The sequence below is a fragment of the Pseudomonas sp. S44 genome, from assembly GCF_016624805.1.
In the GTDB taxonomy this organism is placed as follows: domain Bacteria; phylum Pseudomonadota; class Gammaproteobacteria; order Pseudomonadales; family Pseudomonadaceae; genus Aquipseudomonas; species Aquipseudomonas machongensis.
On record NZ_JACVTY010000009.1, the window covers coordinates 1 to 56,818 of the forward strand.

General features: G+C 63.6%; 52 protein-coding genes, 2 tRNA genes and 2 pseudogenes (1 of these 56 cut by a window edge). 45 read left to right on the top strand and 11 right to left on the bottom strand.

All coding sequences use genetic code 11. From position 1 onward, the window contains the following. The first annotated feature begins 127 nt into the window (after nt 1-127). Entirely contained in the window at nt 128-1,411 is a 1,284-nt protein-coding gene (gene cytX / locus IAE40_RS09255; protein WP_197891962.1) for a putative hydroxymethylpyrimidine transporter CytX, read from the top strand. On the opposite strand, the gene IAE40_RS09260 is transcribed toward cytX, so the two are convergent. After that, nucleotides 1,380-2,126, bottom strand: coding sequence for an RsiV family protein (locus IAE40_RS09260; protein WP_153774219.1), 747 nt, complete (start codon nt 2,124-2,126; stop codon nt 1,380-1,382). The two genes, cytX and IAE40_RS09260, sit on opposite strands and share 32 nt — an antisense overlap. 172 nt (nt 2,127-2,298) lie before the next feature. On the opposite strand from IAE40_RS09260, the gene IAE40_RS09265 reads away from it, so the two are divergent. The 9 genes from IAE40_RS09265 (at nt 2,299) to IAE40_RS09305 (ending at nt 11,605) form a co-directional block, all read left to right on the top strand. After that, nucleotides 2,299-2,916: an NUDIX domain-containing protein gene (locus IAE40_RS09265; RefSeq protein WP_054893161.1), complete on the top strand. Its 618-nt coding sequence runs from the start codon at nt 2,299-2,301 to the stop codon at nt 2,914-2,916. Then, the gene (locus tag IAE40_RS09270; RefSeq protein WP_054893162.1) at nt 2,907-3,359 is read left to right on the top strand and encodes a DUF1249 domain-containing protein; all 453 of its coding nucleotides are present in this window, start codon (nt 2,907-2,909) and stop codon (nt 3,357-3,359) included. Before IAE40_RS09265 ends, IAE40_RS09270 begins: the two co-directional genes overlap by 10 nt. 84 nt (nt 3,360-3,443) lie before the next feature. Further along, on the top strand, nt 3,444-4,253 hold the full coding sequence (gene cpdA, locus IAE40_RS09275) for a 3',5'-cyclic-AMP phosphodiesterase (protein WP_232233510.1): 810 nt from the start codon (nt 3,444-3,446) through the stop codon (nt 4,251-4,253). 155 nt (nt 4,254-4,408) lie between these two features. Then, nucleotides 4,409-5,017, top strand: coding sequence for a YqiA/YcfP family alpha/beta fold hydrolase (locus IAE40_RS09280; RefSeq protein ID WP_153774218.1), 609 nt, complete (start codon nt 4,409-4,411; stop codon nt 5,015-5,017). A gap of 35 nt (nt 5,018-5,052) precedes the next feature. Continuing rightward, nucleotides 5,053-6,957 carry a DNA topoisomerase IV subunit B gene (parE, locus tag IAE40_RS09285; RefSeq protein ID WP_054893165.1) on the top strand — a complete coding sequence of 635 codons (1,905 nt, stop codon included), beginning with the start codon at nt 5,053-5,055 and terminating at the stop codon, nt 6,955-6,957. Then, a complete protein-coding gene (locus IAE40_RS09290) occupies nt 6,954-7,940 on the top strand; it encodes an esterase-like activity of phytase family protein (RefSeq protein ID WP_200603076.1) in 987 nt (328 codons plus the stop codon). Before parE ends, IAE40_RS09290 begins: the two co-directional genes overlap by 4 nt. Beyond that, entirely contained in the window at nt 7,937-8,455 is a 519-nt protein-coding gene (locus IAE40_RS09295; RefSeq protein ID WP_197891958.1) for a retropepsin-like aspartic protease family protein, read from the top strand. The genes IAE40_RS09290 and IAE40_RS09295 overlap by 4 nt, the downstream gene beginning before the upstream one ends. Nucleotides 8,456-8,465: 10 nt before the next feature. After that, on the top strand, nt 8,466-10,721 hold the full coding sequence (parC, locus tag IAE40_RS09300; protein WP_065863794.1) for a DNA topoisomerase IV subunit A: 2,256 nt from the start codon (nt 8,466-8,468) through the stop codon (nt 10,719-10,721). 173 nt (nt 10,722-10,894) lie between these two features. Beyond that, nucleotides 10,895-11,605, top strand: coding sequence for a PqiC family protein (locus IAE40_RS09305; RefSeq protein ID WP_065863793.1), 711 nt, complete (start codon nt 10,895-10,897; stop codon nt 11,603-11,605). A gap of 105 nt (nt 11,606-11,710) precedes the next feature. Here the strand turns inward: IAE40_RS09305 and IAE40_RS09310 are convergent, their stop codons facing one another. After that, a complete protein-coding gene (locus IAE40_RS09310; protein ID WP_200603077.1) occupies nt 11,711-13,183 on the bottom strand; it encodes a histidine kinase in 1,473 nt (490 codons plus the stop codon). Between the two features lie 135 nt (nt 13,184-13,318). On the opposite strand from IAE40_RS09310, the gene serB reads away from it, so the two are divergent. Then, the gene (gene serB / locus IAE40_RS09315) at nt 13,319-14,533 is read left to right on the top strand and encodes a phosphoserine phosphatase SerB (protein ID WP_054893171.1); all 1,215 of its coding nucleotides are present in this window, start codon (nt 13,319-13,321) and stop codon (nt 14,531-14,533) included. Nucleotides 14,534-14,578: 45 nt separating this feature from the next. On the opposite strand, the gene asd is transcribed toward serB, so the two are convergent. Genes asd through IAE40_RS09330 form a run of 3 tightly spaced genes read right to left on the bottom strand, consistent with a single transcriptional unit; the run spans nt 14,579 to nt 17,842 of the window. Then, the gene (gene asd, locus IAE40_RS09320) at nt 14,579-15,442 is read right to left on the bottom strand and encodes an archaetidylserine decarboxylase (protein ID WP_054893172.1); all 864 of its coding nucleotides are present in this window, start codon (nt 15,440-15,442) and stop codon (nt 14,579-14,581) included. A 9-nt stretch (nt 15,443-15,451) separates the two neighbouring features. After that, nucleotides 15,452-16,261: a rhodanese-like domain-containing protein gene (locus IAE40_RS09325; RefSeq protein WP_063546419.1), complete on the bottom strand. Its 810-nt coding sequence runs from the start codon at nt 16,259-16,261 to the stop codon at nt 15,452-15,454. A gap of 45 nt (nt 16,262-16,306) precedes the next feature. Next, a complete protein-coding gene (locus IAE40_RS09330) occupies nt 16,307-17,842 on the bottom strand; it encodes an HDOD domain-containing protein (RefSeq protein WP_054893174.1) in 1,536 nt (511 codons plus the stop codon). 130 nt (nt 17,843-17,972) lie between these two features. Here IAE40_RS09330 and motA point away from each other — a divergent pair, with 130 nt between their 5' ends. Together motA and motB are read left to right on the top strand one after the other, a co-directional pair. Beyond that, nucleotides 17,973-18,824 (top strand): flagellar motor stator protein MotA, encoded by an 852-nt coding sequence (gene motA, locus IAE40_RS09335; protein ID WP_054893175.1) that lies wholly within the window; start codon nt 17,973-17,975, stop codon nt 18,822-18,824. A 3-nt stretch (nt 18,825-18,827) separates the two neighbouring features. After that, nucleotides 18,828-19,853: a flagellar motor protein MotB gene (gene motB, locus IAE40_RS09340; RefSeq protein WP_153774214.1), complete on the top strand. Its 1,026-nt coding sequence runs from the start codon at nt 18,828-18,830 to the stop codon at nt 19,851-19,853. A 42-nt stretch (nt 19,854-19,895) separates the two neighbouring features. Here the strand turns inward: motB and rsgA are convergent, their stop codons facing one another. After that, the gene (gene rsgA / locus IAE40_RS09345; RefSeq protein ID WP_153774213.1) at nt 19,896-20,927 is read right to left on the bottom strand and encodes a small ribosomal subunit biogenesis GTPase RsgA; all 1,032 of its coding nucleotides are present in this window, start codon (nt 20,925-20,927) and stop codon (nt 19,896-19,898) included. 92 nt (nt 20,928-21,019) lie between these two features. Here rsgA and orn point away from each other — a divergent pair, with 92 nt between their 5' ends. Further along, complete coding sequence (gene orn / locus IAE40_RS09350; protein WP_054893178.1) at nt 21,020-21,562, top strand: oligoribonuclease; 543 nt, start codon at nt 21,020-21,022, stop codon at nt 21,560-21,562. An 86-nt stretch (nt 21,563-21,648) separates the two neighbouring features. Next, nucleotides 21,649-22,260, top strand: a complete 612-nt coding sequence (locus tag IAE40_RS09355) for a trimeric intracellular cation channel family protein (protein ID WP_054893179.1) — start codon at nt 21,649-21,651, stop codon at nt 22,258-22,260. A gap of 66 nt (nt 22,261-22,326) precedes the next feature. Here the strand turns inward: IAE40_RS09355 and queG are convergent, their stop codons facing one another. Beyond that, the gene (gene queG, locus IAE40_RS09360; RefSeq protein ID WP_200603078.1) at nt 22,327-23,394 is read right to left on the bottom strand and encodes a tRNA epoxyqueuosine(34) reductase QueG; all 1,068 of its coding nucleotides are present in this window, start codon (nt 23,392-23,394) and stop codon (nt 22,327-22,329) included. Between the two features lie 65 nt (nt 23,395-23,459). Between queG and IAE40_RS09365 the strand changes: the two genes are divergently transcribed. The 22 genes and pseudogenes from IAE40_RS09365 (at nt 23,460) to IAE40_RS09465 (ending at nt 45,096) form a co-directional block, all read left to right on the top strand. Next, nucleotides 23,460-24,320: an NAD(P)H-hydrate dehydratase gene (locus IAE40_RS09365; protein ID WP_200603079.1), complete on the top strand. Its 861-nt coding sequence runs from the start codon at nt 23,460-23,462 to the stop codon at nt 24,318-24,320. Continuing rightward, the gene (tsaE, locus tag IAE40_RS09370) at nt 24,317-24,781 is read left to right on the top strand and encodes a tRNA (adenosine(37)-N6)-threonylcarbamoyltransferase complex ATPase subunit type 1 TsaE (RefSeq protein WP_371926320.1); all 465 of its coding nucleotides are present in this window, start codon (nt 24,317-24,319) and stop codon (nt 24,779-24,781) included. The genes IAE40_RS09365 and tsaE overlap by 4 nt, the downstream gene beginning before the upstream one ends. Continuing rightward, entirely contained in the window at nt 24,782-26,227 is a 1,446-nt protein-coding gene (locus IAE40_RS09375; protein WP_196759876.1) for an N-acetylmuramoyl-L-alanine amidase, read from the top strand. Then, nucleotides 26,224-28,125 carry a DNA mismatch repair endonuclease MutL gene (gene mutL, locus IAE40_RS09380; protein WP_200603080.1) on the top strand — a complete coding sequence of 634 codons (1,902 nt, stop codon included), beginning with the start codon at nt 26,224-26,226 and terminating at the stop codon, nt 28,123-28,125. The genes IAE40_RS09375 and mutL overlap by 4 nt, the downstream gene beginning before the upstream one ends. A gap of 1 nt (nt 28,126) precedes the next feature. Next, on the top strand, nt 28,127-29,098 hold the full coding sequence (miaA, locus tag IAE40_RS09385) for a tRNA (adenosine(37)-N6)-dimethylallyltransferase MiaA (protein ID WP_125931287.1): 972 nt from the start codon (nt 28,127-28,129) through the stop codon (nt 29,096-29,098). 93 nt (nt 29,099-29,191) lie between these two features. Then, the gene (gene hfq, locus IAE40_RS09390) at nt 29,192-29,452 is read left to right on the top strand and encodes an RNA chaperone Hfq (RefSeq protein WP_029612777.1); all 261 of its coding nucleotides are present in this window, start codon (nt 29,192-29,194) and stop codon (nt 29,450-29,452) included. Nucleotides 29,453-29,464: 12 nt separating this feature from the next. Beyond that, nucleotides 29,465-30,766, top strand: a complete 1,302-nt coding sequence (gene hflX, locus IAE40_RS09395) for a ribosome rescue GTPase HflX (RefSeq protein WP_054893184.1) — start codon at nt 29,465-29,467, stop codon at nt 30,764-30,766. Between the two features lie 96 nt (nt 30,767-30,862). Next, nucleotides 30,863-32,044: an FtsH protease activity modulator HflK gene (gene hflK / locus IAE40_RS09400; RefSeq protein ID WP_063546405.1), complete on the top strand. Its 1,182-nt coding sequence runs from the start codon at nt 30,863-30,865 to the stop codon at nt 32,042-32,044. Next, nucleotides 32,044-32,913, top strand: coding sequence for a protease modulator HflC (hflC, locus tag IAE40_RS09405; protein WP_054893186.1), 870 nt, complete (start codon nt 32,044-32,046; stop codon nt 32,911-32,913). Before hflK ends, hflC begins: the two co-directional genes overlap by 1 nt. Nucleotides 32,914-33,193: 280 nt before the next feature. Next, nucleotides 33,194-34,381, top strand: coding sequence for an ATP phosphoribosyltransferase regulatory subunit (locus IAE40_RS09410; protein ID WP_063546403.1), 1,188 nt, complete (start codon nt 33,194-33,196; stop codon nt 34,379-34,381). A 55-nt stretch (nt 34,382-34,436) separates the two neighbouring features. Next, a complete protein-coding gene (locus tag IAE40_RS09415; protein WP_054893188.1) occupies nt 34,437-35,729 on the top strand; it encodes an adenylosuccinate synthase in 1,293 nt (430 codons plus the stop codon). Between the two features lie 1,032 nt (nt 35,730-36,761). Then, a pseudogene (locus IAE40_RS26065) lies at nt 36,762-36,974 on the top strand (methyl-accepting chemotaxis protein); the annotation flags it as partial. 390 nt (nt 36,975-37,364) lie between these two features. Continuing rightward, nucleotides 37,365-37,880, top strand: a pseudogene (locus IAE40_RS26070) (methyl-accepting chemotaxis protein); the annotation flags it as partial. 257 nt (nt 37,881-38,137) lie between these two features. Beyond that, nucleotides 38,138-38,848, top strand: a complete 711-nt coding sequence (locus IAE40_RS09425; RefSeq protein ID WP_200603081.1) for an autoinducer binding domain-containing protein — start codon at nt 38,138-38,140, stop codon at nt 38,846-38,848. A 112-nt stretch (nt 38,849-38,960) separates the two neighbouring features. Beyond that, nucleotides 38,961-39,581: an acyl-homoserine-lactone synthase gene (locus IAE40_RS09430; protein ID WP_153774207.1), complete on the top strand. Its 621-nt coding sequence runs from the start codon at nt 38,961-38,963 to the stop codon at nt 39,579-39,581. 47 nt (nt 39,582-39,628) lie between these two features. Further along, entirely contained in the window at nt 39,629-40,225 is a 597-nt protein-coding gene (locus tag IAE40_RS09435) for an NAD(P)H-dependent oxidoreductase (protein WP_054893190.1), read from the top strand. A 16-nt stretch (nt 40,226-40,241) separates the two neighbouring features. Further along, nucleotides 40,242-40,763 (top strand): DUF2867 domain-containing protein, encoded by a 522-nt coding sequence (locus IAE40_RS09440; protein WP_065864015.1) that lies wholly within the window; start codon nt 40,242-40,244, stop codon nt 40,761-40,763. Between the two features lie 9 nt (nt 40,764-40,772). After that, on the top strand, nt 40,773-41,987 hold the full coding sequence (locus IAE40_RS09445; protein ID WP_153774206.1) for an AfsA-related hotdog domain-containing protein: 1,215 nt from the start codon (nt 40,773-40,775) through the stop codon (nt 41,985-41,987). 5 nt (nt 41,988-41,992) lie between these two features. Next, entirely contained in the window at nt 41,993-43,132 is a 1,140-nt protein-coding gene (locus IAE40_RS09450; RefSeq protein WP_063546395.1) for an NADH:flavin oxidoreductase, read from the top strand. An 11-nt stretch (nt 43,133-43,143) separates the two neighbouring features. Then, a complete protein-coding gene (locus IAE40_RS09455; protein WP_153774204.1) occupies nt 43,144-43,917 on the top strand; it encodes an SDR family NAD(P)-dependent oxidoreductase in 774 nt (257 codons plus the stop codon). A 7-nt stretch (nt 43,918-43,924) separates the two neighbouring features. Then, entirely contained in the window at nt 43,925-44,668 is a 744-nt protein-coding gene (locus IAE40_RS09460) for an SDR family NAD(P)-dependent oxidoreductase (RefSeq protein WP_178117561.1), read from the top strand. Next, entirely contained in the window at nt 44,665-45,096 is a 432-nt protein-coding gene (locus tag IAE40_RS09465) for a hypothetical protein (protein WP_065863774.1), read from the top strand. Before IAE40_RS09460 ends, IAE40_RS09465 begins: the two co-directional genes overlap by 4 nt. Nucleotides 45,097-45,134: 38 nt before the next feature. Here the strand turns inward: IAE40_RS09465 and IAE40_RS09470 are convergent, their stop codons facing one another. The 4 genes from IAE40_RS09470 to IAE40_RS09485 form a co-directional block, all read right to left on the bottom strand. After that, complete coding sequence (locus IAE40_RS09470; protein ID WP_054893196.1) at nt 45,135-46,700, bottom strand: ABC transporter permease; 1,566 nt, start codon at nt 46,698-46,700, stop codon at nt 45,135-45,137. Then, entirely contained in the window at nt 46,700-47,713 is a 1,014-nt protein-coding gene (locus IAE40_RS09475) for an extracellular solute-binding protein (protein ID WP_197891934.1), read from the bottom strand. Before IAE40_RS09475 ends, IAE40_RS09470 begins: the two co-directional genes overlap by 1 nt. Nucleotides 47,714-47,881: 168 nt before the next feature. Beyond that, nucleotides 47,882-47,968: transfer RNA gene (locus IAE40_RS09480), tRNA-Leu, on the bottom strand. Nucleotides 47,969-48,049: 81 nt separating this feature from the next. Further along, nucleotides 48,050-48,136 (bottom strand) — tRNA-Leu (locus IAE40_RS09485). 273 nt (nt 48,137-48,409) lie between these two features. On the opposite strand from IAE40_RS09485, the gene rnr reads away from it, so the two are divergent. The 8 genes from rnr to IAE40_RS09525 all read left to right on the top strand — a co-directional run. Beyond that, a complete protein-coding gene (gene rnr, locus IAE40_RS09490; protein ID WP_054893198.1) occupies nt 48,410-51,010 on the top strand; it encodes a ribonuclease R in 2,601 nt (866 codons plus the stop codon). Continuing rightward, entirely contained in the window at nt 51,007-51,753 is a 747-nt protein-coding gene (rlmB, locus tag IAE40_RS09495) for a 23S rRNA (guanosine(2251)-2'-O)-methyltransferase RlmB (protein WP_063546384.1), read from the top strand. Before rnr ends, rlmB begins: the two co-directional genes overlap by 4 nt. A 317-nt stretch (nt 51,754-52,070) precedes the next feature. Further along, nucleotides 52,071-52,496, top strand: a complete 426-nt coding sequence (gene rpsF / locus IAE40_RS09500; protein ID WP_029612766.1) for a 30S ribosomal protein S6 — start codon at nt 52,071-52,073, stop codon at nt 52,494-52,496. 28 nt (nt 52,497-52,524) lie between these two features. Then, entirely contained in the window at nt 52,525-52,755 is a 231-nt protein-coding gene (rpsR, locus tag IAE40_RS09505; protein ID WP_003249563.1) for a 30S ribosomal protein S18, read from the top strand. Nucleotides 52,756-52,788: 33 nt separating this feature from the next. Then, on the top strand, nt 52,789-53,679 hold the full coding sequence (locus IAE40_RS09510) for a hypothetical protein (RefSeq protein WP_054894539.1): 891 nt from the start codon (nt 52,789-52,791) through the stop codon (nt 53,677-53,679). Nucleotides 53,680-53,699: 20 nt separating this feature from the next. Then, entirely contained in the window at nt 53,700-54,146 is a 447-nt protein-coding gene (gene rplI / locus IAE40_RS09515; protein WP_003249568.1) for a 50S ribosomal protein L9, read from the top strand. Nucleotides 54,147-54,258: 112 nt separating this feature from the next. Beyond that, nucleotides 54,259-55,656, top strand: a complete 1,398-nt coding sequence (gene dnaB / locus IAE40_RS09520; RefSeq protein WP_054894540.1) for a replicative DNA helicase — start codon at nt 54,259-54,261, stop codon at nt 55,654-55,656. 214 nt (nt 55,657-55,870) lie between these two features. After that, nucleotides 55,871-56,818, top strand: partial view of a YgiQ family radical SAM protein gene (locus IAE40_RS09525; RefSeq protein ID WP_200603082.1) — the beginning only. Its footprint extends 1,353 nt past the window's final position; 948 of the gene's 2,301 nt are visible here — the first part of the coding sequence; its start codon is at nt 55,871-55,873; its stop codon lies off the right edge, out of view.

Below are 56,818 nucleotides of genomic sequence, written 5' to 3' on the forward strand. Positions count from 1 at the left end.
CCCCCCCCCCCCCCCCCCCCCCCCCCCCCCCCCCCCCCCCCCCCCCCCCCCGGGGGGGGGGGGGGCCCCCCCCGCGAAAGTGCCGGAGGCTTCACCACACATCCCAACCCCTTTGGCGCCCCTTCCAATGACCACCCCCAGCCATTTCTCCCCCGATCACCCTGTCCCCTCCAGCCAGCGCCTGTTCGGCGCCCGCGACCTGTTCTCGTTGTGGTTCTCCCTCGGCATCGGCCTGATGGTCCTGCAGGTCGGTGCCTTGCTCGCACCGGGCCTGGGCCTGGCGGGCTCGGTGCTGGCGATCGTGCTCGGTACGGCGGTCGGGGTGCTGTTGCTGGCGGCAGTGGGGGTGACCGGCAGCGATACCGGCCTCTCTGCGATGGCCGGTCTTCGCCTGTCGCTGGGGCGCCATGGCGCGCGTCTGCCGGCGCTGCTCAACCTGCTGCAACTGGTCGGCTGGGGATCTTTCGAGATCATTGTCATGCGTGACGCCGCCAGCCTGCTGGGCGCACGCACCTTCGGCGAAGGCAGTGCCTGGAACAGCCCGCTGCTCTGGACCCTGTGCTTCGGCGCGCTGGCAACCCTGCTGGCCGTCAGCGGCCCGTTGGCCTTCGTGCGCAAGGTGTTGCGCAAGTGGGGGATCTGGCTGCTGCTCGGCGCCTGCCTGTGGCTGACATGGAATCTGTTCGCCAAGGCCGATCTTGCCGACCTCTGGCGGCGCCCGGGCGATGGCTCGCTGTCGCTGGCGGTGGGGTTAGATATCGTCATCGCCATGCCGCTATCGTGGCTGCCACTGATCGCCGACTACTCGCGCTTCGGCAAGCGTGCCAGCCGAGTCTTCGGCGGCACCGCGCTGGGCTTTTTCATCGGCAACGCCTGGCTGATGAGCCTGGGCGTGGCCTACACCCTGGCGTTCGCTCCGAGCGGTGAGGTGAATGCCTTGCTGCTGGCGCTGGCTGGTGCAGGGCTGGGTATCCCGTTGTTGCTGATCCTGCTGGACGAGTCGGAAAACGCCTTTGCCGACATCCATTCGGCGGCAGTGTCCACGGGGCTGCTGGTGAAGCTGAAGGTCGAGCACCTGGCGCTGGCGATCGGTCTGCTGTGCACCCTGATTGCACTGTTGGCACCGCTGGCCCAGTACCAGAACTTCCTGCTGTTGATCGGTTCGGTGTTCGCGCCGCTGTTCGGTGTGGTGCTGGTGGATCACTTCGTGATCCGCCGTCGCCGCCTGCCGCAGCAGGTGCCGGGGCTGCATTGGCCGGCGCTGCTGGCCTGGCTGGCGGGGGTGGTGGTCTACCACCTGCTGGCGAACGAGGCGCCGGAGCTTGGGGCGACCCTGCCAGCCTTGCTGCTGGCAGGTGGCCTATATGGGGTACTGGGTGCTATCCGCGGCCGGGAAACAGTTCGGGCTTGATGACGCCGTTCAGGCGCGGATAAGGGATCTTCAGTTCGACGTGGCCCATGGAATAGGGCGCGATCGCGTAGACCTCATACTTCACCACCACCGCGCCGTACGTCAGGGCGATGTGCGGCGAACGCTTGAATGGCCAGGTCTTCACGAACTCGGCGTCCTTGTCCATGCCGGTGCTGATCAGCCAGGCGCGGTGCGACTCCTCGACGGTCTTCCAGAACGTCTCTTCCTGGCCAGGCACCAGCATGTCCTGGAGCGTGAGCACCTTGTCCTGCTTGCGTGAATAGTTGATGAAGGCCCGCCCCGGCATGCCGTGGGCACCGCCGCTGTCCAGGTAACTGGACAGCTCGACGATCACCAGTCCGTCATGCTGCTCGCGTACCTTGGCCTGCAGGTAGCTGCTGTTGCGCGCTTGTGCGCTGGCCAGGTATTGCTGCTCATACTGCTGCAATGTGGTGGGTGTGGTACCGCGCTGGTTGTCTTCGGTCAGTTGCAGCAAGCGACGCTCGACGATGGCATCGAGCTTGGGCAGCGCCGGGAAGTGCACGGTGTCGATGTTCACCAGCGGGCAATCACGCTCGCTGCAACCGGGTTTGACGTGTTCCCAGGCGTCGCGCTTGACCTCGAGCGGTGCGCGATAGTTGGGCGTGAACAGGCTCTGGCAGGCGCCGAGGGTCAACGCCAGCAGGGCGACGGCAGTCAGTTTGACGAACGTCATGGTGATCCTTGCAGAACATGGATGATCGGCCTTGGACCGTCGGCAGGGCCTTCGGTTCGCCACTAAGCTAACAGAGTGAGGACAGCCTGTCCCGGTCGCCGGAAAGGGATGAAAGGTGGCGGCACGCAGAGTAGGATGGCGCGACGCAGTCGTTGATGTAATGAGGAATTCCATGTCAGACACCTTGAATTCGGTGCCCAAGGCGGTCGAGATCGTCGAACGGGCCAATTGCTTCCAGGGCTTCTACAAGCTCGACAAGGTGCGCCTGCGCCACGAGTTGTTCGCCGGTGGCATGGGGCGCGAGATCAGCCGTGAGCTGTTCGTGCGCCACGATGCCGTCTGCGTGCTGCCCTACGATCCGCTGCGTGACGAAGTGGTGCTGATCGAACAGTTTCGCGTCGGTGCGCTGGACAAGACCGACAACCCCTGGCTGATCGAGCTGGTCGCCGGGCTGATCGACAAGGATGAGCAACCTGAGGAGGTCGCCCACCGTGAAGCCGAAGAAGAGGCAGGCCTGAGCTTCTCCGCACTGTGGCCGATGACCCGATACTTCCCGTCGCCTGGCGGCAGTGACGAGTATGTCCATCTGTTCCTCGGGCGATGCAGCAGCGAGGGTGCCGGTGGCCTGCATGGGCTGGAAGAAGAGGGCGAGGATATCCGCGTGCGCGTCTGGTCGTTCGAGGATGCCTTGCAGGCGGTTCGCGACGGGCGCATCGCCAACGCGGCAAGCATCATCGCCTTGCAGTGGCTGGCGCTGAACCGTGACGAAGTCCGGGGGATGTGGAAGTGAACCTGCTGCGCGAACGCTACCGGGTCGACCTCGTCGGCCTGCAGGCTGCCTGCGAGGCCAATTACGCACGGCTGATGCGCCTGCTGCCGGACATGCGCACCACGCAAAGCTCGCGACGCATCGGCATGACCCAGGGCGACCAGATGCTTGGCGTGCTGGTGCTCGACGTGGTGCTGGCCTGCCCCTACACCACCACGCTGCGGATATGCCAGGAGCACAGCCTGCCGTGGCTGCCGGTGCCGCAACTCGAGGTACAGGTCTATCACGATGCGCGCATGGCCGAAGTGGTGAGTGCCGAGCACGCTCGGCGCCTGCGCAGCATCTATCCGTACCCCAACGCGGCCATGCACCAACCCGATGAGAAGGCCCAGCTCAACCTGTTCCTCGGTGAATGGCTGAGCCATTGCCTGGCCTGCGGCCACGAGTACGAAACCGTGCGTTGAAATGTGACGTCGGTTGGTTTCGAGTATTTGCTCCAACGCTTTCTACGGCCATAATCGTGCCGAATCCGATCAAGGAGACGGCCTTTGTCGCATTCACCAATTCCTTCCGTACAGGCTCCGGTGCATGTGGTGCAGCTCACCGACGCCCACCTGTTCGCTGATCCGGCTGGCACCCTGCTAGGCCTCAACACCCGTGACAGTCTGCGCCACGTGGTGAGCCAGGTGCGTCGCGAGCAACCACGCATCGACCTGTTGCTGTGCACCGGGGACCTGTCCCAGGACGCCAGCGTGGCGTCCTACGCTGCGTTCCGAGAGCTGACGGATGGTTTTGCCGTGCCGACCCGTTGGTTGCCGGGCAACCATGACGAGGCCAGGGTCATGGCGCGTGTGGCGCCAGATCTGGTCCATGCCGTTACCGACATTGGCGCCTGGCGCGTGGTGATGCTCAACTCGGCGGTGCTGGGTGCTACCCATGGGCTTCTTGAACAAGACCAGCTCTCGACCCTCGATAACGCGCTGGCATCGGTGGGGGAGCGCCACTGCCTGGTGTGCTGCCACCACCAGCCGGTGGATATCGGCTGCGCCTGGATTGCACCGATCGGCTTGCGCAATGCCGATGAGCTGCTGCAGCGTCTGCGGGCATATCCACAGGTGAAGGCGTTGCTGTGGGGTCACATCCATCAGGAGTGGGACGAGGTCCGCGACGGTATTCGCTTGCTGGCCACGCCCTCGACCTGCATCCAGTTCGCCGCGCGCAGCGAGGACTTCAAGGTCAGTGAAGAGCAGCCAGGGTATCGCTGGCTACGGTTGCATGCCGACGGACGGCTGGAGACCGGCGTCGAGCGGGCGAGGGATTTCGTGGTGACCCTGGATTTCAACAGCCCGGGTTACTGACAGGTTTACCGCTCCTGCGAAGGTCGCGCCTGTCGTTGGATTTGAAGATTGTGTTGCGAAAATCCCACCCTTGCGCCAAAACCCGGCGAACGCGCTACACTGCGCGTCCCTGTGCCCGCATCGTCGGGCGCGAAGCCACAGATTCCGGGGGCAGCATGTCGGGTTCCATCCTCTATATCCATGGCTTCAACAGCTCGCCGCTGTCCACCAAGGCGCGCCAGCTCGCGGCGGTGATGCAACAGCTCGGTTTGAGCGCGCAGCTGCGCGTCCCCGAACTGCACCATCATCCGCGCCAGGCGATGGCTCAGCTCGAAGCGTGCATCGCCGAACTCGGCACGCCGCTGCTGGTCGGCAGCTCCCTCGGCGGCTACTATGCCACGCACCTGGCTGAGCGCCATGGCCTCAAGGCCCTGCTGGTCAATCCGGCAGTGACCCCGCACAAGCATTTCGACGGCTATCTCGGTACTCAGCGAAACCACTACAGCGGTGAAACCTGGGAGCTGACCCACGATCACGTGCAGGCCCTGGCCGAACTGGAAGTGCCACCCCCCGAGGATGCCTCACGCTATCAAGTGTGGTTGCAGACCGCCGATGAAACGCTGGACTATCGCCATGCCGAGCGTTATTACCGTGCCTGTGCCCTGCGTATCGAGGCCGGCGGCGACCACAGCTTCCAAGGCTTCGCCCAGCGTCTGCCGGCCTTGCTGGCCTTCGCCGGCATTGCCAGGGCGCAGTATGACGCGCTTGATTTTTCTGTATTTTGACCTTTTTGCATTCACCAGACTGACGACGAGAACCCATGGCCAATCCCAGCGCTAGCGCCTATAACGCAGACGCCATCGAAGTCCTCTCCGGCCTTGACCCGGTCCGCAAGCGGCCGGGCATGTATACCGACACCAGCCGGCCCAACCACCTGGCCCAGGAAGTCATCGACAACAGCGTCGACGAAGCCCTCGCCGGTCATGCCCGGTCGATCCAGGTCGTGCTGCACGCCGACCACTCGCTGGAAGTCAGCGACGATGGTCGCGGCATGCCGGTGGATATCCACCCTGAAGAAGGCGTATCGGGCGTCGAGCTGATCCTTACCAAGCTGCACGCCGGTGGCAAGTTCTCCAACAAGAACTACCAGTTCTCCGGCGGCCTCCACGGCGTGGGCATTTCGGTGGTCAACGCCCTGTCGACCCAGGTCCGCGTGCGGGTCAAGCGTGACGGCAACGAGTACCAGATGACCTTCGCCGATGGCTTCAAGGCCACCGAGCTTGAGGTGATCGGCACGGTCGGCAAGCGCAACACCGGCACCAGTGTCTACTTCGCGCCCGATCCCAAGTATTTCGATTCGGCCAAGTTCTCCATCAGCCGCCTCAAGCACGTGCTCAAGGCCAAGGCCGTGCTGTGCCCGGGGCTGTCGATCAGCTTCGAGGACAAGGGCACTGGCGAGAAGGTCGAGTGGCACTACGAGGATGGTCTGCGCTCGTACCTGGTCGACTCGGTCAGTGAATTCCAGCGCCTGCCCGACGAGCCGTTCTGCGGCAGCCTGGCCGGTAATAAAGAAGCTGTGGACTGGGCGCTGCTGTGGCTGCCCGAGGGTGGCGACAGCGTCCAGGAAAGCTACGTCAACCTGATCCCTACCGCCCAGGGGGGCACCCACGTCAACGGCCTGCGCCAAGGCCTGCTCGATGCCATGCGCGAGTTCTGCGAGTTCCGCAACCTGCTGCCGCGTGGCGTCAAGCTGGCGCCCGAGGACGTGTGGGAGCGCATCACCTTCGTGCTCTCGATGAAGATGCAGGAGCCGCAGTTCTCCGGCCAGACCAAGGAGCGCCTGTCGTCTCGCGAGGCCGCGGCGTTCGTTTCCGGTGTGGTCAAGGATGCCTTCAGCCTGTGGCTCAACGCCCACCCGGAGCTGGGCATGCAACTGGCTGAGCTGGCGATCAGCAATGCCGGCCGACGCCTCAAGGCGAGCAAGAAGGTCGAGCGCAAGCGCATCACCCAAGGGCCGGCATTGCCCGGCAAACTGGCCGACTGCGCCGGACAGGATCCGATGCGCGCCGAACTGTTCCTGGTCGAGGGCGACTCTGCAGGTGGTTCGGCCAAGCAGGCGCGTGACAAGGAGTTCCAGGCGATCCTGCCCCTGCGCGGCAAGATCCTCAACACCTGGGAAGTCGATGGCGGCGAAGTGCTCGCCAGCCAGGAGGTGCACAACATCGCCGTGGCAATCGGCGTCGATCCGGGTGCCACCGACCTGTCGCAACTGCGCTACGGCAAGATCTGCATCCTCGCCGACGCCGACTCCGACGGCTTGCACATCGCCACGCTGCTGTGCGCGTTGTTCGTCCAGCATTTCCGCCCGCTGGTCGAGGCCGGACACGTCTATGTTGCCATGCCGCCGCTGTACCGTATCGACCTGGGCAAGGAGATCTACTACGCCCTCGACGAGGCCGAGCGAGACGGCATTCTCGACCGTCTGGTCGCCGAGAAGAAGCGCGGCAAGCCCCAGGTCACCCGATTCAAGGGGCTGGGCGAAATGAACCCGCCACAATTGCGCGAAACGACCATGGACCCGAACACCCGGCGCCTGGTGCAGCTCACCCTGGATGACCTCGCCGGTACCACCGAGATCATGGACATGCTGCTCGCCAAGAAGCGTGCGGGCGATCGCAAGAACTGGCTGGAGACCAAAGGCAACCTGGCCGAGGTCCTGGTTTGATTCGTCTGCTTGTCGCAGCCTTGCTCGCGCTGGCCAGCCTGACGAGTTTCGCCAGCGACTGGCCGGAGCTCAAGCTCACCGCCGAGCACCCGATCGAGGGCATGCGCGGCGGTAACCTGTCGGGCCTGGCCCAGTGCCGTGGCGCCCTGTGGGGCGTCTCGGACCGCGACGACGATCGAATCTACCGGCTTGAACAGCAGGATGGCGTGTGGCGTGCCGAGGCCCTGGTGTTCACCCCGCCGCCGGTACCGGAGAGCGGGCTGCCCTGGGGGCTGAAGTCGCGGAACTGGGCAGTGTCGTTCATCCGTGGCGGCGAGCTGGATTTCGAAGGCATCACCTGTGACAGCGCGGGCAACTTCTATGTGGTCAGCGAGGCGCATGCGGCGGTGCTGCAATTGCCGGTCGAGGGCGAGCCGAACTGGCTGAGGATCGATCCGGCCATGGTTCGCCAGGCCCGTGCCAGCGGCATGCTGTTGCACTTCAATGCCTTGTTCGAGGGCCTGGCCATCAATCCGGCCGGTGACCGCCTGTGGTTGGCTGCCGAGCGCGAGCGTCGTGGGCTGATCGCCGTGCAGCGTCAGCAAGCGGTATGGACCTGCGGACGCAGCTGTGTGCTGCTCAGCGAGGCAGGGGTGGAGATGCAACCGTCACAGATGCCAGGCTCGCGGGCGCTGTCGCGGGATTTCGCGGACCTTGCACTGTTCGACGGCAAACTGTTCACCCTGGAACGCAATGCCTTCCGCATTTGCCGGCGTGACGCCGACACCGGTGCGGTCGAGCGCTGCTGGTCGTTCGCCGCCGATGCCTTGGTCGACACACGTCGCTACGACCAGCCGTTCGGCTTGGCCGAAGCCCTGGTGATCGACAAGGACGGTGCCTGGATCGGCCTGGACAACAACAACGGCACCCGTGCCGATGGTGAAAACCGCCCTATCGTCTGGCGCTTTGCCGCGCCAGCGGGCGGCTGGAGCGCCAAGCCTTGAGCCAGCCAGCGGGCAAGCGGGCGGGGCGGGTCCTGATGGTCCTCGCCTGGGCGGCAGCGATGTTTCTCGCCACGCGCTTTTTCGGGCAGTGGGAGGATCGCCAGCAGAACCCCAACAGTGTCGTGCAGTCCGAACGCGGCGAAGACTTTATCGAGGTGCGGCTGCTGAGCAATGGCCAGGGCCACTTCGTCGCCGATGGCGCGATCAACGGCAAGGTCGTGCACTTCATGCTCGATACCGGTGCCACCGATGTGGCGATCCCCGAGGGACTGGCTCGTGATCTGGCGCTGCAGCGCGGCGCGCCGGTGATGCTCAGTACCGCCAATGGCCGCACCGAGGGCTATCGCACGCGGCTCGACAGCCTGCAACTGGGCGATATCCGCCTGCGCGATGTCCGTGCCCTGGTGGTGCCGGGGCTGGACGGACAGACGGTGCTGCTCGGCATGAGCGCTTTGAAACAACTTGAATTTACTCAGCGCGGCGGCACCATGCTGCTGCGCCAGAACCTGAAATGACGAGGCTCGCATGAGCGACTTACTGGACAGTCTCGAAGGCGTCGAACGCCGTTCCCTGGCCGACTTCACCGAACAGGCCTACCTCAACTATTCCATGTACGTGATCATGGACCGCGCCTTGCCGCACGTCGGCGACGGCCTCAAGCCGGTGCAGCGGCGCATCGTCTATGCCATGAGTGAGTTGGGGCTGGATGCCGACTCCAAGCACAAGAAGTCGGCGCGTACCGTCGGCGACGTGCTCGGCAAGTTCCACCCCCACGGCGACTCGGCGTGCTATGAAGCCATGGTGCTGATGGCGCAGCCGTTCAGCTACCGCTACACGCTGGTCGACGGTCAGGGCAACTGGGGTGCGCCGGACGATCCGAAATCGTTCGCCGCCATGCGTTACACCGAGGCGCGGCTGTCGCGCTACTCGGAAGTGCTGCTCAGCGAGCTGGGCCAGGGCACCGTCGACTGGGTGCCGAACTTCGACGGCACCCTGCAGGAGCCGCAGGTATTGCCGGCACGTTTGCCGAACATCCTGCTCAATGGCACCACCGGCATCGCCGTGGGCATGGCCACCGACGTGCCGCCGCACAACCTGCGCGAAGTCGCCAGCGCCTGCGTGCGCCTGCTCGACGAGCCCAAGGCGACCATCGAGCAACTGTGCGAGCACATCCAGGGCCCTGACTACCCAACCGAAGCGGAGATCGTCACGCCACGGTCCGAGATCCAGAAGATCTACGAAACCGGCAAGGGCTCGATTCGCATGCGCGCGGTGTACCGAGTCGAAGACGGCGACATCGTTGTCACCGCGCTGCCGCATCAGGTTTCCGGCGCCAAGGTGCTGGAGCAGATCGCCGCGCAGATGCAGAACAAGAAGCTGCCGATGGTCGCCGACCTGCGTGACGAGTCGGACCACGAGAACCCGTGCCGCATCGTCATCATCCCGCGCTCCAATCGTGTGGATGCCGACGAGCTGATGCAGCACCTGTTCGCCACCACCGATCTTGAAAACAGCTACCGGGTCAACGTCAACATCATCGGCCTCGATGGCCGTCCTCAGTTGAAGAACCTGCGCGCGCTGTTGCAGGAGTGGCTGCAGTTCCGCATCGGCACCGTGCGCCGGCGCCTGCAGTTCCGCCTCGACAAGGTCGAGAAGCGCCTGCACCTGCTGGACGGCTTGCTCACCGCCTTCCTCAACCTGGATGAAGTGATTCACATCATCCGCACCGAGGATCATCCCAAACAGGCGCTGATCGAGCGTTTCGAGCTGACCGAGATCCAGGCCGACTACATCCTCGAGACCCGCCTGCGTCAGCTGGCGCGCCTGGAAGAGATGAAGATCCGTGGCGAGCAGGACGAGTTGCTCAAGGAGCAGGCCAAGCTGCAGGCCTTGCTGGGCAGCGAGACGAAGCTGCGCAAGCTGGTACGCAGCGAACTGATCAAGGACGCCGAAACCTATGGCGACGATCGCCGCTCGCCAATCGTCGAGCGCGCCGAGGCCAAGGCTCTGTCGGAAAACGAGCTGATGCCGACCGAGCCGGTCACCGTGGTGCTGTCGGAAAAAGGCTGGGTACGTTGTGCCAAGGGCCATGACATCGATGCCACGGGCCTTTCGTACAAGGCTGGCGATGGTTTCAAGGCTGCAGCGGCGGGGCGTTCGAACCAGTTTGCGGTGCTTATCGACTCGACCGGGCGCAGCTATTCGCTGGCAGCCCACAGCTTGCCATCGGCCCGTGGGCAGGGCGAGCCGCTGACCGGGCGTCTGACGCCGCCGCCGGGCGCCACCTTCGAGTGCGTGCTGTTGCCGGACGATGATGCGTTGTATGTGGTGGCGTCCGATGCCGGCTACGGTTTCGTGGTCAAGGGCGAGGACCTGCAGGCCAAGAACAAGGCGGGCAAAGGGCTGCTGAGCCTGCCCAATGGCGCCAAGGTGATGACGCCACGGCCGGTCGCCGACCGCGAGCAGGACTGGTTGGCAGCGGTCACCACCGAAGGCCGTCTGCTGGTGTTCAAGGTTGCCGACCTGCCACAACTGGGCAAGGGCAAGGGCAACAAGATCATTGGCGTACCGGGTGATCGTGTGGCCAGTCGTGAAGAATTCGTCACCGATCTGGCGGTGATTGCCGAGGGATCGACGCTTGTATTGCAGGCTGGCAAGCGTACCCTGTCACTGAAGCCGGATGACCTTGAACATTACAAAGGCGAACGCGGGCGTCGTGGTAGCAAATTGCCACGTGGATTCCAGCGCGTCGACGGCATGGTCGTGGAGCGCCCGGAGTAAACCGGTTGTTCGTCTGGAACGGCGTTTTCAGCGTCGTTCCGGGCGGAAATGCTGGAGTCCGGCGACTATTTCGCGGATGATACACCCCTTGCGGGGCCGGCGTGGCCGTGTGCCCGCGGGAATCCACACGAGTATCACTGCGGTTGCCGGGCGGCGGCCGCTTGGATGGGATGATGAAATTTCTGCGCCTTCCATTTGCGCTGCTGATGACGGGTCTGCTGGGGCTGAGCGGGTGCAGCATGCACCAGCCGGTGGCCCTCTACCAACTCGACAGCGGCGACCCCGGCCAGCCTTCGCAGGCCGCCGGCATGGCGGTCGTGCTCGGTCCGGTATCGGTAGCCGACTACCTGCAACGTGAAACCTTTCTGCAACGTCAGCCCGATGGCAGCCTGACCGCGGCGACCGACGGTCGCTGGGCCGGCAGCCTTTCGTCGGATATCGACCAGTTGCTGGTGCGCCAGCTCGCCTGGCGCCTGGACAGCCAGCGCGTCGTGCTTGCACCTGCCAGCACCGGCTTCACGCCGGATGTGCAGGTGCTGCTGTCGATCACCCGCCTGGACTCGGGCGCCAACCAGCCGGCGATTCTCGATGCCCAGTGGCGCGTACTGGATCGTCGTGGTCATGTGCGCGACAACCGTATCGTCCACCTCGAGCAACAGCATGAGGGCAGCGAGGCCTCGCAGGTCCAGGCCCAGGGGCAGTTGCTGCAGAAGCTGGTCGAGCAGCTGAGCGTTGCCGTCAAGCCGCTGGCGAATCAGCCAGCGGTCGCTGAAGAGGCGCCGAAAAAGCCAGCGGCTCCGGTCCAGGTCAAGAAGGAACCGGAGAAGTCGAGGATTCCGATGGCTTCTCCGATCCGCACCGATATGGAAGTCTATCGGTTCTGATCTGATTCGACAGACATGAAAAAGCCCGCAGCGATGCGGGCTTTTTTATGGGGGCCGGATGGCTGGTCCTTCACGACACAAGGTCGCTTCACAGCATCAAGACATTCAGGTCCGACGCTCATGCATCCGCGCCAACTGGCGCTCGAGCATCGACGGGTAGGGCTCCATCAGTCGCTCGACACAGCAGGCGCCTTCAGGGCTGGCGATCGGCCGAATGCGCGCGCGCTGGCGGATCAGGGCGTCGTCGCTGACCTGGCGCTCGACCAGCAGCAGGTTGCGGCTGTGTTGCGACAGCGCCAGGGCATCCTGGGCCTTCTCGGTCATCAGCAGGTCGACCTGATCCATGCCCAGCAGGTCCTCACCCAGCGCCAGGCCCAGTTGCAACTGCAGGGTGATGCCGCTGTCGGCGACCTCGATCTGCAGGGCGTGGCCCAGGGCGCGCAGCAATTCGCCACAGCAGATGGCATTGGTGAGGTAGTCCTCGCCGCTGTCACGGCTGTGGAACAGCAACAGCGTGCTGCCGTCGTCTAGGGTGTGCACTTCACCCTCGTACAGCGAGGCGGCCTGGTCGAGGCAGTCGCGGTAGCGCTCCAGTAGCTCGGTCAGGCGCGTGCGCGGCAGACGGCGCAGTTGCTCCTGGGAGCCGAGTTGCACGGCGAGCACGGCGCTGGTGTTCGGTTCGTCAGACTCCGGGGTGGCCAGTGCCTTGGGGCTGTGCACGGTGTCGTCGATCAGGTCGGCAAAGGCGTCGTCGTCTGCGTCGTCGTCCTGGGCGGCCACCCTGGCCGCTACAGGCTTGGGTGCGGCCTTGCGTGGCGGCGCCTCCACATGCAGGTCGGCAAAATCATCTTCGTCGTCTTCCTGTTCTTCCGGCTCCGGCGGTGGCGGCGGGGCCAGGCGGGCATGAAGCTGGCGAGCGAGATCGCCGATTTCGTCCTGGCGCTCGATGGCCGGGGTATAGGGGTGCGGGTCACGCAACCAGACACGCAGTTGCAGCAGCGGCGTTGAGATGAAGCGGCCCAGGCGCAGGCTGAGGGTGAGCGCCAGCGCCAGCAGGATGGCCGCGAGAATGCCCATGCTCTGCAGGCTGATCAGCATCGGTTGCTGGAACTGGCTCATGTCCAGGCTGATGCGCAGTTGCCCGGCGGTCACGTCCTGGAAGGTGATCTTGGTCTGGTAGACCCCTTCGGCCTCGCCCAGCAGGCTGTTTTTTGGCCGTTGCCCGGCCTCGGCGAGGATTCGGTTGTCGACGCTGTAGATCGCCGCGTGGGCCACCAGCGGGTTCTTCACCAGATTGCCCAGCAGCACGTTGAGGCTGAGGATGTCGTTGGACACCAGCAGCTCGGTAGCCGAGGTCGCGGTCTGCACGGTCAGGCTCTGGCCGACGGCATCGGCCTGCTCGTGCATGGCCTGCTTGAACTGCAGGCCCATCACGCAGGCATAGATCACCAAGGCCAGCGCCACCAGGAAAATGTTGTGGCTGGCGATGCGCAATGCCAGGGGAATACGACGCTGGCGCAGGGCTCGGAAGATCATCAGAAAGAAATTGTCGGTTTTGACAGGCGTGGGCCGGTTCACAGAGCGCGGCTCTTTATGGCGGAAAAGATGCTGGGCAGTATAGCGACCCGCGTTTTGTCGGCAAAGTATCGATGGCGCCCGATGGTCATGGAAAGTGGGTAGAATGCGCATTTTTCATCGAGTTGGAGCCCGGTCTTGCGCGAAATCGTCCTGATCAACATCACTGGTGAAGACCGTCCGGGTCTCACTGCGGCCATCACCGGCGTCCTGCTCCAGGGCGGTGTGAACATCCTCGACATCGGTCTTGCGGTCATGCATGGCACGTTGTCGTTCGGCATTCTGGTCGATATTCCCGACAATGAAGTCGCCACCGGCCTGCTGCAAGGGGTGCAGTCCAAGGCCCATGAGCTGAACCTGCAGGCGCGGTACACGCCGATCTCCGAGGCAGACTACCAGCAATGGGTGGACGGCCATGGCGACAATCGCCACATCGTCACGCTGCTCAGCCGCAAGGTCACGCCCGAACAGTTGCAACGGGTGAGTGCAGTCATCAGCCAGTATGGCCTGACCATCGAGCGGATCGAGCGCCTCTCGGCACGTGTGGCGCTCGACGCCAGCACCGACAAGAGTCGCGCCTGCCTGGAAATCTCCGTGCGCGGTGAGCCGACCGACGCCCAGTCCCTGCGCGCCGATTTCTTCGCATTGTCGGCCGAGCAGGGTATCGACATCGCCTTCCAGCAGGATGACCTGTTCCGTCGCAATCGCCGCCTGGCGGTGTTCGACATGGATTCGACGCTGATCGAAGCCGAGGTGATCGACGAGTTGGCCAAGGCTGCAGGTGTCGGCGAACAGGTTTCGGCGATCACCGAGCGCGCCATGCGTGGCGAGCTGGATTTCCGTGCCAGCTTCAAGGAGCGCATGGCATTGCTCAAAGGCCTGGACGTCGGCGTGCTGGACGAAATCGGCGCTTCGCTGCGCCTGACCGAGGGTGCCGAACACCTGTTCGCCGAACTCAAGCGCCTGGGCTACAAGACTGCAATCCTCTCCGGCGGTTTTTCCTACTTCGCCAAGCAGGTGCAGGCACGCCTTGGCATCGACTACGTGTTCGCCAATGAGCTGGAAGTGGTGGATGGCAAGGTGACGGGCGTGGCGATCGAGCCGATCGTCGATGCCCAGCGCAAGGCTGACCTGCTGCAGGAGCTGGCGCACAAGGAAGGATTGCAACTGGAGCAGACCATCGCCGTGGGCGACGGTGCCAACGACCTGCCGATGCTGTCGCTGGCCGGCCTGGGCGTGGCCTTCCGCGCCAAGCCGCTGGTGCGTCAGTCTGCCAAACAGGCGATTTCCACGCTGGGGCTGGATGGCGTGCTGTATTTGCTGGGCTGGCGTGACCGCGACGGGCGCGTGTGAACCGTTGAAACAGCGGGGCTGCAAAGCAGCCCCAGCGATCCTGGGTCAGCCCTGCACTGGCAGCGCCAGTTGCTCGCCCATGCGCACGGCAGACCCGGCGCCCAGGGCTTCGGCCCATTTCACCTGCTCTGGCCCGAACAGCACGATCGCGGTCGAACCCAGCTTGAAACGCCCCAGTTCCGCGCCTTTTTCCAGATGGATCGGCGCGCGGCTGGCTTCGTCGTAGCGGAAGGTCTTCAGCTCGCGCTTGGGCGGTGTGACCAGCCCGGCCCAGACCGTCTCGATCGAGGCAACGATCATCGCACCCACCAGCACCACCGCCATCGGCCCGCGCTCGGTGTCGAACAGGCAAACCACACGCTCGTTGCGGGCGAACAGCTCGGGGACGTTCTCAGCCGTGGTCTGGTTGACCGAGAACAGGCGGCCCGGCACGTAGACCATCTCACGCAGGGTGCCGGCCAGCGGCATGTGCACGCGATGGTAGTCCTTCGGCGACAGGTAGATGGTGGCGAACTCGCCGCCCATGAACGGCGCGGCCAGCGCCGGGTCGCCGCCGAGCAGCTCGAGGGCGCTGAAGCTGTGGCCCTTGGCCTGGAAAATACGGCCGTGCTCGATCGGGCCGAGCTGGCTGACCGCACCGTCGGCCGGACACAGGATCGCGCCCGGGGTTTCATCCAGGGGGCGCGCCCCCGGCTTGAGGGCACGGGTGAAGAAGGCGTTGAAGTGCTCGTAGGCGGTGAGGTCCTCGACCAGCGCCTCGGACATGTTCACCTGGTAGCGTTTGGCGAACCAGGCGGTGAAGGCATTCTTGAACCAGCGAGCGCGGCACTCGGCGACGCAGCCGGCCAGGCGCGACAGCAGGTGGTGCGGCAGCAGGTGCTGGCTGATGATGAACAGACGGGATTTCATGCAGTTTCCTTAAACTTCTACAGGCGTGTCCGGGTGATTGCCCCACTCGCTCCACGAGCCGGCGTAGGCCTTGACCCGTGGATAGCCGAGTGACTTGGCCACCAGGTAGGTGAATCCGGAGCGACGGTGGGTCTGGCAGTGGGTGATCACTTCCTTGTCAGGGGTGATGCCCAATTGCTGCAGTACTTCGGCGATGTCCTTGCGAATGCGCAGGTGGTCGTTGAGGTCCATGCCTGCAGTCCACTCGAAGTTGACCGCGCCGGGGATGTGGCCGGCCTTGGCTGCCAGGACCTTCTCGCCGTTGAATTCCTGCGGGCCGCGGGCGTCCCAGACCACCAGGTCGTCGGCGCCCAGGCGGCTTTGCAGGTATTCGCGGGTGGCGGTGGGTTCGGCGCGCAGGCGCAGGCGCACAGGCGTGCTGGCGGCTGCTGGCACTTCAGTGACGAGCTTGTCCGCAGGCCAGGCCTGGATGCCGCCGTTGAGGTAGTGGTAGCGCGCGTGGCCGATCACGTCGAGCAGCCAGATGAAGCGCCCGGCCCAGCCGCCGCCTTCGTCGTCGTATACCACGTACACTGCGTCGTCTCGGTGGCCTAGCTCGCTGAACAGCTTTTCCAGGTCGGCTTGGGCCGGCAGCAGGCCGGGAGCCGGAGGCTGGCCCAGCTGCGTGCGCTTGCCCTCGACGAACCGCGCGCCTGGGATGTGGCCGCTGACATAGCGGTTGGCGCTGCTCAGGTCGACCAGGATCAGCTCGGGCGAATCCAGGCGTGGCAGCAGGTCGGCGGCTTCGATCACCAGGGGCAAGCCGGAAAAATCAGTCATCCACGGTCTCCGGGGAGCAAGGGAGGTGCGATTGTAGCGCAAGGTTCAGGCATTGCGGTTGGCGAAGCTGGCCAGCGCGCGCTCGATACATTGTGCGGTTTTTCCGAAGGCCTGCACGCTCACGTCCGCAAGCGGCCTGCCGCCCTGGTCGGCGATCGCCAGCATCAATACCTGGTCGTTCACGGCCAGCGAGCGCAACAGCAAGTGCTCGCTGGGGAACAACGCACGCAGCGGTGCGGGCAGCAGGGCGGAAAACTGGGCATGATTGTCGGGCGTCAGGCGCAGTTGCGAGGCTTTGCTCAGCAGTTTTTGCAGCAGCTTGCTCTGGCCTGGTGCCAATGTCAGCGCTGAGGCTTCGCGCGGCAACCCGGCGCTCTGCTGTACGCGCAGGCAGTCATTGGGTTTGTCGAGCAGCAGCAACAGCACCCGCTGCATGCCGCAAGCCAGCAGTGCCTCGCGCGCCTGGGTGGCCAGGTGCACGGTGTTGGTGAATGGGCTGGGCTGGGCCAGCAGGTCGCCGCACAGCGTGCGCCAGCGTTGCAGGTCCTGGGCAGGTGGCGGTGGCGGGGTGAGCATGTCTGGGTGCGGGCGCCGCTGCTGCCAGGGCCAGATCAGCGCCTCGGCCGGGTGGAACAGTGCATGCCGGGCATGGTGGCGCGCGCTGGCCGCTGCTTGCTGGTGCACTTGCTGTTGCACATCATCCAGCGTGGTTTGCAGGTACATGGCGGTGAGCAGTTGCCAGCGCAGCAAGTGCGGGTTGTCCCAGCCGACCTGCGCCGACAGCGCCAGGCCGTTGGCCAGCAGCACGGTATTCGCCGGCTGGTTGAACCAGCGGCGCAGCCCGGGCTCTTCGTCCAGTCGATGCTGCTTGCTCAACTCGTCAGGCTCGCGGGCGATGTTCAGTACCTGGGCCAGTTGTTCGCGTTCTTCGAGCAGCAGGCGATAACCCTGGGTGACCCATTCCGGCAGGCGCCAGTGCGTGGCGACGGCGCGGCACAACTCCATGATGCGCACGCCGAACAGCGCATGCTCCACCTCTGAAGCCTCTTCACCCTTGTGAATGACCCGCAGTTCCCAGGTGTCGAGCAGCTTGGGGTAAGCCAGGGCCAGTGCCCACAGTGGCGAGAGGAACAGCAGGCTGCCCCAGTGGATTTCCTGCCACAGGCGCGCCAGGCGGCTGGCGAACAGGCCGTTGGCTTGCTGGGTGGCGTGCTGGCTGATCAGCAGGAATTGGCGCAGCACCGGCGGGATGTCGTCTCCCGGTATCGATGGCAGGCGCCCCATCAATTGCAGGATGCGGCTCAGGCCCAGGCGGTTCAGGGCGATCTCCAGGCTTTCGGCGGGCTCGGCCTGGCTGGCATGGTTCGGGTGATTGGCTTCGCGCATCACGCACAGCACCAGCGACGGGCTGTCCTGCATCAGTTCGGCGATGTCGCGCAGCGAGCGGCGATTGTCGTTGATGGCCGCCAGAACCCGGTCATGACTCTCTTTGGGTACCGGCACGCGGATACCGTCGAGCAGCCTTACCCAGGCGTCTAGAGAGGAGGGGATCTGCGCTGGCACCTTGGTTTCGATTGGCATTTTGACATCAGTCCAAACTGGCTTTTCGCATTGAGTGGCTATAGTCTGGCGCAGTTCTGCCGATAAGGAGAAGAAGAGTTTCCAAGCTTCCGCCCCTGACCCTGACCACGACAGCAAGTGCTTCCAATCTATGGCTAAAATTATCGGCATCATCGTCGTATTCGCGAGTGTCCTCGGCGGATACGTCCTCTCCCACGGCAAGATCGCGGCGCTGATCCAGCCGTTCGAAGTGCTGATCATCGGCGGTGCGGCCTTTGGCGCGTTTCTCCAGGCCAACCCTGGCTACATGACCATGCACGTCATGAAGAAGTCGCTGAAGATGTTTGGCAGCCGCTTCACCCATACGTTCTACCTGGAAGTGTTGGGCCTGATCTACGAGATTCTCAACAAGAGTCGCCGCGAGGGCATGATGGCCATCGAGGGTGACATCGAGGATCCCGCGGCCAGCCCGATCTTCGCCAAGTACCCTGCGGTCATGGGCGATGCGCGGATGACCGCGTTCGTCTGCGACTACCTGCGCATCATGTCGACCGGCAACATGGCACCCCATGAGCTCGAAGGCCTGTTCGACATGGAGCTGCTGAGCCTGAAGGAAGACCTCGAGCACCCGTCCCATGCGGTGACCAGCGTTGCCGACGCCATGCCCGGCTTCGGTATCGTGGCGGCGGTACTGGGCATCGTGGTGACCATGGCCTCGCTGGGCGATGGCGACCAGAAATCCATCGGCCTGCACGTCGGTGCTGCGCTGGTCGGGACCTTCTTCGGTATTCTCGCGGCCTATGGTTTCTTCGGCCCGCTGGCCAACTGCCTGCGCCACGACGCCAAGGAAGAACTGAACGTCTACGAGGCGATCAAGGCTTCGCTGGTGGCCTCGGCGTCCGGCATGCCGCCGTCGCTGGCCGTCGAGTTCGGGCGCAAGGTGCTGTACCCGGCGCACCGTCCGAGCTTTGCCGAACTGGAACAAGCGGTTCGCGGTCGCTAAGCCATGGAGAACAATCAGCCCATCATCGTCAAGCGCGTCAAGCGCTACGGCGACGGCCACCATGGCGGCTCCTGGAAGATCGCCTTCGCCGACTTCGCCACGGCGATGATGGCGTTCTTCCTGGTGCTGTGGTTGCTGTCCACGGCCACCCCGGAGCAGAAGATCGCCATCGCCGGCTACTTCAAGGATCCGATTGGCTTCTCCGAAAGCGGTACGCCCTACGTCATCGACCTGGGCGGCTCGCCGCAGCTGGCCCCGGAAAAGACCATCAACCCGGAGGAGAAGTCCGAGCCGACGCCTGACACCAGCGTGCAGATGGACAAGGACCGGATCGAGACCATGGCCGACCAGGTCGAGCAGGAGCGGCTGCAACTGCTGCTGCAGGAGCTGCAGAACAAGGTCGAGGAAAATCCGCAACTGCAGAAGTTCAAGGACCAGATCCTGTTCGAGATCACCCAGGACGGCCTGCGCATCCAGATCATGGATGCCGAGAACCGGCCGATGTTCGACCTCGGCAGTGCGCGCCTGAAGCCCTACTTCGAAGACATCCTGCTGGCCATGGCCGACACCATCAAGGCCGTGCCGAACAAGATCAGCGTCAGCGGCCACACCGATGCCAAGCCTTATGCCGGTACCGGTGATTTCGGCAACTGGGAGCTGTCGGCCAACCGTGCCAACGCCGCGCGACGTGCGCTGGTGGCGGGTGGTTATCCGGATGGCCAGGTGGCGCGAGTGGTGGGTTACGCCTCGTCGTCGCTGTTCGACCGCGAAAACCCGTTCAACCCGGTCAACCGCCGGATCGACATCATCGTGCTGACCAAAAAAGCCCAGCGGGATATCGAGGGCGAGCAGGGTGCACCTGAGGCACCGGCCAACCCAACCCCGCCTGCCGATGCGGCGCCAGGAGCACCTGGTGCCTCCGCCGCGCCGGCCGATGGCTCGACGCCGATGCAGCCGCGCGAGCTGCGCCAGAAGCTGAACATCTTCGAGGATGGCGTGCTGAAGATGGACGAGCCCAAGGAAAACTGAGCCCGTCATCTGCAGGAGCGGCGCAACGCCGCTCCTGCATCTTCAGTAGGTGTCTTGCGTCAGGCTTGCCACGATCGAGCGGTAGCTGTGCATCCGCTGCGCCGAGATACGCCCTTCCTCCAGCCCTTTGAGCAACGCACAGCCAGGCTCGCGGTCATGCTTGCAGTCGCGGAAGCGACAGTTGCCGAGCAGATCGCGGAACTCGATGAAGCCCGCCTCCACATCGTCACGGCTGACATGCGCCAAGCCAAACTCGCGGATACCGGGGGAGTCGATCAGGTCGCCGCCGTTGGGGAAGTGGTAGAGCCGTGCGGTGGTGGTGGTGTGGGTACCCTGGCCTGACCACTCCGACAGATCGCCCACCCGCGTTTGCGCCTGCGGCAGCAGGCTGTTGACCAGCGACGACTTGCCCACGCCCGACTGCCCGACGAACACGCTGACGTGCTCGTCCAGTGTCTGCTGCAGGCGCTGCATGCCATCGCCGTGGTGTGCGGACACTTCGAGCAGCGGGTAACCGAGATCTCGATACACCGCTAACAACGCATTGAGCGTCGCTGCGTTGTCGTCATTGATCAGGTCGGCCTTGTTCAGCAACAGCAGCGGGCGGATGCCAGCGTGCTCGGCAGCAACCAGGTAGCGGTCGATGAGATTGGCCTGGGGCTCGGGTGCCGGGGCGAAGACGATCACGATCAGGTCGACGTTGGCCGCGACCGGCTTGAGCTGGCCGTGGTTGTTCGGCCGACACAGCTCGGTGCTGCGCGGCATCTGCGCGACGATCACACCGTTGCCCTGGTTGCCGGCCCGCCAGACCACCTTGTCGCCTGTGACCAGGGCAGGCAGGTTGGCGCGCAAGTGGCAGCGGAACACCTGGCCTGCGACGTCGCCGTCCTGGGCCTCGACCTCGACCGTGACGCCGAAGTGGGCGATCACCAGGCCCAGCTGCTCGGGCCCCAGGTCGCCGCCTTCGAGCTCTTGCAGGGCGTGCTGCTCGCGTTTGGCGGCGCGGGCGGCGCGTTCACCCTGGATCTTTTCGATGCGCCAGTTCTGGCGGCGGTTGAGCTGGCGTTTGGCCATGGAGGTTCCGTGTTGGCGGGGCAAAAGAAAACGGCAGGCAGTTTAGCACGCTCCACTAGGCTAATATGTTGGCCTATTCGAGGAGCTCATTCATGCACAACCCACAGAACCTGATCTGGATCGATCTGGAGATGACCGGCCTGGATCCGGACAACGACGTCATCATCGAGATGGCCACTATCGTCACCGACAGCGAACTGAACACCCTGGCCGAGGGCCCGGTCATCGCCATTCACCACAGCGACGAAGTGCTGGCGCGCATGGACGAGTGGAACACCCGCACCCATGGCGCCTCGGGCCTGACCCAGCGCGTGCGCGAAAGCCGTATCGACATGGCCGAAGCCGAAGCCCAGACCATCGCCTTTCTGGAGCAGTGGGTACCAAAGGGCAAGTCACCCATCTGCGGCAACAGTATCTGTCAGGACCGCCGCTTCCTCTATCGTCACATGCGCGCGCTGGAAGGCTACTTCCACTACCGCAACCTCGATGTCTCCACGCTCAAGGAGCTCGCTGCGCGCTGGGCGCCGGACGTACGCGACAGCTTCAAGAAAGGCAGCACCCACCTGGCGCTGGATGACATCCGCGAGTCGATCGCCGAGCTGCGTCACTACCGCGAGCATTTCATCAAGGTCTGATGAATCAGGGGGGTGTGCATGCGCCCCCTTTTGGTGCCACGCGCGACTGAGTAGACTGCGCGCCTTTTCTCGCACGGATCTGCGCCATGCTGTTGATGCTCTACCTCATCGCCATCACTGCCGAAGCCATGACTGGCGCCTTGTCTGCTGGCCGGCGCGGCATGGACTGGTTCGGCGTGGTACTGATCGCCTGCATCACCGCCCTGGGTGGCGGCTCGGTGCGCGACGTACTGCTTGGGCACTACCCGCTGACCTGGGTGAAACACCCCGAATACCTGGTGCTGACCAGTTTCGCCGCATTGCTGACGATCTTCATCGCGCCGCTGATGCGTCACCTGCGCTCGCTGTTCCTGGTCCTCGACGCCCTCGGATTGGTGGCCTTCACCTTGATCGGCTGCATGACTGCACTGGAAATGGGCCAGGGGATGCTGGTGGCGTCGATCAGCGGGGTGATCACCGGTGTGTTCGGCGGCATCTTGCGCGATATCTTCTGCAACGACATTCCGCTGGTGTTTCGTCGGGAGCTGTATGCCAGCGTGTCGTTCGCTGCGGCCTGGTTCTATCTGGGTTGCGTGTACTTCAAGGTGCCGGCCGAGCAGGCGATGCTGCTGACGCTGTTTGGCGGCTTCCTCTTGCGTTTGCTGGCCATCCGCTTTCACTGGGAAATGCCCAAGTTCCACTACAACGACGAGCATTGAGTCTTCGGGATCGAATGCGGCCTTTTCGCGGGCAAGTCGGAGCGCGAAAAGGTCGTACTGTTCCTGTCAGCCCGCCGCCTCGTGCCGCGCCAACGCCCACTCCACGTGCTCCCTGACCAATGCCGAAGGATGCTCGCGCCGCGCTTTCAGGGCCTCGAGCACGGCGATCGTCGAAGGTGCATTGCCCAGCCCGACCGCCAGGTTGCGCAGCCAGCGCTCGTAACCGGCGCGACGTAGCGGCGAGCCTTCGGTGCGGCTGAGAAAGGTCTTTTCGTCCCACAGGAACAGTGCCGCCAGCTCGGCGTTGTCCAGCCCATGGCGCGGCTTGAAGTCGTCCTCGCCGGTCGATTTGGCGAAGCGGTTCCAGGGGCAGACGATCTGGCAGTCGTCGCAACCGAACACCCGGTTACCGATCAAGGGGCGCAGCTCCAGCGGGATCGCGTCCTTGAGCTCGATGGTCAGGTACGAGATGCAGCGCCGCGCATCGAGCTGGTAGGGCCCGACGAAGGCCGCGGTGGGGCAGATGTCCAGGCACGCCTGGCAGCGCCCGCAATGCTCGCTGGTCTGGGCTTCGTCGGCGGGCAGTGGCAGATCGACAAACAGCTCGGCGAGGAAGAAGTAGCTGCCCGCCTTACGGTTGAGCAGCAGGGTGTTCTTGCCGATCCAGCCGAGCCCGGCCTGTTGGGCGATGGCCTTTTCCAGTACCGGAGCGCTGTCGACGAAAGCGCGGTAGCCGAAGGGGCCGATGGTTTCCTGGATGCGGTCGGCCAGGTGCTGCACGCGCTTGCGCACCAGCTTGTGGTAGTCGCGGCCCAGTGCGTAGCGAGAGATATAGGCTTTTTCCGGTTGAGCCAGGCGCTGGGCCATCTGCGTATCGCCGGGCAGATAGTCCATGCGCAGCGAAACCACCCGCAAGGTGCCGGGGATCAGTTCGGCAGGGCGCGAACGTTTCGTGCCGTGCGCTGCCATATAGTCCATCTCGCCGTGATGGCCAGCCTCAAGCCAGCGGTGCAAGTGCTGTTCATGCTCGCCAAGCTCGACATCGGCGATGCCCACGTGGGCAAAACCGAGTTCGCGGCCCCAATCCTTGATCGATTGGGCCAGTACTGGGAGGTCTAGAGAGGAGGCGGACATTGATGGACAAGGCATTGCAGGCTCAGGTGCGTATAATTCTGCCAGACATCGGAGCCTTTGACCCCATGCCTCAGACCAAACACCACGCCAATACCCCGCAAACGCTCAGCAGCGTGACCGTCGCGCACCTGCCTGCGCGGCCGGCAACTGCCCACAAGGGCGATTTTGGCCATGTGCTGGTGGTTGGCGGCGACTTGGGTACCGGCGGCGCCGTGCTGCTCAGTGCCGAGGCGGCGCTGCGCTGTGGTGCCGGGCTGGTCAGCGTGGCGACACGCCCCGAGCATGTGGCCGCGAGCCTCAGCCGTCTGCCGGAAACCATGTGCCTGGGCGTCAGTTCGGCCAACCAGTTGATGACGGTGCTGGAGCGCGCTTCGGTGCTGGTGGTCGGGCCTGGTCTTGGCCAGGCGGCCTGGGGCCGCAGCCTGCTTTCGGCAGTCGCCAATGCGCACCTGCCGCAGGTCTGGGACGCCGATGCGCTCAACCTGCTGGCGCGCACGCCCCTGGCCTTGCCGGGCGGCAGCATCCTGACCCCGCATCCTGGGGAGGCCGCGCGCTTGCTGGGCATTTCCACCGAGGCCGTGCAGGCCGACCGGCCCGGGGCTGCGCGTAAACTGGCGCGTCGCTACGACAGTGTCTGCGTGCTCAAGGGCGCCGGAACCCTGGTCGCCGACCCGAGCGGCCAGTTGCGGCTGTGCGAGCGAGGCCACCCGGCCATGGCCGGTGCCGGCCTGGGCGATGTGCTGACCGGTGTGCTGGCCGCGTTGCTCGCCCAGGGGCTGGACGCCTGGCAGGCGGCGGGCCTGGGCGTCTGGTTACACGCCTGCGCTGGCGAACGCCTGGGCGCGCAGGGCAGAGGTCTGGCGGCCAGCGATCTGGCTCCGGTCATTCGAGAATTGTTGGAGGAGCATTCAGCGTGTCAGGCATAACCCTGTTTCTGGCCGACGAGCCGGCTACCGTTGCGTTCGGCGCAGCGCTCGCCAAGATCACCGGCGGCCATGGCGTGATCTTTCTGGAAGGCGACCTGGGCGCCGGCAAGACCACCTTGTCGCGAGGCCTGATCCGTGGATTGGGTCACACTGGCGCAGTAAAAAGCCCGACCTTCACTGTGGTCGAACCTTATGAAATAGGCGATATCCGCGCCTTCCATTTCGATCTTTACCGCCTGGTCGACCCAGAAGAGCTAGAGTTCATGGGGATTCGCGACTATTTCGAAGGCGATCCGCTGTGTCTTTTCGAATGGCCGCAGAAGGGCGCGGGCGTTTTGCCAAAGCCCGACCTGACCATTACCATAAGCCCCCAGGCGGGCGGCCGCTCGCTGAACCTGTCGCCGCAGGGGGCTCGCGGCGAAGCCTGGTGTGCCGCTCTGGCTGCCGAAAACAAATCGTAAGTGGGGAAAGGTATGCTGCGCATTCGCGCACTGGTCGCCGTCGTTGGACTGCTGCTGACAGCGGTGACCGTTGACGCTCTGGCCGTCACACAAGTCAAGAGCATGCGCCTGTGGCGCGCGCCGGACAACACGCGCCTGGTCTTCGATCTGTCGGGCCCGGTGCAGCACAGCGTCTTCACGCTCAGCGCGCCTGATCGCCTGGTCATCGATATCAATGGTGCGACGCTCGCCTCGCCATTGAACGTCTCCACCTCGAACACGCCTATCACCAGCGTGCGCTCGGCCCAGCGTACCGCCACCGACCTGCGCGTGGTGGTCGACCTGAAAAAGGCTGTCACGCCCAAAAGCTTCACCCTTGCACCCAACGCCCAGTACGGCAATCGCCTGGTGGTCGACCTGTACGACCAGGAAGCCGATGCGGTTGCCGCCAGCAACCCCACGCCGCCGCCGGTCACCCAGGCGCCAGCCACCACGCCCGCAGTACCGGTGACACCGGCGCAACCGGCGATCAAGCTGCCGCCGGTGCCCAACGGCAAGCGTGACATCGTGGTCGCCATCGACGCCGGCCATGGCGGGGAAGACCCAGGCGCCTCCGGCTCGCGTGGCCAGCACGAGAAAGACATCGTGCTCGATATCGCCCGCGAGCTTCAGCGCCAGATCAACACCGAAAAAGGTTATCGCGCCGAACTGACCCGTACCGGCGATTACTTCATTCCGTTGCGCAAGCGCACCGAGATTGCCCGCAAGAAGGGCGCTGACCTGTTTATCTCCATCCACGCCGACGCCGCGCCGTCGAAAGCGGCCTTCGGCGCCTCGGTATTTGCCCTGTCCGACCGTGGCGCTACCTCCGAGACCGCGCGCTGGCTGGCCGACAGCGAGAACCGCTCCGACCTTATCGGCGGTGCCGGTAACGTCAGCCTCGATGACAAGGACCGCATGCTTGCCGGTGTGCTGCTCGACCTCTCGATGACGGCCACGCTCAGTTCCAGCCTCAACGTGGGCCAGAAAGTGCTGGGCAACATGGGCCGCATCACGCCGCTGCACAAGCAGCGCGTGGAACAGGCGGGATTCATGGTGCTGAAGTCGCCGGACATTCCGTCGATCCTGGTCGAGACCGGTTTCATTTCAAACGCCAACGAAGCCAACAAGCTGGCAACCAAGAGTCACCAGCAGGCGCTGGCCCGCTCGATTCATAGCGGTGTGCGCCAGTTCTTCCAGCAGAACCCGCCGCCAGGCACCTACATCGCCTGGTTGCGCGATTCCGGCAAGATCGCCCAAGGTCCACGTGAACACAGCGTGCGCCCGGGCGAGACGCTGGCGATGATCGCCGTGCGTTATCAGGTCAGCGTTGCCAGCCTGCGCAGCACCAACAACCTCAAGAGCGATGAGCTCAAGGTCGGTCAGCACCTCGACATTCCGGCCACCACCCTGGCGTCCCAGCAATGAGTGGTGATTCGCGAATCCAGCTGCTCAGCCCGCGGCTGGCCAACCAGATCGCCGCCGGCGAGGTGGTCGAGCGCCCTGCGTCGGTAGCCAAGGAGCTGCTGGAGAACAGCCTGGATTCCGGTGCCCGGCGCATCGACGTGGATGTCGAACAGGGCGGCGTGAAGCTGCTGCGCGTGCGTGACGATGGCAGTGGCATCGCCCCGGACGACCTGCCTCTGGCGCTGGCGCGCCACGCGACCAGCAAGATCCGCGAGCTGGAAGACCTTGAGGGCGTGCTCAGCCTGGGCTTTCGTGGCGAGGCACTTGCGTCGATCAGTTCGGTAGCGCGCCTGACCCTGACCTCGCGTACCGCCAATGCCAGCGAAGCCTGGCAGGTCGAGACCGAGGGCCGAGACATGCTCCCGCGGGTTCAGCCGGCGGCGCACCCCATCGGTACTTCGGTCGAAGTACGCGACCTGTTTTTCAACACCCCGGCCCGGCGCAAGTTCCTCAAGGCCGAGAAAACCGAATTCGATCATCTGCAGGAAGTGATCCGGCGCCTGGCGCTGGCGCGCTTTGATGTGGGCTTTCACCTGCGCCACAACGGCAAGAGCATCCTCAGCCTGCATGAGGCGCCCGACGAGCTGTCGCGCGCGCGGCGGGTCGGGGCGATCTGCGGGCCTGGCTTCCTCGAGCAGGCGCTGCCGATCGAGGTCGAGCGCAATGGCCTGCGCCTGTGGGGCTGGGTCGGCTTGCCGACCTTCTCGCGCAGCCAGGCAGACCTGCAGTACTTCTTCGTCAATGGCCGCGCGGTGCGCGACAAACTGGTCGCCCACGCGGTGCGCCAGGCCTACCGCGACGTGCTGTTCAACGGCCGGCATCCGACATTCGTGCTGTTCCTGGAGCTCGATCCCACCGGTGTCGATGTCAACGTGCACCCGACCAAGCACGAAGTGCGCTTTCGTGAAGGGCGGATGGTCCACGACTTCCTGTACGGCACCTTGCACCGTGCGCTGGCCGATGTGCGCCCCGAGGATCAGCTCGCGGCGCCGGCGGCAACGACTGAGATCGTGCGTCCCAGCGGCCTGCAGGCCGGTGAGTTCGGCCCCCAGGGCGAGATGCGCCTGGCCGCCTCGGTGCTCGAACAGCCCCAGGCGCAGCAGCAGCCGTCGTTCTCCAATGGTGGCGCGGGCGCAGGCTACCAGTACCAGTACACGCCGCGCCCGTCGCAGCCGGTGCCGGCAGCAGAGGCGCAAGCAGTCTACCGCGAGTACTTCGCCCCGCTGGAGACCAGCGCCCAGCCTCCCGTGGCGCTGCCGGAAAGCCAGGGTGACATTCCACCGCTGGGCTATGCCCTGGCTCAGCTCAAGGGCATCTACATCCTGGCCGAGAACGCCGTGGGCCTGGTGCTGGTAGACATGCACGCCGCCCACGAGCGGATCATGTACGAGCGCCTGAAGCTGGCGATGGCCAGCGAAGGGCTCAGTGGCCAGCCGCTGCTGGTGCCCGAGTCACTGGCGGTCAGCCAGCGTGAGGCCGACTGCGCCGAGGAACATGCCCAGACCTTCCAGCGGCTGGGCTTCGAGCTGCAGCGCCTGGGGCCGGAAACCCTTGCGATCCGCCAGATCCCCGCGTTGCTCAAGCAGGCCGAGGCCAACCGCCTGGTGCAGGATGTACTCGCCGATCTCATGGAGTACGGCACCAGCGACCGCATTCAGGCGCACATCAACGAGCTGCTCGGCACCATGGCCTGCCACGGTGCGGTGCGTGCCAACCGACGCCTGGCGATCCCCGAGATGAATGCCTTGCTGCGTGACATGGAGAACACCGAGCGCAGCGGCCAGTGCAACCATGGCCGACCGACCTGGACCCAGATGGGCCTGGATGATCTGGACAAACTTTTCCTGCGCGGTCGATGACATGAGTGGCAAGCCCCCAGCGATTTTTCTCATGGGCCCGACGGCTGCCGGCAAGACCGACCTGGCCATTGCCCTTACACAGTCCCTGCCTTGCGAGCTGATCAGCGTCGACTCGGCCATGGTCTACCGCGGTATGGACATCGGCACCGCCAAGCCTTCGCCAGAGGTGCTGGCTGCCCATCCGCACCGGCTGGTAGACATCCGCGACCCGGCCGAGAGCTATTCGGCGGCGCAATTCTGTGGCGATGCGCTGCAGGCCATGGCCGAGATCACTGCGCGTGGCAAGATCCCGCTGCTGGTCGGCGGCACCATGCTGTACTACAAGGCGCTGGTGGACGGCCTGGCCGACATGCCGCCCGCTGATGCCGAGGTTCGCGCCGAACTCGAGGCCCAGGCCCGCGAGCTGGGCCTGGGGGAACTGCACCGGCAGTTGGCCGAGATCGACCCGGTATCGGCGGCGCGCATTCATCCGAACGATCCGCAGCGGTTGATCCGTGCGCTGGAGGTATACCGGGTGAGCGGCCAGAGCATGACCGCCCACCGCGAGCGTCAATCAGCCGAAACCCGCGGTTCAGACGCAGGCGCGGGCGGGCATTTGCCCTATACTGTCGCCAGTCTGGCGATTGCGCCTACAGATCGTCACATTTTGCATGAGCGAATTGCGCTACGATTTTCGCAGATGCTGGAACAGGGCTTCGTCGACGAGGTCCGAGAGCTGCGGGCCAGAAGTGACTTGCATGTCGGGCTCCCGTCTATACGGGCAGTGGGGTACAGGCAGGTATGGGACTATCTGGACAGCAAACTGACAGCCGAGCAGATGCGCGAACGCGGTATCATCGCCACCCGCCAGCTGGCCAAGCGGCAGTTCACCTGGCTGCGCAGCTGGTCCGACGTACACTGGCTGGACAGCCTGGCCTGCGACAATCTGTCCCGCACCTTGAAATACCTGGAATCGGTCTCCATATTGAGCTGAGTCCCTGCAATTGCCGTCTATTCTTGCGACTGACGGCCTTAATGAACGAATTTTTTCAGTTTTTTACTATTGATCCTTACAGGAGTGCGGCATATGTCAAAAGGGCATTCGCTACAAGACCCTTACTTGAACACCTTGAGAAAAGAAAAGGTCCCGGTCTCGATCTACCTGGTCAACGGCATCAAGCTGCAAGGCCAGATCGAATCTTTCGACCAGTTCGTCGTGCTGCTGAAGAACACCGTCAGCCAGATGGTCTACAAGCACGCGATTTCCACTGTCGTACCTGCCCGTCCGGTTCGTCTGCCAAGCCCGTCCGATTCCGAGCACGGCGACAGCGAGCCAGGCAACGCCTGATAGGAGCCTGCATTGTTCTTTGAGCGCCACGGTGGTGGTGAGCGGGCGTTGCTCGTTCACTTGGAAGGTCAGAACCCTGAGGCGCGCGAAGACCCGCAGGAGTTTCAGGAGCTGGCACTGTCGGCCGGAGCGGACATCGTCCACCTGGCCACGGTTGCCCGGCACCAGCCCACAGCCAAGTTTCTGATCGGCAGTGGCAAGGTCGAGGAACTGCGCGACCTGGTCAAGGCCGAAGAAGCCGACCTGGTGATTTTCAATCACACCCTCACCCCCAGTCAGGAGCGCAACCTCGAGCGCGTCTTCGAGTGCCGCGTGCTTGACCGTACCGGTCTGATTCTCGATATCTTCGCCCAACGGGCGCGGACTCACGAAGGCAAGCTGCAGGTCGAACTGGCCCAGCTCGAGCACATGAGCACGCGGCTGGTGCGCGGCTGGACCCACCTTGAGCGACAGAAAGGTGGTATCGGTCTGCGCGGCCCGGGTGAAACCCAGCTTGAAACCGACCGCCGCCTGCTGCGGGTGCGCCTGCGTCAGATCAAGGCGCGTCTGGAGAAGGTGCGCAGCCAACGCGAGCAGGCCCGGCGCGGACGCAAGCGCGCGGACATCCCCTCGGTGTCGCTGGTGGGCTATACCAACGCCGGCAAGTCCACGCTGTTCAACGCCCTGACGCAATCGGAGGTGTACGCGGCCGACCAGTTGTTCGCCACACTCGACCCGACATTGCGCAGGCTCGAGCTGGACGACCTGGGGCCGATCGTGCTGGCCGACACCGTGGGCTTCATTCGCCACCTGCCGCACAAGCTGGTCGAGGCTTTTCGGGCTACGCTCGAAGAGTCGAGCAACTCCGATCTGCTGCTGCATGTGATCGATGCGCACGAGCCCGAGCGCATGGAGCAGATCGAACAGGTGCTCGCGGTGCTGGGCGAGATCGGTGCCGAAGGCTTGCCGATCCTCGAGGTCTATAACAAACTCGACCTGCTCGAAGATGTCGAGCCGCAGATCCAGCGCGATGCCGACGGCAAGCCGGAGCGGGTCTGGGTTTCGGCCCGCGACGGGCGCGGTCTTGAGCTTGTGGGGCAGGCGATAGCCGAATTGCTGGGGGATGATCTGTTTGTCGGAACCCTGCGCCTGGAACAGCGACTTGCACGCTTGCGCGCGCAATTCTTCGAACTGGGGGCAGTGCAAGGCGAAGAACACGATGAACAGGGCAGCAGCTTGCTGAGCGTGCGTCTGCCCCGGGTCGAGCTCAATCGCCTGATCAGCCGCGCAGGCCTTGAGCCTGAAGTGTTCATCGAGCAACACACTTTGCAATAAATGCCCGTCGAGGTCGCCGGGCAGCCGTGACAGGCATTCTGTAGCATTGGACGGCGCGCCGTGGGCGCGTCTTTGCTTTATCAGATGGAGAGCGCTATGGCTTGGAACGAGCCGGGTGGCAACTCGAACAATCAGGATCCCTGGGGCGGCCGCCGTGGTGGCGGTGGTGGTGGCGACAAGAAGGGACCACCGGATCTCGACGAGGCCTTCCGCAAGCTGCAGGACAGCCTGAACGGCATGTTCGGCGGCAGCAAGAAACGCGGTGGCGGTGGTGACCGCAACATCGGCAAGGGTGGCGGCTACGGCTTGCTGGGCATTGGCCTGGCAGTTCTGGCGGCAATCTGGCTGTACAGCGCCGTCTACGTGGTCGACGAGCAGGAGCAGGCCGTGGTGCTGCGCTTCGGCAAGTACTACGAGACCGTGGGGCCGGGCCTGAACATCTACTTCCCGCCGATCGACCGCAAGTACATGGAAAACGTCACGCGTGAGCGTGCGTACACCAAGCAGGGCCAGATGCTCACCGAGGACGAGAACATCGTCGAGGTGCCGCTGACCGTGCAGTACAAGATCAGCAACCTGCAGGACTTCGTTCTCAACGTCGACCAGCCGGAAGTAAGCTTGCAGCACGCCACCGACAGTGCCCTGCGCCATGTCGTGGGCTCCACCTCGATGGACCAGGTGCTGACCGAAGGTCGTGAGCAGATGGCCGTGGATATCCGCGAACGCCTGCAGCGCTTCCTCGACACCTACCGCACGGGTATCACCGTCACCCAGGTCAACGTACAGAGCGCGGCAGCCCCGCGTGAAGTGCAGGAAGCCTTCGACGACGTGATCCGCGCCCGTGAGGACGAGCAGCGTGCGCGCAACCAGGCCGAGTCCTACGCCAATGGCGTGGTGCCTGAGGCCCGTGGTCAGGCGCAGCGCATCATCGAGGATGCCAACGGCTACCGCGATGAAGTGATCGCCCGTGCCAAGGGTGAGGCCGATCGCTTCACCAAGCTGGTCGCCGAGTACCGCAAGGCGCCGGACGTCACCCGTCAGCGTCTGTACCTGGAGACCATGCAGGAGGTGTACAGCAACACCAGCAAGGTCATGGTGGCCACCAAGGACGGGCAGAACAACCTGCTCTACCTGCCACTGGACAAGATGGTCGAAGGCAGCCGCAACACTGCAGCGCCGTCCAGCAGTGTGTCGCCGTCGGTCAACGACGCCGCCACTCGCGCTGTACAGGACCTGCAACAGCAACAACAGCCGCTGCGCACTAGGGAGAGCCGCTGATGAGCAATAAATCGCTGTTCGCCCTGATTGCCGCCGTGGTGCTGGCGATCGTCGCCTGGAACTGCTTCTACATCGTGTCGCAGACCGAGCGGGCGGTATTGCTGCAGTTCGGCCGTGTGGTCCAGGCGGATGTCCAGCCGGGCCTGCATGTGAAGGTTCCGTACGTCAACCAGGTGCGCAAGTTCGACGCCCGTCTGATGACCCTCGACGCCCCGACCCAGCGTTTCCTGACGCTGGAGAAGAAAGCCGTGATGGTCGATGCCTACGCCAAGTGGCGGGTGAAGGACGCCGAGCGTTTCTACACCGCGACCTCGGGCATGAAGCAGATCGCCGACGAGCGCCTGTCGCGTCGTCTGGAAAGCGGCCTGCGTGACCAGTTCGGTAAGCGCACCCTGCATGAGGTGGTATCCGGTGAACGTGACGCGCTGATGGCCGACATCACCGCTTCGCTGAACCGCATGGCCAACAAGGAGCTGGGGATCGAGGTCATCGACGTCCGCGTCAAGGCCATCGACCTGCCGAAGGAAGTCAACCGCAGCGTGTTCGACCGTATGAGCACCGAGCGTGAGCGTGAAGCGCGCGAGCACCGTGCCAAGGGTAACGAGCTGGCTGAAGGTATTCGTGCAGATGCCGACCGTCAGCGCCGTGTGCTGCTGGCTGAAGCCTACCGTGAAGCTGAAGAAACCCGTGGTGATGGCGATGCCCAATCGGCTGCCATCTATGCCAAGGCCTACGGCCAGGACGCTGATTTCTATGTGTTCTACCGCAGCCTGCAGGCTTATCGCGAGAGCTTTGCCAGCAAGAGCGACGTGCTGGTCCTGGATCCGAAGAACGAGTTCTTCCGCTTCCTGGACAAGAGCAAGCCGTAACAGGAAAGACCCCCGCCGGGCAGCTAAAACGCCCGGTGGGGTGCATCCCGAATCAAAAGGGGTGTATGATGAGTCAGCCGGGAAATTCCCGGCTTTTTTGCGTCTGCAAGGTTGATTGGCCCCCGGCTTTTTGACGACTTGGACAGGACGCGCAGTTTTTCGAGGGTGTTGGCACGGCGGCGGCGCTGGGATCGGTGCTGCCTGCTGTTGTGCGCCAATGCCTGCTTCACAGACGGCTAACCTGTTGGGCGGCCGCCCGGACCAGAGGGGAAATGGCGTAATGGCAACGGTAGACCGCTGGCTTCTGCCAGATGGCATCGAGGAAGTACTGCCACCTGAAGCGGCGCGCATCGAGATTGCGCGTCGCCAGGTGTTGGACCTGTTCCAGAGTTGGGGTTATGAACTGGTCGTCACCCCACATATCGAGTACCTGGAGTCGCTGCTTACCGGCGCCGGCCAGGACCTGGATCAGCGTACCTTCAAGGTGGTCGACCCGCAGTCCGGTCGCCTGATGGGTTTCCGTGCCGACTTCACGCCGCAGGTGGCGCGCATCGATGCCCACACCCTGCGCCGCGAAGGCCCGAGCCGCCTGTGCTACGCCGGCAGTGTGCTGCACGCCGAGCCGCGTGCGCTGTCGACCTCGCGCAGCCCGATCCAGTTGGGTGCCGAGTTGTATGGCGACGCCAGTCCGACCAGCGACGTCGAAGTGATCAGCCTGATGCTGACCACCTTGCAACTGACCGACGTTGCCGATGTGCACATGGATCTGGGGCACGTCGGTATCTACCGCGGCCTGGCTCGTGCCGCCGGCCTGTCGGGCGCGGTCGAGCAGCAGTTGTTCGATGCGCTCCAGCGCAAGGCTGTCGATGAAGTTCACGAGCTGACCGCCGACCTGCCGAAAGACCTGGGCAACATGCTGCGTGCCCTGGTTGAACTGTGCGGTGGTCGTGAAGTGCTGGCCGACGCCCGCGTGCGTCTGGGCCGAGCTCCGGCCAGCGTGCTGGCGGCCCTGGACGACCTGCTGGCGATCGCCGATCGCCTGGCGGCGCGTTATCCGGACCTGCCGCTGTACTTCGACCTGGGCGAGCTGCGCGGCTACAACTATCACACCGGCGTGGTGTTCGCGGTGTTCGTACCCGGTGTCGGCCAGTCGATCGCACAGGGTGGACGCTACGATGACATCGGCGCCGACTTCGGCCGGGCACGTCCGGCCACCGGTTTCTCCACGGATTTGAAGACCCTGGTCACACTGGGGCGAGCGGAGGTCGTATTGCCTTCTGGCGGCATCTGGATGCCGGACAGTGGCGACGCGGCCCTCTGGCAGCAGGTCTGCCAGTTGCGCAACGAGGGCCAGCGTGTGGTCCAGGCACTGCCTGGCCAGCCGCTGAGTGCTGCTCTCGAGGCGGATTGTGATCGGCAATTGATTCAGCAAGACGGGCGCTGGCAGGTTCTGCCGCTGACCCATTGAGATTCTTCGCCGGCAATGGGCCGGCAACCAAGTTGCGTGAATGAGGACAAGTGTTATGGGTAAGAATGTCGTCGTCCTGGGCACCCAGTGGGGTGATGAGGGCAAAGGCAAGATCGTCGATCTGCTGACCGAACATGCTGCCGCCGTCGTGCGTTACCAGGGCGGCCACAACGCGGGCCACACCCTGGTGATCAACGGTGAGAAGACCGTTCTGCACCTGATCCCGTCGGGTATCCTGCGTGAAGGCGTACAGTGCCTGATCGGCAACGGCGTCGTCGTCGCGCCGGACGCCCTGATGCGCGAAATCACCAAGCTCGAAGAGAAGGGCGTACCGGTTCGCGAGCGCCTGCGCATCAGCCCGGCTGCTCCGCTGATCCTGTCGTACCACGTGGCGCTGGACCAGGCCCGTGAAAAGGCCCGTGGCGAAGCCAAGATCGGCACCACCGGCCGTGGTATCGGCCCAGCCTACGAAGACAAGGTCGCCCGTCGCGGCCTGCGCGTGGGTGACCTGTTCCACCGCGAGCGTTTCGCCGCCAAGCTCGGTGAGCTGCTGGACTACCACAACTTCCAGTTGGTCAATTACTACAAAGAGCCGGCCATCGACTTCCAGCAGACCCTCGACGAGTGCATGGCCTATGCCGAGCAGCTCAAGCCGATGATGCTCGACGTCACCGCCGAACTGCACAACCTGCGCCGTGCCGGCAAGGACATCATGTTCGAAGGCGCCCAGGGCTCTCTGCTGGACATCGACCACGGCACGTACCCGTACGTCACCAGCTCGAACACCACGGCTGGCGGCATCTCCACCGGTTCGGGCGTTGGCCCGATGTACCTGGACTACATCCTCGGTATCACCAAGGCCTACACCACCCGCGTGGGTTCCGGTCCGTTCCCGACCGAACTGTTCGACGAAACCGGTGCTACCCTGGCCAAGCGTGGCCATGAGTTCGGCTCCACCACCGGTCGTGCCCGTCGCTGCGGCTGGTTCGATGCCGTGATCCTGCGTCGTGCCATCGACGTCAACAGCATCTCGGGTATCTGCCTGACCAAGCTGGACGTGCTGGACGGTCTGGAAACCATCAACATCTGCGTCGGCTACAAGAACGAGAACGGTGCGGTGATCGACGCGCCTTCCGATGCCGACAGCTACATCGGCCTGGAGCCGGTGTACGAAGAGATGCCAGGCTGGAGCGAGTCGACCCTGGGCGTGAAAGCCCTGGAAGAGCTGCCGCAGGCCGCGCGCAACTACATCAAGCGCATCGAGGAGCTGGTCGGTGCCCCGATCGACATCATCTCCACCGGCCCGGACCGCAACGAGACCATCGTGCTGCGTCATCCGTTCGCCTGATCTGCCTTCTGGCTGATCCAGCGCCGCAGCCCTGCAAGGGGTTGCGGCGTTTTTGTTCCTGGCTGCAGTGGTCTTTCGCGGGTAAGCCCGCTACCACGGTTCATCGGGCTGCTAGACCTTGGCGTATTTCCCTCCTGCTTCAGGCATGACCCTTGCTGTAAGAAGATTCTGTAGATGCCATCAAAGTAATGGCGCCAGAAACACGGGGGTTCAAACGTGTCTGCCATCCTCTCTCTGTTACGAAGCCGCCTCCTGCGGCCTGTTTTTGTTGCACTTGGTATCGCTCTTCTAGTGCAAGTCGTGGTCGCCGTGGTGCTGACCCGCAGCACCGTCACTGCGCTGGAGGCCGACCTGGGCGAACGCCTGGGCGCTGACAGTCGCAAGCTGGCAGGTGAGCTGGAGCAGGCCGGGCAAGATGTGCGCTCCGGTCTCGACAGCCTCTCGGCCAGTACCCGGCAACGCCTGAGCGCGGGGCTTTCCACGCGATTACAGAGCGAACAGCAACAGCTACGCACCACGCTGGAGCAAAGCCTCAAGGAGTCGGCCAACGATATGGCCGAGTTGCTGGCCTCGGTGGCACCGAGGGCGATCTGGGACAATGACGTCCCCACGCTATCTGACTTCGCTCGTCGCGCGCAGCGCAATCCCAACGTGTTGTTCGTGATCTACGACAACGCCGAGGGCGAGCACCTCACCCGTTACCTCAACCGCCAGAACCCGATCAATCAGGCGCTGATGGAAAAGGGCCAGGGCGAGCGGGCGCTGGACAAGGTGCTCGACGCTGCGCGCCGGGATCCATCGGTGTACTTCGTCGAGGCTTCGATCAGCCCCAATGGCGCCCAGATCGGCAAGGTACTCATGGGGGTCTCGACCGCTGCCGTCGATCAAGAGCTCAAGGCGCTCGACCAGCGCTTTGCCGCCCTGATCGCAAGTGGCGAGCAACTGGTCGGCGAGAGCCTCGGCGCTGCCGCGGCCGATAGCGGCAAGACCCTGCAGGCTCGTCTTGAGACCGCGCAGAACAGCGCCACTGCCATGCAGGCCAATACCGCGCAGACGGTTCGCGACGCGGCCGGCGAGCTGCGTTGGCGCATCGGCGTCGGCCTGGTGCTGGTCGGGCTTGGCGTGCTGTTGGTGGTTGCCGTGGTGCTGGGGCGACGAGTGGTCAGCAAGCTGCGCCTGCTCATCGCTGCCCTCGACGACCTGGCCGCCGGGGAGGGCGACCTGACCAAGCGTGTGGCGCTCGACAGCCGTGACGAGATCGGCGACATGGCGTCGGCGGTCAACCGCTTCGTCGACAAGCTTCAGCCCATCGTTCGCGAAGCCGGTGAAGTGGCCCAGCGTACCGGGGTGGAAATCGGCACCATGGCCCAGCGCAATGCGGGGGCCGATGCAGCGGCAGCGTTGCAGCGCGACGAGGTGGCGGCGAGTCTGCGCGACCTGTCGAGCATGGCCGACGAGGCTCAGGCCGAGAGCCACGCCATGCAGGCGGCGTTGCAGCAGGTCGTGGATATCCGCCAGGCTACCGACGAGAACAGTCGCGCCTCGACCCAGCTGGCCAAGCTGATCGAGAAGCTGGCGGGGGAAGTGGAAAGCGGCTCGCAGGTCATCGAGCGCCTCGCCAAGCAGAGCGAGCAGATCGAAGTGGTGCTGACCGTGATCCACGGCATTGCCGAGCAGACCAACCTGCTTGCGCTCAACGCGGCGATCGAGGCGGCGCGTGCCGGTGAGACAGGGCGCGGTTTTGCAGTGGTAGCCGATGAAGTGCGGGCTCTGGCAAGCAAGACGCAGAGCTCCACCGGCGATATCCAGGCGCATATCGTTGCCTTGCAACAGGGGGCGAAAGAGGCTGTGGCCACCATCGGCCAGGCGGGGCGCCAGGCCAGCGAAGGGCTGCTGGTGTTGCGTGATAACGAACGCCGCCAGCAGTCGGTGCAGGCGGCGGTGGAGCAGGTGCATGCCGCCATCGGCCTGGCGACTCGCGCCGCCGAGCAGCAGGCCAACGGCGCCCAGGCGGTGCGGGGGCGGGTCGAGAATATCCACGCGCAGGCAGAGCGCTCGGCCGAAGTGGTGATGCAGACCACGGCCAGCAGCAAGGTGCTGGATGATCTGGCGGCCCAGTTGAGGGCGAGTCTGGGGCAGTTCAGGGCTTGAGCAGGCGTCAATCCAGATAGGCAGGAGATATCGGTGAATCGCCCGGGGGCGCCAGCATTTTTGTAACGCTGTGCTTGTATCATCAGCGCCAAGGTGCCGAACCGACCAGGCTGGCCACGGGATAAATACCGCGCGGTAGTATTCGTTAACGTTGTGGCGAATTGATATCGCTCAATGTCCGGCTGTTGCAGCTCCGCTAGGCTCGCACCTTCAGGGGGGCGGCTGCAGCAGCTTCACATTCATGGAGAGAATAATAAATGCAATGGATGGGCGACATGCTGGCCGCGGTTTATGACGCGCGCGATACGCAAACGTTGTTGGAAGAGGTCAAGGCAGCCGCGCGCCGTCTGGGCTTCGATTACTGTGCTTATGGCCTGCGCACGCCGCTGCCTGTCACCAAGCCGCGGATCGTCATGCTCAGCAACTACAGCCGGTCATGGTGTGATCATTACCATGCCAATGGATACCTGCTCCTTGACCCGACGGTCCGCCACTGTCAGCGCTCGATGCAGCCAGTGGTCTGGGGCGACGAAATATTCGCCGACGCTCCGCAGTTGTGGGATGAGGCACGGCAGGCCGGTCTTTGCCACGGTTGGGCGCAATCGTGTCTGGAGGGGAGCAAGGGCGGAGGGATGCTGACCCTGGCGCGCTCCGGCGAAGGGATCGGCGCATGTGAGTTGCGTGCCCATGAGACGCGGATGCGCTGGCTGGCGAATGTCGCCCACCAAGGCTTCTCGCGGCTGCTCTCGGACTCCTGGCAACCGCAGCCGCAGTCCCCGCTTTCCGAACGTGAGCGCGAAGTGCTGCGTTGGGCTGCCGATGGCAAGACGCTCAACGAGGTTGCCGACATCCTCACCTTGTCGATTGAAACGGTGAAATTCCACACCCGCAATGCCGGCGCCAAACTGGGCGCTGCGAATCGTACGGCAGCGGTAGCGCGGGCGGCGCTTCTGGGGTTGCTGGCCTAGCGCGAACGGCCTGCGCTTATGTGCAGAAGTACCCTGCCAAATAGTGCAGTTTTGCTATCACCCTACTTCGAGTCGAATACGCGTCCTTTCCACATTGGCCGGAGGACGCGAGATGGAAATCGTCGTTGGAACACAGCAGGAGCTGGGGCAGGCGCGCTTGCTGCGGATGGACCGTTATCGTTATCGGGTATTCGTCGACACCCTGGGGTGGGAGCTAGCGTGTGATCCAGGTCGCGAGCGTGATCAGTTCGACCATGACGAGACGCTCTATGTGCTTGCCTTCAATGATCAGGAGCAGGTCATAGGCACGGCGCGCGTGCTGCCAACCAACCAACGCTACCTGCTTGCAGAGGTATTCCCGCAGTTGATGGGCGATCAGACACTGCCATGTGATTCGCGGATCTGGGAGCTGTCGCGTTTCTCCGCCATGGATTTTGGTCTGGCCGGGCGGACCTCTGGCGGCCAATTTTCTTCCGTCGTCGCCACGCAGTTGCTGGATGCCGTGTTGCGCTGTGCGGCCGCTCGGGGCGTGCGGCAGTTGATCACCGTGTCGCCACTAGGCATCGAGCGATTGCTGCGCCGTGCAGGCTATCGCGCCCGTCGAGCCGCGGCGCCGGTGCGCGTGGGCGACCATTGGCTATTCGCTTGCTGGATCGACGTCCCGACCCAGGCCTGCACAATTGGGGAGGTTACAGATGCCGCGGACTATCGTTCAATCCACCGCGCCGCATGACCCCCCCTGGCTGCGGCCTGGACACCATCACTTGAAAGGACTTCTCCATGGATAACATTCTGGTCGTAATCGGTCATCCTGACTTGAGCAGCTCGCGGGCCAATGCCGCCATCGTCGAAGCCTTGCAAGGTAGCAATGTCACGCTGCACCCCCTGTCGGCCGCACTGGGCAGCAATGGCTTCGACATTGCCGCCGAGCAGAAGCTGCTGTGCGCCCATGAACGCATCGTGCTGCTTTTCCCGCTGTACTGGTACTCGTGCCCGGCGTTGATGAAGCGCTGGATCGACGATGTCTTCACGCCCGGTTTTGCCTATGCACGCGGTGGTGACAAGCTGCAGGACAAGGAGTTTCTGATCGTCACCACCGTCGGGGCGCCAGCGTCCGGCTACCGTGCGGGCGGGTTCAACCGTTTCACGCTGGATGAGCTTCTGCGACCGCTGCAGCAGACCGTCGCCTACGTGAAAGGTCATTACCTGCCGCCGATTCCGTTGTTCGAGTCGGTGTTCATCGCCGATGAGCCGCTGGACGAGTCTGCGCGTGAAATCGCGGGCTTGATCACCAGCCGCCAGGAGTCACCCGACGAGGCCTACGAGAAGCTGCTGCTCAAGGCCGAATTGGCTGCCATCGCCCTGCTCCAGCAATGACAGGGGCGTGCAGATGATGCCCGCGGCCCTGATTTGCGCCCCCAAGGATGTTCGCCTGGTCGCCGAGCTTGCGCAGCTGGATTTCCTGCACTGCGCTGCGGTGCGCATCGGCGGGCGCGTCACGGCCCTGCAGGCTTACTGCGCGATGACTGCGCATATCCCGGCGTGGCTCTCTACGGCTTTTCGCCTTCGTGACTTCGTTTCCCGCCGGTTCCGTGTGGCCGACATCCATGGTTTCACACCCCGAACGGCCGAGCGGGAACCTGCGGTGGGCGAGCGCCTCGACTTCTTCACGGTGGAGGCGATCGATGCGCATCGGCTGGTGCTCACTTCGCGCGATACGCACTTGGCGGTCATGGTCTGCCTCGATCTCACGCCCGCAGGCGAGGGCGTGCAGCGCTTGAGCGTGACGACCTCCGTCCAGCGGTACAACGCCTTCGGAAGGCTTTACATGATCCCGGTCGGCCCTGCTCACGGCCCCATCGTCAAGCGCATGCTGAAGAACGCTGTGCTCGCCTTCCCCGTCGAACCCTATTAGGTAATCAACATGGAACGTCAGTTACCCCTGACTCCACAGGTCTTGCACAAAGGGACTGTGGACGACGTACTGCTCTGCGGATTTCAGGATCTTCTGCCGGCTCGTCTGACCGTCGAAGAGACCAACTTCCTGCTCGAACATCTCGATGAGCGCGGGTGTGCTGCGTTGGGCGTCCTGTATCGCGATGACGCTCAAGGTGGCCGGGTGCTTGCCAGCATTCCCACCACACTCGGGCAGGAAGACTTCGACTCCCTCGACAGTTTCGAAATGAATGCCCAGGCCTACTATGCCTTGCACGAGGGGGGCTACCGACTGTCCGCTGCGTGGCTACCGCGTCAGGTCGAGTGCTACCTGCAGAGGCGTTTCGGGTTGCCGGCAGCAGATCCGGCGTTGGTCACTCAATTGGCCGACACGCTGCACGCGCTGCCGGGTTGGACACGTGCCAACCTGTCGTCGTACGGCCTGATGAACGACACCAACAACTACTTTTTCTACAACAAGCCCCATGAGCACGTGCCTGGCCTGATGCTGATCGAAGTGGCTCGTCAGGCGATGTACCACTATTTCTATAGCCATTCGGGTTACCGGCGCGGTGAAATCTCGATCTCGATCGAAGACTTGTCCGTCTCCTTCAATAACTACACCGAGTCCACCTATGCGGTGGAGGTTGTGGTCCAGCACAGCGCTGGCGAGAAGCGCGCCCTGCCCCGGACGGTGGACAAGACCGCAATGTTCTTCCAGAACGGTAATCTGGTCACCACGCTGCGCCTGCGTGGCAGTGCGATCAAGATGCCGCTGTTCAAGCGCATGCGCACGGTCAACTTTCCGGAGAGCCACTGGTTCGCCCCCTCCAACCGCGTGTTGCCGCAGGTTTTGTTGCACACGGCGCGCGGCACGGCAGTCGAGGGGTTGCTCGAGCATGTTTCACTGCGGGCGGTGAGGTTTCGCATGGAGGAAAACGCGCAGGCCCATGAGGTGGTGCAACTGTCCATCTATGTGCGGGACATGGGTTTTCTGAGCTTTCCGATCGTCGAGTGCCGACCTTCACAACAGGCCGCGGTGCAACTGGCCGTATTCGCCAAGCTTGATCGCGCCACGCTGTCGACGCTCAAGGAAGTCATCAAGTGCCACTGCTTCCACGAGCCCTTGCAGGAGCTGTCGGTGGCTGCCCTGGCAAGCAATGATGCCCAGGGCGCGCCTTGCAATGATCGGCAGAGCGGGTAACCGGCGTGGCCTCGGGATACCCGCTGACGCGCCAGTCCATCACCCTCGGACGACACCTGAACCTGAAGAACCGTGTGTACTTCGCACCCATGGGTATCGATCTGGGTCGTGAAGGTTGCCTGACGCCGCAGATGCTGACCTTCTACAAGGGCATCATCGATGGAGGCTGCGCCATGGTGGTATTGGCCAACTCCGCAGTCGATGCATCCACACGGCTGCACGAGGGAGGGTTGTGCCTGTACGAGCAGCGTCACGTCCACCACTTGGCGCCGCTGATCGACTACGGGCGGGAAAATGCCTGCCCTGTGGTCGTGCAATTGCAGCACTACGGCAGCCAGGGCGATCTGGCTCGCAGTGGCGGAGTTCTACTGGCGCCCAGCCGGGCAGTGGGTAGCCGAAGTCGTCGCGGCACGAGGGTCATGACTCACGAGGATGCCCGCAGCGTCTGTGCCCAGTTCGCCCATGCAGCACGTCTGGCGCAGCAAGCCGGCGCCCGCATGGTGCAATTGCAGGCCTCCAATGGCTACCTGTTGAGCAGCTTTCTCTCGCCCTACAGCAACCGGCGAACGGATCGCTACGGCGGCTCGCCATTGCGCCGGGCCCGCCTGCTGCTGGAGGTCATGGACGCGATCGTGGAGGCAACCCAGGGCGGCATCGACATTTCCGTGCGTCTGGGGATCGATGATTGCCTGGGTGACAAGGGGCAGCAACCGGCCCTGCTCGAGCAGGTGGTGCCTGCGCTGGAGCGTGCAGGCGTGGCGGCCTTGATGTGTTCGGCGGCAATCAAGGAGACGTTCCATTACATGCTGCGCGCCGATCCGCGTGTGCACGCCATGCTGGTGCATGGCGTGAAGCACATCCGCGAACTGACGTCGCTCCCGGTTGGCTTTGCCGGCTTCACTGGCTCGCTGGCCCAGGCCGAAGCCTTGCTCGAGCTGGGCGTCACTGACCTGGTGGGCATGAGTCGTGCCCTGTTCGCTGACAACGACCTGGTGAACAAGTCGTTGCAGGGCAAGCCGGGAAGTGTTCATGCCTGTCGATTCGAGGGCAACTGTTTCCGTGACAAGAGCAATCCCCAGCTGGATCGCGTGTACTGCTGCGTCAATGACCGGTACAAGCGGCCAGCCTCTATTCGATATGACTAAGGAGAGTCCAGATGCAGTTTCAGGGAAAGACCATCGTTGTCACCGGTGGCAGCAGTGGTATCGGCCTGAGCATTGCCCGGCGGCTGAGCGAGGAGGGGGCGCGCGTCGTTGTGCTCGGCCGCAGCCTGGAGAAGGGGCGTTCGGCGCTTGAGCAACTGGGCGCGCAGGCCAGTTTCATCCCGTGCGATGTAGCTGAGCCTGGCGCGGTGCGCGATGCCTTCGCCGAGATCGAGGCGCGTTTCGGCGGACTCGACCATGCCGTCAATGCCGCGGGTATCACTGCACCGTATGCGCAGGTCGCCGACCTTCAGGTACACGACTGGGAGCGGGTCGTGCGTATCAATCTGAACGGCCCGTTGTATTGCCTGCAACATGAGTTGCGGTTGATCGCCAGGAAGGCAGGCGGCTCGATCGTCAATCTGTCCTCCTGCGCGGGGGTGATGGCCATGCCCAACCAGGCTGCTTATGTGGCGAGCAAGGCAGGGCTCAACGCCCTGACCCAAGTGGTGGCGATGGAGAATGCCTGCGACCGCGATGGGCGCCATGCAGTGCGTGTCAATGCGGTAGCGCCAGGGCCGATTCTTGGCGGGATGAACTCTCCGGAGCGGCTGGCGGCCAATCCTGCGGGCACCGAGCGCAAGATCAACGCTACGGTCATGAAACGCTTCGGCGAGGCAGGCGAGGTGGCTGCTGCAGTGTTGTTCCTGCTTGGCGACGGCGCCAGCTACATGACTGGCAGCGTGTTGAGCGTCGATGGCGGCTATCACATCGGCAAGTTCGAGTGAGGCACTGATGGCTCACATATTCATTACGGGCGTCAGTTCGGGCATCGGGCTGGCACTGGCCAGATTGCACCTGGAGCGGGGCGATGAGGTCTGGGGTATTTCGCGACGGGTACCAACGGCGCTGCTGGAGCATCCACGCATGCACTTCCGGGCGCTGGATCTTTGTGCGGGCGAGGCTGTCCAGCCTGTTCTGCAGGCCTTCATCGGTGAGACGACATTCGAAACGGCCTACCTTAATGCCGGAACATTCGGCAGCGCGCCGGAGCTTGCGAGCAATACGCCAGTGGAGTCCTTCCGCTCGGTGCTGGAGCTCAATCTGGTAGCGGTGAAATGGGTGCTTGACCTGCTGCTGTGCCGACAGGCCAAGGTTAGCCAGGTGGTGTTCTCGGCCTCGGTTTCAGGCATTCGTCAGCGCGCAGGCATGCTTTCCTACAGTGTCTCCAAGGCCGCCCTCAACGCCCTGGCCAAGGTCTACCAGCTGGAGAATCCGCAGGTGTTCTTTGCGGTGCTGGGGTTATGCAATGTCGCCACCACCGTGGCGCAAACCATCCTGCAGGCCGACGAGCGCTTTCCCGAACTGGTGGCCTTGCGAGAGCGCTCGACGCAGCCGGGGTACATCGTCAGTGCGCAACAACGCGCCGCGCAAATCGTCGAACTGCTTGGTCGACGTCACGCGATCGCGCTGCAATCAGGACAATTCTACGAAGTCAGAGAGCTTCTCGAACGCATGCACATGGAGGTTTGCCAATGAATCAATCCCGTTACGCCAACATCGTCCGCATCGGCGCGATCTATGACATCGTCGCCACCCTGCCATTTGCCGTTCCACTGCTGAGTGCCTGGGCATTCCAGCTTTTTGCCGGGCTCGATGCCTGGCTTGGCCTGGGGACGTCCTTCAGTGTGCTCGACCCAACCTCGATGTTCTTCATCAATCTAGGCGCCCTGGCTTATGTCATCTGGGGTGTGGCGCGCCTGCGCGAACCTTCGGTGGCCAATGGTCGGCTCGATGCGCTGTTGCGTCTGTTGGTCGTCGGTCTGCAGATGGTGGCTCTGAGCCAGGGAGCGACGCCGATCCTTTGGGGGCTGGCGGTGGTTCTTTCGGTTTTCGCGGTATTGCAGTTGCGCAGACCGAACCATGCCGTCAGTGCCGGACCGGAAAAACGCGCGCTGGGCTATTGAATGGCTGGGCCCGGGCTGCCTGCGCCCGGGCCTCGATGCTACGCCTTGTTCAGGTACATCCGTGTCGTCAGCAGGTATACCGGCAATCCCGATACCAGGATCAGTAGCGCCGCGTAGGGCGCGGCGGCCGCGAACTCGACATTGGCAGTGTGCGCCCAGACTTCCGTGGCCAGGGTAGTCATGCCGGTCGGGCTGAGCAGCAAGGTCGCGGTCAGCTCCTTCATGGCATCCAGGAACACCAGGGCGAAGGCCGCAGCCAGGGCCGGGAAGATGATCGGTAGCGTGACCCGGCAGAATGCCGCGAAGCTGCTGGCGCCCAGGGTGCGGGCGGCTTCCTCGAGCGTTGGCGAGGCCTTGTTCAGCGCTGTGCGCACTGGCGCCTGGGCCAGCGGCAGGAAGAGCAGGGCGTAGGCCAGGATCAGCAGCGCAGTGGTCTGGTAGAGCGCTGGCACGTAGTGCAGGGCGAAGAACACCAGGGTCAGAGCGATCACCAGGCCGGGAAGCGCATGCAGCAGGTAGGGCAGGCGTTCGGCCCAGATCGCCAGGCGGCCCTTATAGCGCACCACCAGGAAGCTGATCGGCAATGCCAGCACTACGCAGAAGCCAGCACCGCCCAGCGATACCGACAGGGAGGTCAGCAAGGCCTTGCCGATCGCCGCCGCCGGGAAGGCTGCCGACGAGCCGACACTCAGCCAATAGCCAAGCATGGCCAGCGGAATGCCGCTGCCCAGCACCGCCAGCCCGAGACAGAACAGCTGTGCCGGCAGGCTCCAGCCTTTGAGGCGCAAGGGCTGTGCCCGACGCGCCACGCCCTGGCCGATGCGCACGTGGCGGGCCTTGCCGCGCACGCGCAGTTCCAGCCAGAGCATCACCAGGCACAGTGCGAGCAGCACAGCCGAGAGCATTGCGGCGTTGGCGTTGCTGAACTCCAGTTCGAACTGCTGGTAGATCGCGGTGGTGAAGGTCTGCAGGCCGAGGATCGACAGTGCGCCGAACTCCACCAGCATGTGCAGGGCGATCAGCAGCGCGCCGCCGAGCATGGCGGGCCACAGCAGTGGCAGGGTGACCTTGAGGAACACGCCCCAGCGGCTGCAACCGAGGGTGCGCGCCGACTCCTCCAGCGAGGTGTCGAGGTTGCGCAAGGTTGCCGCCACCGGCAGGAACACCAGCGGATACTTCGACAGCGCCATGACCAGGATCGCCCCGCCGAGCCCTTCGAAGTCCGAGCTCAGCGACACCCAGGTAAAGCTGCTGACGAACGAAGGTACGGCAAACGGCAGGCACAGCACCACGCCCCACAGGCGGCGCCCGCGCAGGTCGCTGCGTTCGAGCAGCCAGGCCAGCGCCAGGCCGACCACCATGCACACCAGGGTGACCCCCACCATCAGCAGCAAGGTGTTGCGCAGCAATCCCCACACGAACGGGCGCCAGAGCAGGCGCAGGGCTTCATGCAAGCCGGCTTCCCAGGCCTTGATGGCGACATACAGCAGTGGCAGCAGGCTCATCGCCACCAGGAACAGCACAGGCAGCACCACCCACACGGAGGGGCGCTTGCGGCGTGGCACGAAGCGTACCAGGGCCGGATCGGGCGCGGCGGCAGTCATCAGAGCAGACCGACCTCACGTTCGAGCTCGATGGCTTCTTCGGCATTGCCAAGGTCGGCCGGGCTGATCTTCGGTGGACGCAGCTCTTCGAACGGCTTCAGGCCGCGATCGGAGACCATGCCTTTGTGCAGGGGATATTCGGCGGTGGTCTGGGTGATCACGCGCTGGCCTTCTTCGCTGGCCATCCAGTTGAGCAGTGCCTGGGCTTCCTTGGGATGCTTGCTGGCCTTGACGGCCGCAGCGCCGGAGATCGTCACCAGGTTGCCGGCGTCACCGTCGGCCAGGTAGTAGAGCTTGGAGTCGAGCTTGCCGCGCTCGCGCTCCAGGGCGTACCAGTAATAGTTGTTCACCAGCACGGCAGCGACTTCGCCTTTTTCCACTGCTTTCAGTGCAACCATGTTGTTGGTGTAGGTCTTGCCGAACGCTTTCAGGCCGGTCAGCCATTCTTCAGTGGCTTCGCGGCCGTGCATCTTGAGGATGGCGACGGCCTGCTCCTGGAAGGCGCCACTGGTCGGCACGTAACCGACGCGGCCATCCCACTCGGGATCGGCAAAGTCCATCACGGTGGTGGGGAGGTCTTTCTCGTCGATCTTCTTCGGGTTGTAGACCACCACGCGGGTGCGCGCGGTCACGCCCATCCAGGTGCCGTTGGCGCCCACGTATTCCTTGGGCAGCATGTCCAGCGTGGCGTCGTCGATCTTCGCCAGCAGGCCCAGTTCGCCCAGGTTGTTCAGTGGCGGGGATTCTTCGGTGTAGATGATGTCGGCGGGCGAGCGCGCGCCTTCCTCGATGATCTGGCTGGCCAGCTGATTGCTGCTGCCCTTGCGGATATTGATGTGGATACCGGTCTTGGCCTCGTAGGCCTTGGCGATGGCTTCGCCGATTTCCTTGTGCTGGCCGTTGTACATGGTCAGCGTGACCGGTTCGTCTGCCAGGGCGGCCGGCGCGCCAATCACCAGGCCCAGGACAGCGGCGGCCAGGGTGCGCATCAGCAGTTTCGGGCGGATCGTCATGCGGGTACTTCCTCGCTTACGGCTACATATTTCGAAACAATGGTAAACGAAATCGTTTCTCATGTGGCCGTATGAAGGCAAATAGTCGAGGGGAGGCGGATGCGGGGCAGCGGGGGGCAAAAAACGCAGGCAAGAAAAAACCCACTAGCAAGCTAGTGGGTTTTTATATGGTGCCCAGGAGAAGACTCGAACTTCCACGACCGTTAAGTCACTGATACCTGAAACCAGCGCGTCTACCAATTCCGCCACCTGGGCAAAGCTTTTACATCTACTGCATGAAACTTGAATCGTGTTGCTGAATGACAGAAAAACCTGCTATCTATCACTCGAAATATTTGGTGCCCAGGAGAAGACTCGAACTTCCACGACCGTTAAGTCACTGATACCTGAAACCAGCGCGTCTACCAATTCCGCCACCTGGGCACACATTTTGTCGAGGTCACATGATGCTTTACATCAGGTTTCATCTCAACTACAACGTCGGCTGTCCGTCGTTGTGGTGCGCACTATACGGATGCCCCTGAGGGCTGTAAAGCCCCGGATCGAAAAAAATTTCAAAAAATTCAAGTTGTTGATTCCAGTGACCTAATGCCGCTGCCGGGGTGCCCCGCAGGGGCTGTCCAAGGCAAAGATTTCCGGTTTCAATACGCCTATGCCAGAATTCCTATCTATATACCCCAAGGTGAACCCCTTCTGATGGCCGATTGGCAATCCCTCGATCCCGAGGCCGCTCGCGAAGCGGAAAAATACGAGAATCCCATCCCCAGCCGTGAGCTGATCCTGCAGCGCCTTGCCGACCGTGGCGAACCCGCCGCGCGCGAGGAGCTGGCGGCAGAGTTCGGTCTGTACGAAGAAGACCAGATCGAGGCCCTGCGCCGCCGTCTGCGCGCGATGGAGCGTGATGGTCAGCTTATCTATACCCGGCGCGGCACCTATGCCCCGGTAGACAAGCTCGACCTGATCTGCGGCCGCGTCTCCGGCCACCGCGATGGCTTCGGCTTCCTGATCCCCGACGACGGCAGCGAAGACCTGTTCCTCAGCCCTGCGCAGATGCGCCTGGTGTTCGACGGCGACCGTGGCCTTGCCCGCGTGTCCGGTGTCGATCGCCGTGGCCGCCGCGAAGGCGTGCTGGTCGAGATCATCTCCCGCGCCCATGAAAGCGTGGTTGGCCGCTACTTCGAAGAAGGCGGCATCGGCTATGTGACCCCCGACAACCCGAAGATCCAGCAGGAAGTGCTGGTGACGGCGGGGCGCAACGGCGGCGCCAAGATCGGCCAGTTCGTCGAGATCAAGATCACCCACTGGCCGACCCCGCGGTTCCAGCCGCAAGGTGATGTGGTCGAGGTGATCGGTAACTACATGGCGCCGGGCATGGAGATCGACGTCGCCCTGCGCAGCTACGACATCCCCCACGTCTGGCCCAAGGACGTGATCAAGGAAGCGCGCAAGTTCCGCTCCGAAGTCGAAGAGAAGGACAAGGAAAAGCGCATCGACCTGCGCCATCTGCCGTTCGTCACCATCGACGGCGAGGACGCCCGCGACTTCGACGACGCCGTCTATTGCGAGCCGCTGGGCAAGCTGCGCCTGTTCTCCGGCGGCTGGCGCCTGTACGTGGCGATCGCCGACGTTTCCAGTTACGTGCGCCTGGGCTCGGCCCTGGACGTCGAGGCCCAGCAGCGTGGCAACTCGGTGTACTTCCCCGAGCGTGTGATTCCGATGCTGCCCGAGGAACTCTCCAACGGTCTGTGCTCGCTGAATCCGCATGTCGATCGCCTGGCCATGGTCTGCGAGATGACCATCAACAAGGCCGGCCAGATGGTCGACTACCAGTTCTACGAAGGCGTGATCCACTCCCATGCGCGTCTGACCTACAACAAGGTCAGCAGCATGCTCGAGCACTCCCGCACCCGCGAGGGCAAGGCCCTGCGCGAGGAGTACAGCGCGGTACTGCCGGACCTCAAGCACCTCTACGCGCTGTACAAGGTGCTGGTCGATGCCCGTCATACCCGTGGTGCGATCGACTTCGAAACCCAGGAAACCCGGATCATCTTCGGCGAAGACCGCAAGATCGACGAAATTCGTCCGACCGTGCGCAACGACGCCCACAAGCTGATCGAGGAATGCATGCTGGCGGCCAACGTCGCCACTGCCGAGTTCCTGCAGAAGCACAACGTGCCGTCTCTGTACCGCGTGCACGATGGGCCGCCACCGGAGCGCCTGGAAAAACTGCGCGCCTTCCTCGGTGAACTGGGTCTGTCGCTGCACAAGGGCAAGGACCCCTCGCCGAAGGACTACCAGGCCCTGCTGGCGAGCATCGCCGGGCGCCCGGACTTCCACCTGATCCAGACCGTCATGCTGCGCTCGCTGAGTCAGGCGGTGTACAGCACCGAGAACAATGGCCACTTCGGCCTGAACTACGAGGCGTACACCCACTTCACCTCACCGATCCGCCGTTACCCGGACCTGTTGGTGCACCGCGCCATCCGCAGCGTGATCCGCTCGAAGATCGACACCCCGCACGTCAAGCGCGCCGGTGCGATGAGCATTCCCAAGGCGCGGATCTACCCGTACGACGAGAACAGCCTCGAGCAGATGGGCGAGCAGTGCTCGATGACCGAGCGCCGCGCCGATGAAGCCACCCGCGACGTGGTCAACTGGCTCAAGTGCGAATACATGCGCGACCGCGTGGGTGAGACTTTCCCAGGCGTGATCACCGCAGTGACCGGCTTCGGCCTGTTCATCGAGTTGACCGACATCTATGTCGAAGGCCTGGTGCACGTCAGTGCGCTGCCGGGCGATTACTACCACTTCGATCCTGTGCACCACCGCCTGGCCGGTGAGCGTACCGGTCGCAGCTTCCGCCTGGGCGACACCATCGAAGTGAAGGTGATGCGCGTCGACCTCGAGCAGCGCAAGATCGACTTCGAACTTTCCGAGGCCGCGATCAAGGCACCGGGCGGCCGCAAGCCGCGTAGCGAATCGGCTGACGCCGGCAAGCCTGCGACCACCAAGGGTGCGGCCAAGTCCGAGCCGGCAGCGGCCACCGAGGCGAGGATCTCGCCCAAGCCGCGCAGCCGCAAGAGCGAAGCTTCTGAAGCCTACTTCCCGAAAGACGCCGTGCAGCGTAACGCCGAAGTGCGCAAGAGCCGCGAGATGAAGAAGGCGCTGATGGGGGATGCGCGGCAGCACACCAGCAGCAAGGCCGAGAAGGGCAGCAAGGCTGCGGGCAAGACCAAGCATCGCAAAGGCCCGTCGAAGTCCGGCGCGCCACGTAAGGGCAAGAGCGGCAAGTCATGAGTCAGCTGGAAAAAATCTACGGCGTACATGCCGTGCAGGCGTTGCTGCAGCACCATCCCAAGCGGGTCAAGCAGATCTGGTTGTCGGAAGGGCGGAGCGAGCCGCGTCTTCAGGCGCTGCTGGCGCTGGCTGCAGAAAACCGCGTTGCGGTCGGCCAGGCCGAGCGCCGTGAGCTGGACGCCTGGGTCGAGGGCGTGCACCAGGGTGTGGTCGCCGAGGTGAGCCCAAGCCAGGTGTGGGGCGAGGCGATGCTCGAGGAGTTGCTCGAGCGCACCGAGACGCCGCCGCTGATCCTGGTGCTCGACGGTGTCACCGACCCGCACAACCTCGGCGCCTGCCTGCGTACCGCCGATGCTGCGGGCGCAACTGCCGTGGTGATTCCCAAGGACAAGTCGGCCACGCTCACAGGCGTGGTGCGCAAGGTCGCCTGTGGCGCTGCCGAGGTGATCCCGCTGGTGGCCGTGACCAACCTGGCGCGCACCCTGGAGAAACTCCAGCAGCGCGGCCTGTGGGTGGTCGGCACTGCTGGCGAAGCGGAGCAGGAGATCTACCAGCAGGACCTCACCGGTCCGCTGGTGATGATCATGGGCGCAGAAGGCAAGGGCATGCGCCGCCTGACCCGTGAGCATTGCGACTTCCTGGTGAAGCTGCCGATGGCTGGTAGTGTCAGCAGTCTGAACGTCTCGGTGGCGACCGGGGTGTGTCTGTTCGAGGCGGTGAGGCAGCGTCAGGCCAAGCGTTGAGAGCCTGAAGCGGCGGCGTTCCTTTCGCGGGCAAGCCCGCTCCCACAGACCTGCGTAAGCCCCTGTGGGAGCGGCGGTTCGGCGGTCCGACTTGCCCGCGAAAGCATCACCGCCGCGTTCACATGTCCCGCCAATATGTTTCCGACTGTTCAAATAATCGCCAATCACCTTGCTTGTCCAACCCGCCTTCTCTACAATTGCGCCCCTTGCCGAGCTGGCGGGTGCGCATGTGCCTTCACTCAAGCAAGACATACAGTGTCATTCACTCCTTGTCTGACCAGATTCGCTGGCAGACTACTAACCCGTAAGGAGCATTCATGCGTCATTACGAAATCATCTTCCTGGTTCACCCGGACCAGAGCGAGCAAGTCGGCGGCATGGTCGAGCGTTACACCAAGCTGATCGAAGAAGATGGTGGCAAGATCCACCGCCTGGAAGACTGGGGCCGTCGTCAACTGGCCTACGCAATCAACAATGTTCACAAGGCTCACTACGTGATGCTGAACGTTGAGTGCACCGGCAAGGCCCTGGCCGAGCTGGAAGACAACTTCCGCTACAACGATGCCGTTATCCGTAACCTGGTCATCCGTCGCGACGAAGCCGTTACCGGTCAGTCCGAGATGCTGAAGGCTGAAGAGAACCGCAGCGAGCGCCGTGAGCGTCGCGAGCGTCCTGAGCATGCTGACTCCGCCGATGGCGACGACAGCAATGACAGCGACTCCAGCGATAACGCTGACGAGTAATCCACGGACCTTTAGAGGAGCCTATTAAATGGCACGTTTCTTCCGTCGTCGTAAATTCTGCCGCTTCACTGCTGAAGACGTGAAAGAGATCGACTTCAAAGATCTCAACACCCTGAAAGCTTACGTATCCGAAACCGGCAAGATCGTTCCAAGCCGTATCACTGGTACCAAAGCTCGTTATCAGCGTCAGCTGGCTACCGCTATCAAGCGCGCCCGCTTCCTGGCCCTGCTGCCCTACACCGACAGCCACGGCCGCTGAGACCGGGTCGTCGACAAGTAGTAAGGGATAGGCATGCGAGCGTTGGCTGATTTCATCATGCGCGGTCGTGTGCAGGCCACTGTCGTGGTGGCTGGTTGTGCGGCATTGCCGCTGTTGTTCTGGTTGAGTGCCGCCGCCGGGAGCCTGGTGTTCCTGCGGCGTGGTTTCAAGGACGCATCCTCGGTCATCGTGTGGGGCATCTTGCCCGCGCTGGCCTGGTGGATCTTCGGTGAGCCGCGCACCTTGATGGTGCTGCTGGGGACGCTGGGGCTGGCTGCGCTGTTGCGCGCCGGGCACTCCTGGAACCGGGTGCTGTTGTCCAGCATCGCCTTGGGCCTGTTGTACGGTGTCATCCTCGGTTCAGTGTTCCGCGAACCGATCGAAGCTCTGGCGCGAGCGCTTGAAAAAGCCCTGCCGCAGATGCTCGACGGTCTCTACCAGCAGTTGTCGGTAGAGGAGCAGGCACACCTGGGGGCACTCATCGTACCGGTGCTCAACGGCCTGATTGCAGCTTTGCTGCAGGTCGTCAGCGTTCTGGCCCTGATGTTGGGCCGGTACTGGCAGGCCGCGTTGTACAACCCGGGAGGTTTCGGCCGCGAATTTCAAGCGGTGCGGATTCCCCTGGTGCCGGCACTGGTGCTGCTGGCGTGCATGGTGTTCGGGCCGAACTTCGGTTCCGCCGTCGCCTTGCTTACGCCGCTGTGCAGTGTGCCGCTCATGTTCGCGGGCATTGCCCTGCTGCATGGGCTGGTGGCCCAGAAACGCCTGGCCAGATTCTGGCTGGTGGGGTTGTACGTGACGCTGGTGCTGTTCATGCAGCTGACCTATCCGTTGCTCGTGGTCTTGGCCATTGTCGACAGCCTGATTGATTTTCGCGGTCGCCACTCCCCCAAGGGGAATGATTCCGCGAACGGTGAAGGTTAAAAGTTAAGAGGTTTTACCAAATGGAACTGATCCTGCTGGAAAAAGTCGCCAACCTGGGCAACCTGGGCGACAAAGTAAAAGTTAAGGCTGGTTACGGCCGTAACTTCCTGCTGCCATTCGGCAAGGCCACCGTTGCCAACGCCGCTAACCTGGCTGCATTCGAAGAGCGTCGTGCAGAGCTGGAAAAAGCCGCTGCCGACAAGAAAGCTTCGGCTGAAAGCCGCGCTGCCCAACTGGCCGAGCTGGAAGTGACCATCACTGCCACCGCTGGCGACGAAGGCAAGCTGTTCGGTTCGATCGGCACCCACGACATCGCTGATGCCCTGACCGCCTCCGGCGTTGAAGTGGCTAAGGCTGAAGTTCGTCTGCCGAACGGCACCATCCGTCAGGTTGGCGAATACGACGTAGCTGTGCACCTGCACAGCGACGTTGAAGCCACCGTACGCGTGGTCGTCGTAGCTGCCTAAGCTGCGCTGACTGACTGGCCCCTTGCGGGCCAGCCGGTTAACATCGGGCACGGTCCTGTTTTTCAGGCCGTGCCCTTTGTCTTTTTGAACCCCCCAGAATTCTTGCGTGGCCATGAACGAGATTACCAATCCCGAACAGCTCGACCTGCAAACCGCTGCCCTGAAGGTGCCGCCGCATTCCATCGAGGCCGAACAGGCTGTGCTCGGTGGCTTGATGCTGGATAACAACGCCTGGGAGCGAGTGCTGGACCAGGTGTCCGATGGCGATTTCTACCGGCATGACCACCGTCTGATTTTCCGTGCCGTGCACAAGCTGGCCGATGCCAACCAGCCGTTCGACGTGGTCACCCTGCACGAGCAGTTGGACAAGGAAGGCCTATCGACCCAGGTCGGTGGCCTGGCGTACCTCGCCGAGCTGGCCAAGAACACTCCGTCGGTGGCCAACATCAAGGCCTACGCCGCGATCATCCGCGAGCGGGCGACGCTGCGCCAATTGATCAGCATCAGTACCGACATCGCCGACAACGCCTTCAACCCTCAAGGGCGCAACGCCGAAGAGATTCTCGACGACGCCGAGCGGCAGATCTTCCAGATCGCCGAGGCGCGGCCCAAGACCGGTGGCCCGGTGGGGGTCAACGAGCTGTTGACCATGGCGATCGACCGTATCGACACCTTGTTCAACTCCGACAGCGACATCACCGGTGTTTCCACCGGCTTTACCGACCTGGACGAGAAGACCAGCGGCCTGCAGCCCGCCGACCTGGTCATCGTCGCCGGCCGTCCGTCGATGGGCAAGACCACCTTCGCCATGAACCTGGTCGAGAACGCAGTGCTGCGCAGCGACAAGGCTGTGCTGGTGTTCTCTCTCGAGATGCCTGGCGAATCGCTGATCATGCGTATGCTCTCGTCGCTGGGTCGCATCGACCAGACCAAGGTCCGCTCCGGCCAGCTCGACGACGATGACTGGCCGCGCCTGACCTCGGCGGTCAATCTGCTCAATGACCGCAAGCTGTTCATCGACGACACCGCCGGTATCAGCCCCTCGGAGATGCGTGCACGTACTCGCCGCCTGGCGCGTGAGCATGGCGAGATCGCGCTGATCATGGTCGACTACCTGCAGCTGATGCAGATTCCGGGCTCGGCCGGCGACAACCGGACCAACGAGATTTCCGAGATCTCGCGCTCGCTCAAGGCCCTGGCCAAGGAGTTCAACTGCCCGGTCATCGCCCTGTCGCAGCTCAACCGCTCCCTGGAGCAGCGCCCGAACAAGCGCCCGGTCAACTCCGACCTTCGTGAATCCGGAGCGATCGAGCAGGACGCCGACGTGATCATGTTCGTCTACCGTGACGAGGTGTATCACCCCGAGACCGAGCACAAGGGCGTGGCGGAAATCATCATCGGCAAGCAGCGTAACGGTCCGATCGGTTTTGTCCGCCTGGCGTTCATTGGCAAGTACACCCGCTTCGAGAACCTGGCGCCGGGCATGTACAACTTCGACGACGACGAATAACCACCCGGAGCTGAATCGGCCCCCTGTGGGAGCGGGTTTACCCGCGAATGCGATGTTTAACCCGCCATCGCATTCGCGGGTAAACCCGCTCCCACAGGGGGCGATGTTTTTCTGGGCGATCACTATGATTCCGACCACCACCGTCGGATTTGGTCAAAATTTGTGCTATATTCCGCGCCCGCGATTTCCCTGCACACCAGAACCGGTCACTGACATGCAAGCAGCCAAACCACTCTACGACTATCCCAAGTACTGGGCCGAATGCTTCGGGCCAGCGCCTTTCCTGCCGATGAGCAGGGAGGAGATGGATCAGCTCGGCTGGGATTCCTGCGACATCATCATCGTGACCGGTGACGCCTACGTCGACCACCCATCGTTCGGCATGGCCATCATCGGCCGCCTGCTGGAAGCCCAGGGCTTTCGCGTCGGTATCATTGCCCAGCCGAACTGGCAGTCCAAAGATGACTTCATGAAGCTTGGCGAGCCGAACCTGTTCTTCGGTGTCGCGGCCGGCAACATGGATTCGATGATCAACCGTTACACCGCCGACAAGAAGGTGCGTTCCGACGACGCCTACACGCCTGGTGGCCTGGCCGGCAGCCGTCCGGACCGCGCCAGCCTGGTGTACAGCCAGCGCTGCAAGGAAGCCTACAAGCACGTGCCGATCGTGCTCGGTGGCATCGAGGCCTCGCTGCGCCGCATCGCCCACTACGACTACTGGCAGGACAAGGTCCGCCACTCGATCCTGGTCGATGCCAGCGCCGATATCCTGCTGTTCGGCAACGCCGAGCGGGCGGTGGTCGAGGTTGCCCAGCGCTTGTCCAACGGCGAGAAGATCGAGTCGATCACCGACGTGCGCGGCACCGCGTTCATCCGCCGGGACACCCCCGAGGGCTGGTACGAGATCGACTCCACCCGCATCGACCGTCCAGGCCGTGTCGACAAGATCATCAACCCCTACGTCAACACCCAGGACACCCAGGCCTGCGCCATCGAGCAGGCCAAGGGCGAGGTGGAAGACCCGAACGAAGCCAAGGTCGTACAGATTCTCGACAGTCCGCGCATGACCCGCGAGAAGTCGGTGATCCGTTTGCCATCGTTCGAGAAGGTACGCAACGACCCGGTGCTCTATGCCCACGCCAACCGCGTGCTGCACCTGGAA

Bases quoted from the DNA above. Each gene is read 5' to 3' on its own strand.
- hflC (WP_054893186.1), top strand. From the start codon at position 32,044: ATGAGCAATAAATCGCTGTTCGCCCTGATTGCCGCCGTGGTGCTGGCG.
- parC (WP_065863794.1), top strand. From the start codon at position 8,466: ATGAGCGACTTACTGGACAGTCTCGAAGGCGTCGAACGCCGTTCCCTG.
- mutL (WP_200603080.1), top strand. From the start codon at position 26,224: ATGAGTGGTGATTCGCGAATCCAGCTGCTCAGCCCGCGGCTGGCCAAC.
- hflK (WP_063546405.1), top strand. From the start codon at position 30,863: ATGGCTTGGAACGAGCCGGGTGGCAACTCGAACAATCAGGATCCCTGG.
- IAE40_RS09460 (WP_178117561.1), top strand. From the start codon at position 43,925: ATGGCTCACATATTCATTACGGGCGTCAGTTCGGGCATCGGGCTGGCA.
- IAE40_RS09410 (WP_063546403.1), top strand. From the start codon at position 33,194: ATGGCAACGGTAGACCGCTGGCTTCTGCCAGATGGCATCGAGGAAGTA.
- IAE40_RS09475 (WP_197891934.1), bottom strand. From the start codon at position 47,713: ATGACGATCCGCCCGAAACTGCTGATGCGCACCCTGGCCGCCGCTGTC.
- parE (WP_054893165.1), top strand. From the start codon at position 5,053: ATGGCCAATCCCAGCGCTAGCGCCTATAACGCAGACGCCATCGAAGTC.
- IAE40_RS09265 (WP_054893161.1), top strand. From the start codon at position 2,299: ATGTCAGACACCTTGAATTCGGTGCCCAAGGCGGTCGAGATCGTCGAA.
- rplI (WP_003249568.1), top strand. From the start codon at position 53,700: ATGGAACTGATCCTGCTGGAAAAAGTCGCCAACCTGGGCAACCTGGGC.
- IAE40_RS09355 (WP_054893179.1), top strand. From the start codon at position 21,649: ATGCTGTTGATGCTCTACCTCATCGCCATCACTGCCGAAGCCATGACT.
- motA (WP_054893175.1), top strand. From the start codon at position 17,973: ATGGCTAAAATTATCGGCATCATCGTCGTATTCGCGAGTGTCCTCGGC.
- cytX (WP_197891962.1), top strand. From the start codon at position 128: ATGACCACCCCCAGCCATTTCTCCCCCGATCACCCTGTCCCCTCCAGC.
- dnaB (WP_054894540.1), top strand. From the start codon at position 54,259: ATGAACGAGATTACCAATCCCGAACAGCTCGACCTGCAAACCGCTGCC.
- IAE40_RS09305 (WP_065863793.1), top strand. From the start codon at position 10,895: ATGAAATTTCTGCGCCTTCCATTTGCGCTGCTGATGACGGGTCTGCTG.
- IAE40_RS09325 (WP_063546419.1), bottom strand. From the start codon at position 16,261: ATGACTGATTTTTCCGGCTTGCCCCTGGTGATCGAAGCCGCCGACCTG.
- IAE40_RS09425 (WP_200603081.1), top strand. From the start codon at position 38,138: ATGCAATGGATGGGCGACATGCTGGCCGCGGTTTATGACGCGCGCGAT.
- rlmB (WP_063546384.1), top strand. From the start codon at position 51,007: ATGAGTCAGCTGGAAAAAATCTACGGCGTACATGCCGTGCAGGCGTTG.
- IAE40_RS09365 (WP_200603079.1), top strand. From the start codon at position 23,460: ATGCCTCAGACCAAACACCACGCCAATACCCCGCAAACGCTCAGCAGC.
- miaA (WP_125931287.1), top strand. From the start codon at position 28,127: ATGAGTGGCAAGCCCCCAGCGATTTTTCTCATGGGCCCGACGGCTGCC.
- IAE40_RS09465 (WP_065863774.1), top strand. From the start codon at position 44,665: ATGAATCAATCCCGTTACGCCAACATCGTCCGCATCGGCGCGATCTAT.
- rpsF (WP_029612766.1), top strand. From the start codon at position 52,071: ATGCGTCATTACGAAATCATCTTCCTGGTTCACCCGGACCAGAGCGAG.
- IAE40_RS09510 (WP_054894539.1), top strand. From the start codon at position 52,789: ATGCGAGCGTTGGCTGATTTCATCATGCGCGGTCGTGTGCAGGCCACT.
- orn (WP_054893178.1), top strand. From the start codon at position 21,020: ATGCACAACCCACAGAACCTGATCTGGATCGATCTGGAGATGACCGGC.
- queG (WP_200603078.1), bottom strand. From the start codon at position 23,394: ATGTCCGCCTCCTCTCTAGACCTCCCAGTACTGGCCCAATCGATCAAG.
- rsgA (WP_153774213.1), bottom strand. From the start codon at position 20,927: ATGGCCAAACGCCAGCTCAACCGCCGCCAGAACTGGCGCATCGAAAAG.
- IAE40_RS09260 (WP_153774219.1), bottom strand. From the start codon at position 2,126: ATGACGTTCGTCAAACTGACTGCCGTCGCCCTGCTGGCGTTGACCCTC.
- IAE40_RS09430 (WP_153774207.1), top strand. From the start codon at position 38,961: ATGGAAATCGTCGTTGGAACACAGCAGGAGCTGGGGCAGGCGCGCTTG.
- IAE40_RS09280 (WP_153774218.1), top strand. From the start codon at position 4,409: ATGTCGGGTTCCATCCTCTATATCCATGGCTTCAACAGCTCGCCGCTG.
- IAE40_RS09470 (WP_054893196.1), bottom strand. From the start codon at position 46,700: ATGACTGCCGCCGCGCCCGATCCGGCCCTGGTACGCTTCGTGCCACGC.
- IAE40_RS09330 (WP_054893174.1), bottom strand. From the start codon at position 17,842: ATGCCAATCGAAACCAAGGTGCCAGCGCAGATCCCCTCCTCTCTAGAC.
- asd (WP_054893172.1), bottom strand. From the start codon at position 15,442: ATGAAATCCCGTCTGTTCATCATCAGCCAGCACCTGCTGCCGCACCAC.
- IAE40_RS09415 (WP_054893188.1), top strand. From the start codon at position 34,437: ATGGGTAAGAATGTCGTCGTCCTGGGCACCCAGTGGGGTGATGAGGGC.
- rnr (WP_054893198.1), top strand. From the start codon at position 48,410: ATGGCCGATTGGCAATCCCTCGATCCCGAGGCCGCTCGCGAAGCGGAA.
- IAE40_RS09435 (WP_054893190.1), top strand. From the start codon at position 39,629: ATGGATAACATTCTGGTCGTAATCGGTCATCCTGACTTGAGCAGCTCG.
- IAE40_RS09440 (WP_065864015.1), top strand. From the start codon at position 40,242: ATGCCCGCGGCCCTGATTTGCGCCCCCAAGGATGTTCGCCTGGTCGCC.
- IAE40_RS09445 (WP_153774206.1), top strand. From the start codon at position 40,773: ATGGAACGTCAGTTACCCCTGACTCCACAGGTCTTGCACAAAGGGACT.
- IAE40_RS09455 (WP_153774204.1), top strand. From the start codon at position 43,144: ATGCAGTTTCAGGGAAAGACCATCGTTGTCACCGGTGGCAGCAGTGGT.
- hfq (WP_029612777.1), top strand. From the start codon at position 29,192: ATGTCAAAAGGGCATTCGCTACAAGACCCTTACTTGAACACCTTGAGA.
- motB (WP_153774214.1), top strand. From the start codon at position 18,828: ATGGAGAACAATCAGCCCATCATCGTCAAGCGCGTCAAGCGCTACGGC.
- rpsR (WP_003249563.1), top strand. From the start codon at position 52,525: ATGGCACGTTTCTTCCGTCGTCGTAAATTCTGCCGCTTCACTGCTGAA.